General features: G+C 70.5%; 51 protein-coding genes and 1 riboswitch (2 of these 52 only partly in view). Of the genes, 15 read left to right on the top strand and 36 right to left on the bottom strand.

Annotation, left to right across the window (positions count from 1 at the left end; all coding sequences use genetic code 11):
• Window positions 1-110, top strand: the final stretch of a protein-coding gene (locus OG978_RS30835) for a UvrD-helicase domain-containing protein (RefSeq protein ID WP_326768323.1). The gene continues 2152 nt to the left of window position 1, outside the view; only the last 110 of its 2262 coding nucleotides appear in the window; its start codon lies off the left edge, out of view; it ends in the stop codon at window positions 108-110.
• A gap of 209 nt (window positions 111-319) precedes the next feature.
• Entirely contained in the window at window positions 320-1672 is a 1353-nt protein-coding gene (locus tag OG978_RS30830) for a hypothetical protein (protein WP_326768322.1), read from the top strand.
• Between the two features lie 1156 nt (window positions 1673-2828).
• On the opposite strand, the gene OG978_RS30825 is transcribed toward OG978_RS30830, so the two are convergent.
• Entirely contained in the window at window positions 2829-3077 is a 249-nt protein-coding gene (locus OG978_RS30825) for an RHS repeat domain-containing protein (RefSeq protein ID WP_442817768.1), read from the bottom strand.
• Between the two features lie 154 nt (window positions 3078-3231).
• Between OG978_RS30825 and OG978_RS30820 the strand changes: the two genes are divergently transcribed.
• Window positions 3232-4416 (top strand): PucR family transcriptional regulator, encoded by a 1185-nt coding sequence (locus OG978_RS30820; RefSeq protein WP_326768321.1) that lies wholly within the window; start codon window positions 3232-3234, stop codon window positions 4414-4416.
• 39 nt (window positions 4417-4455) lie between these two features.
• On the opposite strand, the gene OG978_RS30815 is transcribed toward OG978_RS30820, so the two are convergent.
• The 6 genes from OG978_RS30815 to OG978_RS30790 form a co-directional block, all read right to left on the bottom strand.
• The gene (locus OG978_RS30815; RefSeq protein WP_326768320.1) at window positions 4456-5856 is read right to left on the bottom strand and encodes a carboxylesterase/lipase family protein; all 1401 of its coding nucleotides are present in this window, start codon (window positions 5854-5856) and stop codon (window positions 4456-4458) included.
• Window positions 5857-5973: 117 nt separating this feature from the next.
• Window positions 5974-6828: an alpha/beta hydrolase family protein gene (locus tag OG978_RS30810; protein ID WP_326768319.1), complete on the bottom strand. Its 855-nt coding sequence runs from the start codon at window positions 6826-6828 to the stop codon at window positions 5974-5976.
• Window positions 6829-7698: 870 nt separating this feature from the next.
• The gene (locus OG978_RS30805) at window positions 7699-9027 is read right to left on the bottom strand and encodes a class I SAM-dependent RNA methyltransferase (RefSeq protein WP_326768318.1); all 1329 of its coding nucleotides are present in this window, start codon (window positions 9025-9027) and stop codon (window positions 7699-7701) included.
• Window positions 9028-9130: 103 nt separating this feature from the next.
• Complete coding sequence (locus OG978_RS30800) at window positions 9131-11179, bottom strand: APC family permease (RefSeq protein ID WP_326768317.1); 2049 nt, start codon at window positions 11177-11179, stop codon at window positions 9131-9133.
• A gap of 113 nt (window positions 11180-11292) precedes the next feature.
• Window positions 11293-12342 carry a 1-aminocyclopropane-1-carboxylate deaminase gene (locus OG978_RS30795; RefSeq protein WP_326768316.1) on the bottom strand — a complete coding sequence of 350 codons (1050 nt, stop codon included), beginning with the start codon at window positions 12340-12342 and terminating at the stop codon, window positions 11293-11295.
• A 63-nt stretch (window positions 12343-12405) separates the two neighbouring features.
• Entirely contained in the window at window positions 12406-13062 is a 657-nt protein-coding gene (locus OG978_RS30790) for a GntR family transcriptional regulator (protein ID WP_326768315.1), read from the bottom strand.
• A 262-nt stretch (window positions 13063-13324) separates the two neighbouring features.
• Between OG978_RS30790 and OG978_RS30785 the strand changes: the two genes are divergently transcribed.
• Both OG978_RS30785 and OG978_RS30780 read left to right on the top strand, forming a co-directional pair.
• Window positions 13325-13993, top strand: coding sequence for a potassium channel family protein (locus OG978_RS30785; protein WP_189544836.1), 669 nt, complete (start codon window positions 13325-13327; stop codon window positions 13991-13993).
• Entirely contained in the window at window positions 13993-14670 is a 678-nt protein-coding gene (locus tag OG978_RS30780) for a potassium channel family protein (protein WP_326768314.1), read from the top strand. The genes OG978_RS30785 and OG978_RS30780 overlap by 1 nt, the downstream gene beginning before the upstream one ends.
• 79 nt (window positions 14671-14749) lie before the next feature.
• Here OG978_RS30780 and OG978_RS30775 read toward each other — a convergent pair whose 3' ends face one another.
• The 5 genes from OG978_RS30775 to OG978_RS30755 all read right to left on the bottom strand — a co-directional run bounded on the left by OG978_RS30775 (window position 14750) and on the right by OG978_RS30755 (window position 20355).
• The gene (locus OG978_RS30775; RefSeq protein ID WP_326768313.1) at window positions 14750-15511 is read right to left on the bottom strand and encodes a DUF3159 domain-containing protein; all 762 of its coding nucleotides are present in this window, start codon (window positions 15509-15511) and stop codon (window positions 14750-14752) included.
• 3 nt (window positions 15512-15514) lie between these two features.
• Entirely contained in the window at window positions 15515-15931 is a 417-nt protein-coding gene (locus tag OG978_RS30770; protein WP_326768312.1) for an OB-fold nucleic acid binding domain-containing protein, read from the bottom strand.
• Window positions 15932-16052: 121 nt separating this feature from the next.
• Window positions 16053-16745 carry a response regulator gene (locus OG978_RS30765; protein ID WP_326768311.1) on the bottom strand — a complete coding sequence of 231 codons (693 nt, stop codon included), beginning with the start codon at window positions 16743-16745 and terminating at the stop codon, window positions 16053-16055.
• 149 nt (window positions 16746-16894) lie between these two features.
• Complete coding sequence (locus OG978_RS30760; protein WP_326768310.1) at window positions 16895-19438, bottom strand: sensor histidine kinase KdpD; 2544 nt, start codon at window positions 19436-19438, stop codon at window positions 16895-16897.
• A 167-nt stretch (window positions 19439-19605) separates the two neighbouring features.
• On the bottom strand, window positions 19606-20355 hold the full coding sequence (locus tag OG978_RS30755; RefSeq protein WP_326768309.1) for an ABC transporter ATP-binding protein: 750 nt from the start codon (window positions 20353-20355) through the stop codon (window positions 19606-19608).
• Between the two features lie 306 nt (window positions 20356-20661).
• Between OG978_RS30755 and OG978_RS30750 the strand changes: the two genes are divergently transcribed.
• Both OG978_RS30750 and OG978_RS30745 read left to right on the top strand, forming a co-directional pair.
• The gene (locus tag OG978_RS30750; RefSeq protein ID WP_326768308.1) at window positions 20662-21564 is read left to right on the top strand and encodes a M20/M25/M40 family metallo-hydrolase; all 903 of its coding nucleotides are present in this window, start codon (window positions 20662-20664) and stop codon (window positions 21562-21564) included.
• 23 nt (window positions 21565-21587) lie between these two features.
• Window positions 21588-23015 (top strand): M1 family metallopeptidase, encoded by a 1428-nt coding sequence (locus OG978_RS30745; RefSeq protein WP_326768307.1) that lies wholly within the window; start codon window positions 21588-21590, stop codon window positions 23013-23015.
• A gap of 65 nt (window positions 23016-23080) precedes the next feature.
• Here the strand turns inward: OG978_RS30745 and OG978_RS30740 are convergent, their stop codons facing one another.
• From OG978_RS30740 to OG978_RS30710, 7 genes are all read right to left on the bottom strand, one after another.
• Entirely contained in the window at window positions 23081-23743 is a 663-nt protein-coding gene (locus tag OG978_RS30740; protein WP_326768306.1) for a potassium-transporting ATPase subunit C, read from the bottom strand.
• Window positions 23744-23766: 23 nt separating this feature from the next.
• Window positions 23767-25893: a potassium-transporting ATPase subunit KdpB gene (gene kdpB / locus OG978_RS30735; RefSeq protein ID WP_326768305.1), complete on the bottom strand. Its 2127-nt coding sequence runs from the start codon at window positions 25891-25893 to the stop codon at window positions 23767-23769.
• Window positions 25890-27554, bottom strand: a complete 1665-nt coding sequence (kdpA, locus tag OG978_RS30730) for a potassium-transporting ATPase subunit KdpA (RefSeq protein WP_326768304.1) — start codon at window positions 27552-27554, stop codon at window positions 25890-25892. Before kdpA ends, kdpB begins: the two co-directional genes overlap by 4 nt.
• 7 nt (window positions 27555-27561) lie before the next feature.
• Window positions 27562-27651: a K(+)-transporting ATPase subunit F gene (gene kdpF / locus OG978_RS30725; protein ID WP_037701211.1), complete on the bottom strand. Its 90-nt coding sequence runs from the start codon at window positions 27649-27651 to the stop codon at window positions 27562-27564.
• Window positions 27652-28032: 381 nt separating this feature from the next.
• Entirely contained in the window at window positions 28033-28806 is a 774-nt protein-coding gene (locus OG978_RS30720; protein ID WP_326768303.1) for a DUF3710 domain-containing protein, read from the bottom strand.
• Window position 28807: 1 nt separating this feature from the next.
• Complete coding sequence (dut, locus tag OG978_RS30715; RefSeq protein WP_326768302.1) at window positions 28808-29341, bottom strand: dUTP diphosphatase; 534 nt, start codon at window positions 29339-29341, stop codon at window positions 28808-28810.
• Window positions 29341-29925 (bottom strand): PaaI family thioesterase, encoded by a 585-nt coding sequence (locus OG978_RS30710; protein WP_326768301.1) that lies wholly within the window; start codon window positions 29923-29925, stop codon window positions 29341-29343. Before OG978_RS30710 ends, dut begins: the two co-directional genes overlap by 1 nt.
• Window positions 29926-29983: 58 nt before the next feature.
• Here OG978_RS30710 and OG978_RS30705 point away from each other — a divergent pair, with 58 nt between their 5' ends.
• Window positions 29984-30439 (top strand): DUF3093 domain-containing protein, encoded by a 456-nt coding sequence (locus OG978_RS30705; protein ID WP_326768300.1) that lies wholly within the window; start codon window positions 29984-29986, stop codon window positions 30437-30439.
• A gap of 207 nt (window positions 30440-30646) precedes the next feature.
• Here OG978_RS30705 and OG978_RS30700 read toward each other — a convergent pair whose 3' ends face one another.
• The 4 genes from OG978_RS30700 to OG978_RS30685 all read right to left on the bottom strand — a co-directional run bounded on the left by OG978_RS30700 (window position 30647) and on the right by OG978_RS30685 (window position 34206).
• Window positions 30647-31603, bottom strand: a complete 957-nt coding sequence (locus OG978_RS30700) for a hypothetical protein (protein WP_326768299.1) — start codon at window positions 31601-31603, stop codon at window positions 30647-30649.
• Between the two features lie 12 nt (window positions 31604-31615).
• A complete protein-coding gene (locus OG978_RS30695; protein ID WP_003965732.1) occupies window positions 31616-31912 on the bottom strand; it encodes a DUF4193 domain-containing protein in 297 nt (98 codons plus the stop codon).
• A gap of 404 nt (window positions 31913-32316) precedes the next feature.
• Complete coding sequence (locus OG978_RS30690; protein ID WP_326768298.1) at window positions 32317-33546, bottom strand: sensor histidine kinase; 1230 nt, start codon at window positions 33544-33546, stop codon at window positions 32317-32319.
• A 6-nt stretch (window positions 33547-33552) separates the two neighbouring features.
• Window positions 33553-34206, bottom strand: a complete 654-nt coding sequence (locus tag OG978_RS30685) for a response regulator transcription factor (RefSeq protein ID WP_072485872.1) — start codon at window positions 34204-34206, stop codon at window positions 33553-33555.
• 360 nt (window positions 34207-34566) lie between these two features.
• On the opposite strand from OG978_RS30685, the gene OG978_RS30680 reads away from it, so the two are divergent.
• On the top strand, window positions 34567-34740 hold the full coding sequence (locus OG978_RS30680; RefSeq protein WP_266427810.1) for a hypothetical protein: 174 nt from the start codon (window positions 34567-34569) through the stop codon (window positions 34738-34740).
• An 82-nt stretch (window positions 34741-34822) separates the two neighbouring features.
• On the opposite strand, the gene OG978_RS30675 is transcribed toward OG978_RS30680, so the two are convergent.
• Both OG978_RS30675 and OG978_RS30670 read right to left on the bottom strand, forming a co-directional pair.
• Window positions 34823-35641 carry an inositol monophosphatase family protein gene (locus tag OG978_RS30675; RefSeq protein WP_326768297.1) on the bottom strand — a complete coding sequence of 273 codons (819 nt, stop codon included), beginning with the start codon at window positions 35639-35641 and terminating at the stop codon, window positions 34823-34825.
• A 39-nt stretch (window positions 35642-35680) separates the two neighbouring features.
• The gene (locus OG978_RS30670; protein WP_326768296.1) at window positions 35681-36808 is read right to left on the bottom strand and encodes a ferrochelatase; all 1128 of its coding nucleotides are present in this window, start codon (window positions 36806-36808) and stop codon (window positions 35681-35683) included.
• 153 nt (window positions 36809-36961) lie between these two features.
• On the opposite strand from OG978_RS30670, the gene OG978_RS30665 reads away from it, so the two are divergent.
• Window positions 36962-38209: an MFS transporter gene (locus OG978_RS30665; RefSeq protein WP_326768295.1), complete on the top strand. Its 1248-nt coding sequence runs from the start codon at window positions 36962-36964 to the stop codon at window positions 38207-38209.
• On the top strand, window positions 38166-39488 hold the full coding sequence (locus OG978_RS30660; RefSeq protein ID WP_326768294.1) for a D-arabinono-1,4-lactone oxidase: 1323 nt from the start codon (window positions 38166-38168) through the stop codon (window positions 39486-39488). The genes OG978_RS30665 and OG978_RS30660 overlap by 44 nt, the downstream gene beginning before the upstream one ends.
• Window positions 39489-39521: 33 nt before the next feature.
• On the opposite strand, the gene OG978_RS30655 is transcribed toward OG978_RS30660, so the two are convergent.
• Window positions 39522-40565, bottom strand: coding sequence for a hypothetical protein (locus OG978_RS30655; RefSeq protein WP_326768293.1), 1044 nt, complete (start codon window positions 40563-40565; stop codon window positions 39522-39524).
• 497 nt (window positions 40566-41062) lie between these two features.
• On the opposite strand from OG978_RS30655, the gene sepH reads away from it, so the two are divergent.
• Complete coding sequence (gene sepH / locus OG978_RS30650) at window positions 41063-42130, top strand: septation protein SepH (protein ID WP_124720990.1); 1068 nt, start codon at window positions 41063-41065, stop codon at window positions 42128-42130.
• Window positions 42131-42263: 133 nt separating this feature from the next.
• Here the strand turns inward: sepH and OG978_RS30645 are convergent, their stop codons facing one another.
• On the bottom strand, window positions 42264-43091 hold the full coding sequence (locus OG978_RS30645; protein ID WP_326768292.1) for a sulfurtransferase: 828 nt from the start codon (window positions 43089-43091) through the stop codon (window positions 42264-42266).
• Between the two features lie 236 nt (window positions 43092-43327).
• Between OG978_RS30645 and OG978_RS30640 the strand changes: the two genes are divergently transcribed.
• A complete protein-coding gene (locus OG978_RS30640; protein ID WP_326768291.1) occupies window positions 43328-44104 on the top strand; it encodes a VOC family protein in 777 nt (258 codons plus the stop codon).
• Window positions 44105-44125: 21 nt separating this feature from the next.
• Here the strand turns inward: OG978_RS30640 and OG978_RS30635 are convergent, their stop codons facing one another.
• The 5 genes from OG978_RS30635 to OG978_RS30615 form a co-directional block, all read right to left on the bottom strand.
• On the bottom strand, window positions 44126-44998 hold the full coding sequence (locus OG978_RS30635) for a PaaX family transcriptional regulator (RefSeq protein ID WP_326768290.1): 873 nt from the start codon (window positions 44996-44998) through the stop codon (window positions 44126-44128).
• 42 nt (window positions 44999-45040) lie between these two features.
• On the bottom strand, window positions 45041-45691 hold the full coding sequence (locus tag OG978_RS30630; protein WP_326768289.1) for a thymidine kinase: 651 nt from the start codon (window positions 45689-45691) through the stop codon (window positions 45041-45043).
• 51 nt (window positions 45692-45742) lie between these two features.
• Window positions 45743-46930, bottom strand: a complete 1188-nt coding sequence (locus tag OG978_RS30625) for an alkaline phosphatase family protein (RefSeq protein ID WP_326768288.1) — start codon at window positions 46928-46930, stop codon at window positions 45743-45745.
• Window positions 46930-47526: a DUF5998 family protein gene (locus OG978_RS30620; RefSeq protein ID WP_326768287.1), complete on the bottom strand. Its 597-nt coding sequence runs from the start codon at window positions 47524-47526 to the stop codon at window positions 46930-46932. Before OG978_RS30620 ends, OG978_RS30625 begins: the two co-directional genes overlap by 1 nt.
• Before the next feature lie 86 nt (window positions 47527-47612).
• A complete protein-coding gene (locus tag OG978_RS30615) occupies window positions 47613-50501 on the bottom strand; it encodes a bifunctional acetate--CoA ligase family protein/GNAT family N-acetyltransferase (RefSeq protein WP_326768286.1) in 2889 nt (962 codons plus the stop codon).
• A gap of 172 nt (window positions 50502-50673) precedes the next feature.
• On the opposite strand from OG978_RS30615, the gene OG978_RS30610 reads away from it, so the two are divergent.
• Window positions 50674-50955, top strand: coding sequence for an HPr family phosphocarrier protein (locus OG978_RS30610; RefSeq protein WP_326768285.1), 282 nt, complete (start codon window positions 50674-50676; stop codon window positions 50953-50955).
• A gap of 183 nt (window positions 50956-51138) precedes the next feature.
• Here OG978_RS30610 and OG978_RS30605 read toward each other — a convergent pair whose 3' ends face one another.
• From OG978_RS30605 to OG978_RS30590, 4 genes are all read right to left on the bottom strand, one after another.
• Entirely contained in the window at window positions 51139-51852 is a 714-nt protein-coding gene (locus OG978_RS30605) for a GntR family transcriptional regulator (protein ID WP_326768284.1), read from the bottom strand.
• Window positions 51853-52077: 225 nt separating this feature from the next.
• Complete coding sequence (locus OG978_RS30600; protein ID WP_326768283.1) at window positions 52078-52899, bottom strand: M23 family metallopeptidase; 822 nt, start codon at window positions 52897-52899, stop codon at window positions 52078-52080.
• Between the two features lie 13 nt (window positions 52900-52912).
• Window positions 52913-53078: riboswitch (cyclic di-AMP (ydaO/yuaA leader) on the bottom strand.
• Between the two features lie 287 nt (window positions 53079-53365).
• Entirely contained in the window at window positions 53366-54748 is a 1383-nt protein-coding gene (locus tag OG978_RS30595; protein ID WP_326770221.1) for a M16 family metallopeptidase, read from the bottom strand.
• Window positions 54749-54774: 26 nt separating this feature from the next.
• Window positions 54775-56148 (bottom strand): M16 family metallopeptidase, encoded by a 1374-nt coding sequence (locus tag OG978_RS30590; RefSeq protein ID WP_326768282.1) that lies wholly within the window; start codon window positions 56146-56148, stop codon window positions 54775-54777.
• Window positions 56149-56418: 270 nt separating this feature from the next.
• Here OG978_RS30590 and OG978_RS30585 point away from each other — a divergent pair, with 270 nt between their 5' ends.
• Window positions 56419-56873, top strand: the 5' portion of a protein-coding gene (locus OG978_RS30585; RefSeq protein WP_326768281.1) for a DNA gyrase/topoisomerase IV subunit A. 1996 nt of this gene lie beyond the right edge of the window; the window shows 455 of its 2451 coding nt (coding positions 1-455); it begins with the start codon at window positions 56419-56421; its stop codon lies off the right edge, out of view.

Below are 56873 nucleotides of genomic sequence, written 5' to 3'. Positions count from 1 at the left end.
GCTCTCTGCTCTTCGTCGCGGCCACCCGGTCCCGGGACAGCCTCGCCATCTTCTGGCACGGCCGTCCGAGCCCGTTCCTCGAACCGCTCATGCGCTTGCCCGCTTCATGAACACCCGGGCAGGAGGATCGCCCTGGGGCAGGAGGGTCTCAGGACGGCTCAGCCGCCTGGTCGTCTTGGTCATACGAGTGCTGGCTCGGTCGCCAAATTCACGATGAATCATCGCCATTCGCACGGCTGATTGCCGGCTGCTTCACCCTAAAGGCGGGACCTGCCCAACAATATGATCCTCAAGTCCCGCAAGATCCAGGAGAGCATAAATGGTCGCTGTCGCACTGGTGCACAGCACTGCGCTGATGGTGGAACGACTCCCCGAAAACCCTCCAGCGTGGCTGCACCGTGGCGAGCGAACCTTCGCATACCCCCACAAAGACTGGAGAAAGCCGCGCGTATGGTGCCTTGCCTTCTTCACGGACCGTCATACCCACTACGAGCGGCGCAGGATCATCGGGGTGGGCAGCGTCTTCCCCGGCAGACGGTCGGGTACGTACGAACGGGCCTTGATCACACGCGACTTCACCACACTCCAGTTGCCCTTGCCGCTCGTTGATCTCGAGGGCGCCATGGGTGCCAGCCGTCGCTATCTCCGCGACGACGGCCGCTTGTCTCCTGCAGCCGGCGACAAGTTGCTCGACGCCGTCCGGCGTCAGCGGCCGGAACTGAACGAGACACTCGACGGCCTGGAGAACAGCCTGGGAGCCAATCCTCCGACTGGGGAGGTGGGAGAACGGCTGAGCCTCGAGAAGGACGCTGTAGGCACCCTGCTTGAGGCTTTCGGCGCCGATCGCGATCCACTCGAAGCATGGCAGCCGCCGCTCGGCGAGAACGATCCCCGTTCACGATACGTACCCTTCCTCGAAGGGCTGCCCGCCCTCCGGCAGATCGAGGACCAGCAGATCGTCCATGACTACATGCGCTTCCCCGGCATGGCGAGTGAGGACGCCGTGCAGGTCGGCTGGCGGATCTACCGCCGGAACTCTGACTCCCCCCATCGGCTGTTCGTGTACAACGCCAACCGCACACATGCCGAGACTGTCATGGGCGTCGACATGATCTACGTCAACGAACACGCGCGCAGCGTGGCGACGGTCCAGTACAAGCGCATGCGCCAGAGCGGACGCAGCTGGGTCTACTGGCACGACGGCACTGGTGAGCGGGAGCTGGACCGGATGAAGGCCGTGGACGACCAGTGCAGGGCTGAGGACGAACTGGCTCGGACGAGCCAACAGAGCTCCAGGCCGCTGGGGGACCCGCGCCTGGTCACCACGCCGAGCATGGTCAAGCTGTGCCGAACAGTTCCCTTCATGATGAACTCGGCCGCGCTCATACCCGGCATGTATCTCGCACGACAGCATTTCCGGGAGCTGCTTCAACGCCCCGAGTCCGATGGGCCGTCCGGCGGGAAACGCATCATCGAAGACTCGGTTCCCCGGTATCTGAACAACACCACCTTCACCACCTTGCTCAGGGACGGGTGGATCGGCACGCGCGATACCAGCTGGGACTACATCATCGACCTGATACGCGAGAGCCTGTCCCCCGGGGGGCCGGGATCCGTCGTCGTCGGAATGCACCGAAGCGAAGTCGCTCCCGGAAATCGTCGAGTCAACTGATAGGCACCGCATCAGGCGGACGGCAAGTCACTCTGCCCTGCCCATGGCGTCTATGGACCTGCCTTCCCAGGCAACACCGATCAGTTGAGTGATCGGTGTTGCCTGGAGAGGCCGGCAGCGGGGCCCAGGCCGCTGAAGCGGATTCAGGCGTGGTGGGCGGTAGCCATCCACCCCTTCTAGGAGCCCCTCCCCCACACGGATCAATTCTCTCCCCCGGAAGGGGAGCCCCCGTGACACCCCATCAGAATCCGCGCCGGTCGTGCGTCAACCGTGCGTCACACGCGTCGAGATATCGCACGTAACGCCCATAATGCACATCAGTCGAAACCGCAGGTCAGCGGCCCTTTTCCGCAGGCTCCAGAATCGCCACGCACTCCACATGATGCGTCATCGGAAATACGTCACGGGGATCGACATTCAGAGAACCTGCAGGTCAGACGCGGCGTGACCGCTCCCGAGGAGCGGCCTGCACATGCCCGGAGCGTCAAACGAGCGTCACGGCCGAGACCGGTCGGCCCTGCTCAACGCGTGTCGACGGCAGCCCCGCACACTGCCAGAAGCAAGGACGTGGGATTGTGCGGAATCACCGGTCGGTGCTCGCCCCCGGGTGCCGGCCACCGTCGAAGCGTGCCCGCACTGCGGGGTCGTCGAGCAGTCGGCACGGGTAACCGTCGGTGCGTACAGATGTGGCCTCGTGACACAGTGGCTCGCCGCAGGTACGGGACATGGGGGCTGCGTCCGGTGGAAAACACCCCCACGAAGATGCCCTCCTCACCCACCACCCGTCGTCGTCCGCGACGCCGTCTGCCACGGCGTCGACCTGCAGCCTCCGGCCACACTCACGGCGGCCGGCTCCGGCTTACGGACCCGTTCGCCGAGCCGACCAACCTCGACGGTCGCCGGCCTGGAGCATTTCAGCGGTACCCAGTTGTGCGTGAGCCGGAACGCGGTGCCCGGGCCCACCGGCACGCGTGGGCATGCCTTCCGACACCGCTGTTGCACGACTCGCCTCGAAAGAGCTGAAGCACGAGGGGAGCGCCCCCAGGGGGTCGACAACCCGGCGTCTCTGCTCCGGGAGCTCATCGAGCTGGGCTGATGACGCGGCGCACCGACACTGCGATCGACCTGCCCGACGCCTACCGCCTGGCCTTCGGCATCAAACGCGCGGCAGCGTCCCCGCCGACCGACGGCTCCGCGGAGACGTACCACGGAGCGTGGCGAGTCCCTTGCGCCACAGAGCGATCCCCCCGCCAGGAGGCGGGCTTTCGGTCATCCGGTTGGCCGCGTCGTAGGTGTACGTCACGGTGCGACCATCGAAGTCGGACTCGGATATGAGACGTCCGGCCGGATCGTACTCGTAGTGCCACTCCAGGCCCTGGGGATTGATGACACCCGTCATACGCAAGTTGGCATGCTACGGGTGTGCCACGTGACGTCGCCTCTTTCGTCGACGAGTTGGCGGCCGGGAGCGGTTCGGGGACACGCCCGACGCACTGCCCGCGCCGCCGGACCCGGGGCTCCGATTGACGGCACGGCCGGGGCGGTGTGACGATGCGCCGATGTCGGACCTGCACGCCCGGATGGCCGCCCGGGTCGGTGACCTCACGGCCGTCGTGGTCGCGCGCTGCGCGGCGGAGGCGCCGTTCTACGGGGCGCTGCCCCGCGCCACCCTCCAGGGCGAGGTGGCGCGGTCCATCGCGGCGGTGCACGCGCTGTTGCTCAGGGCACTGCGCGACGGCGGCGGCGGGGGTCCGATGGGGCCGGGCGATCTGACCCGGCTCATCGAGTGGTCGGCGCGCCGGGCCGAGGAGCGCGTCCCCCTGGAGGCGGTGATCGCCGCGTACCTGATCGGCGCCGAGGTGTGGTGGCAGACGCTGACCGAGGTCGCGGAGCCCGGTGAGCTGGCCGGGGCGGGCGGCAAGCTGCTCGCCTGCCTGCACGCCGCGCTGCCCGCGGTCGTCCTCGCCCACCAGAACGCCCAGGAGGACCTCCACAGCGAGGACAAGCGCGTACGGCGGGCCCTGCTCGGCGCCCTGCTGGCAGGACGGCCGTACGAGGAGCTGGCGGGCGTGGCGCGGGTGGCCGTGGTGGGTGAGTACGAGGTGGTTGCCTTCGCGTTCGAGTCCGACCCGCCGCGCAGATTGGTGCAGTCCTCGCTCGACGCCTTCACCGGGATCCCTGTGCTGATGGACCACGTCGCTCGGATCGCCTTGTTGCCGGGCAGGTCCGACGTGCCGGGCCTGGTGGCCCGGCTGGAGAAGGACGTGGGGCAGCCCGTGCGCGCCGCCGCCTCCCGCTCCTCCGTACCGGCGGCCATCTCCTCGGCGGCGCAGGAGGCCGGCCGCGTGCTGGATCTCGTCCGGCGCCTGGGACGCCCGCCCGGGTGCTACCGCCTCGACGACGTGCTGCTGGAGCACCAGCTCGCGCGCCCCGGGGACGGCCTGGTGCGGCTGGCGGCCAAACTCGACCCGTTGGAGGAGCATCCGTACCTGCTTGAGACGCTGCGCGTGTTCGTGGAGCGGGGGCTCAACCGCCGCCAGACGGCGTTGGAGCTGTGCGTCCACCGCAACACCCTGGACTACCGGTTGCAGCGAGTGAGCGCGCTGACGGGCCTCGACCTCGCGGTTCCCGCGCAGGCGCGGCTGATCCAGGCGGCGCTCGTCGCCAGGGACCTGGCCGGGCCCTCGGATCACCGCGGGGTCACCGGATGGCAGGGATCCGCAGGAGCAGCGGAAAGCCAATGAACCACGGCCGGCGTCGGCGAGCGCTCGGCCTGTCATCTGTCAGAGCCAGGCGCCGAGTTCCTCGTGCCGGGGTGCGAGGACCGGGCCGGCGCCGGGGTGGTCGAAGACCATGACGGGCCGGTCCGCGTTCCAGCCGGACCAGCCCGGCTGTCCGGTAGTGGCGAAGGCGACCCAGGCCCGGTGCATGGCGTCGGCCAGTGGCTGGGGCGCGCCGGGCCCGGTCAGGTCCTCGGCGGCGCGCAGGTTGTCGAAGACGAAGCCGAGTTCCAGCGCATGGCACGCGCCGAGTCCCATCACGGGCGAGCGCCAGCAGAATTCGTAGACGAAGGTGCGGGCGGGCCGGGAGTCGGCGAGGCGGTTGAGCGGCCCCCGCAGCAGCAGGTCGGTGGCCATCTCTCCCAGGATCTCACCCGGTTTGGCGTGCGGCCGGGTGGCTCGGTACAGGCGTGCCACGCGTTGCGGGACACGGATCTTCAGCAGTGCCAGCCGCAGGGTGAGCCGGCTGATCCGGTCCACGGTTCCGCCGGGTACGAACCACAGCCGGTACTCCTCCCGGTTGCAGCCCAGCAGCAGGTCGGCCTCGGGAAGGGGCGGGGCGGCGGGCACCACGTCGCCGTCGACCACGATGTGGAAGCCGGGACCGCCGCCGATGGGGTCGGACCGGTCGACGACGGCGGCCTGCGCGTCCAGCAGCAGGTCTCGGTCCACCGCCGCGAACGCCTCGGCGGTGGCCGGGATCCGCAGTCTCTTCGCCATCGACCGTACGGTCTTCGCGCCCTCGCGGCGCGATATCGTGTGCGGCGGGCCGCTCTGCAGGATCGCCCGGTGGAACAGCCCGGCCGCGCCGGGGCTGGTCATGAGGGCCGCGACGCTGATCGCGCCGGCGGACTCCCCGCACACGGTGACGTTCGCCGGATCTCCGCCGAAGGCGGAGATGTTGTCGCGGACCCAGATCAGGGCTGCGATCTGGTCGAGGAGGCCCCGGTTGACGGGGGCGTCGGGGAAGACCCCGAACCCCTCGACGCCGAGCCGGTAGTTGACGGAGACGAGGACCACCCCGTCGCGCGCGAAGGCGCCCCCGTCGTAGAGCGGCAGGTTCGCCGAGCCGTTGCGCAGGGAACCCCCGTGGATCCAGACCATGACGGGCAGCCGGCCCTCGCCGACCGATGGGGTCCAGACGTTGAGGTTGAGACAGTCGTCCCCGGCGATGCTCGGATCGGGTATCAGCCGGTCGAGGGGCGGGCGGTAGGGGCGTTTGGGGGCGGTCGGCCCGTACTCCAGAGCGTCTCGTACCCCTTCCCAGGACTCGACCGGGGCGGGAGCGCGGAAGCGGTGGGCGCCGAAGGGCGGGGCGGCGTAGGGGATGCCGAGGAAGGTGGCGATCCCGTTGTGGAAACGGCCTCGGACCTTGCCCTGCCCGGTGGTCGCGATGAGGTCCATGGCGGTCCTTCCATGTGCGAACGGGGGCCGGCCGCCCCTGGTCGCGGGAGCGTCAGGGGCGGGCGGCGTGGATCGGGACGGCCGCCGGTCACGGCGGAAGGGATCTCCGGGAGCGGGTCACCGGTTTGCGAGGCCGTTGCGGCGGACGTCGGACCAGGTGCCGCTGTCGGTGCAGATCCCGCAGCCGGCCCCGAAGAACTGTGCACTCGCCGTCTGGTCCCCCATCAGGTGTGCCTTGAACCAGGCGGTGGTGGGCGCGGCGAACGGGCCGGGGTCGCCCACGACCGTGAGGTGATCGGCGCCGCGCAGTTCCCCGTAGATGGCCGGTATGTGGTCGGCGCCGTTGTAGAAGGCCTTGACCAGGAAGGGGAAGACGATGCTGTCCTTCTGCCCGGCCAGGAGGAGCGCGGGTACGTGTACGTCGTCGATGTCGGCGAGCGGCCCGGGCTGGATGGGCAGGATGGTGTCGATGCGCGGGTCCGCGCCGACGACGATGGCGGCGGCGCCGCCCTGCGAGTGACCGGACGCACCGATGTGCTCCAGGTCGACACGGTCGTGGAAGGGGCTGCCGTGGTCGGCGTTGCGACGGGTGAGCAGGTCGATCCCGGCGCGCATGGAGATGCCGAGGTTGGACTGCGGGGTGTTGGCGGCGGCGACGATGAAGCCCTGACTGGCCCAGTGGAGCAACAGGTCGCGGTAGACGACCGGGAAGGCGAAGGTGCCGTTTCCCCACACGATCACGGGGTGGCGGCGGTCGCTGGTCGCGATGTCACGCGGGTAGTACAGGGTGGTCACCGCCCCGACCTCCACCGCGGTGGCGTAGGGGCCGGGAGCGCCGTAGTCGGCCGCGGCCGCCTCGGCACTGGCACCGGCGGGGGAACCGGTGGACGCCGCTGCCGCTCCCGCGCCGGCAGAAGCCGTCAGCAGGAGCAGGAGCGAGGTCAGGGGGACGAGCAGTGTTCTCCAGAGCACAGCGGACTCCCGATGTCGTCACGGTGAACTGGATGTTTCATCCGGCTCACGCCTTGTCTGATCGCACATCCTGAAGCACGGTTCGAGACCCGTCTCTGCGCAATCGCGGCAAGCAACGACGTCGGAGTTTGTGCAACATGCCGAGAGGCCTGAGCGCGGTGAGGGTGCCATGCTCGGTTCCGCCGCTACGACAGAGAGCCCGCCGCCCGGTCCCGAGAGGAGAACGCCGGGAACGGAGAAAGCCCCGCGCACCGTCCGCCCCGCATGACCTGGACGGTCAATCAGGTGACGCTCCATCAGAACGAGCGTCACATGAGCCACGGCGCTGCGCACCGAATAGCGTCCGGCGGAGCGCGAGCCGCTGGGGCCGATCCGCCAGGCCCGCGGGTCGGGCTGCCCGTACAGGCACAGGCGACGAGGCCCCCGTCCAGGCAGGTCCTCTTGAGAGGGACTCGGGAGGCCCGGACGGGGGCCGGCAGCGGGAAGCGGTGCGGGTGGCTGTGAACGACTTTTCTTGACTCAGAGGAATCGTCGAGGACGGAGTCCATGCCGCTCGCGGCACGATCGGTCGCTGAGCCCCGCCCCGCCGATCGCTTCCGCTGACACCATCTGCCCAGGGGAAAGACGGCATGGGCGGCAGACGACCATGCGGACCAGAGGGCTGCTCGTCTGACGCTCCGTCGGGACCAGCGTCAGGACGGTTCCCATACGCCCCGCGGAGTAGGGACAACGCGTCCACCGTCTCGCACGACGTTCACGAAGCCGCAGGTCAATCCCTCTCCCTGGTCCCCCGACACGTTCCACGTCGTGCACACGCGGAAACAGGTCGGCGGCCATCCAGCAGCCTGAAGAACCAGAGGAAATAGCAGGTCAGACGCCCTTTGCGGCAAGCTCCAGAATCGCCACGCACTCCACGTGCGAGGTCATCGGAAACAGATCGAACGCCCGCAACGTCCGCACCCGGTACCCACCCTCCCGGAAGTACGCCAGGTCCCGTGCCAGTGCCGCCGGGTCGCACGCAACGTACGCGATGCGGCGCGCCCCCAGGCCCGCCAGGTGCTTGACCGTCTGCTTGCCGGCGCCCGCGCGGGGCGGGTCGAGGACGATCAGGTCGCACTCGGTGATGCCGGTGCGCGGGAGGACCTGGTCGACCTTGCCGTGTTCGATGCGGACCCGGTCCAGGTCCTTCAGGTTGTGCCGGGCGTCCTCGACGGCTCGCTTGCCGGACTCGATACCGAGGACGGCACCCTTTTCGCCGATGCGCTGGCCGATGGCGCCGGCGAACAGGCCGACGCCGCAGTAGAGGTCGAGGGCCATGTCGTTCTTGCGGGGCAGGAGGCCCTGCATGACGGCGCGGACGAGGGTGTTGGCGGCCTGCGGGTGGACCTGCCAGAAGCCGCCGGAGCCGACGCGGTAGGTGCGGTCGTCGGCGCGTTCGCGTACGAAGGCGCGGCCGTGGACGCGGTGGACGCCGCCGTCACGCTCGTCGACGCGCATCACCGAGACGGGCTTGTCGAGCTCGACCAGGGGCAGCCGGCCGCCGGGCCTCGGGGTGAGGATGACCTGGCGGTCGTGGGAACCCGTGGCGGCGATGGCCTCCACCGAGGCCATGCCGGGCCATTCCCGCTTCTCGATGCCGAGCTCGGTGACGCCGGGGGCCGCGATCAGGCAGCGTTCGATGGGCTCCACGTCGTGCGAGCGGTGCTTGCGCAGGCCGACCTTGCCGTCCTCGTCGATGGCGTACTGGACGCGAGTGCGCCAGGCCGGCACCTCGCCCGCCGGGAGCTTGTCGCCCTCGGCCGGCATGACCGTGCCGTCCCAGCCCGCCTCCTCGGGGGTGAGGCCCGCGAGGCGCTGGAGCTGTTCGGCGATCACTTCGCCCTTGAGCCTGCGCTGGGCGCCGGGCTTGGCGTGCTGCCAGTCGCAGCCGCCGCACTTGCCGGGGCCCGCGTACGGGCAGGGCGCCTCGACGCGGTCCTTGGACGCCTCGATGATCCGTACCGCGTCGGCGCGCAGAAAGCGGGAGTCGCTCTCGCCGTCGGTGACCCTGGCGACGACCTTCTCGCCGGGGAGCGTGTGCCGTACGAAGAGGACCCGGCCCTCCGAGGTACGGGCGATGCAGTGGCCGCCGTGTGCGACGGGGCCGACCTCGACCTCGTACTCCTCCCCGACCAGCGACGACGTGGGTTCGTTCTGCATGAGGGGGTGGCTCCAGGGATCAAGGGGAAACGGCCGGACAACAACCTACGATTCTACGTGGGTGTCGTCCGGCCGTTTACCACCATCGGAAGCGGCCTTGCGGTCAGCTCTTGCCGCTGGGTTCCTTGGGCCTGCGCTCCACGGGGCCGCGGCGCACCGAGCCCGGCGCGTTCCACTCGGCGCGCTTCCTGGCGCGCTTCTTGGCCGCCTCGGAGGACTCCAGCTGATACGGCACGGAGGTCACCATGACGCCCGGGGTGAACAGCAGCCGCCCCTTGAGGCGCAGGGCGCTCTGGTTGTGGAGGAGGTGCTCGTACCAGTGGCCGACCACGTACTCCGGGATGTACACGCTCACGACGTCGCGCGGGCTCTCCCGGCGCAGGCTCTTCACGTAGTCGATGACCGGCCGGGTGACCTCGCGGTACGGCGAGTCGAGGATTTTCAGCGGGATGTCGATGCCGCGTCGCTCCCAGTCGTCCTTGAGCGCCTTGGTCTCGGCCGGGTCGACGCTGATGGAGAGCGCCTCCAGCCGGTCGGAGCGGATGAGCTTGGCGTAGGCGAGGGCGCGCAGGGTGGGCCGGTGGAGCTTGGAGACCAGGACGATCGAGTGGACCCTGGAGGGCCGGATCGTCTCGTCGGACGGGGTCTCGTCGGCGGCGATCTCCTCGGCGACCCGGTCGTAGTGCCTGCGGATCGCGGTCATCGTCCCGTAGAAGATCACCATGCCGAGGAGCGCGACCCAGGCGCCGTGGGTGAACTTGGTCGCGAGCACGACGACGAGCACCAGGCCGGTGAAGAAGGCGCCGAAGGTGTTGATCGCGCGGGAGCGCACCATGTGGCGGCGCTTGGCCGGGTCCTTCTCCGTCCTCAGGTGACGGTTCCAGTGCCGGACCATGCCGGTCTGGCTGAGGGTGAAGGAGACGAACACGCCGACGATGTAGAGCTGGATGAGCCGGGTCGAGTCCGCCCCGTAGATCCAGACGAGCAGGATCGCCGCGCCCGCCAGCAGCACGATGCCGTTGGAGAAGGCGAGCCGGTCACCGCGGGTGTGGAGCTGGCGGGGCAGGTAGCGGTCCTGCGCGAGGATCGAGCCGAGCAGCGGGAAACCGTTGTACGCGGTGTTGGCGGCGAGGAAGAGAACGAGTGCGGTCGCCGCCGCGAGGACGACGAAGAAGAACGTGCCGTCGCCGAAGACGGCGGCCGCGACCTGGGAGATCACCGGGTCCTGGACGAAGGAGGAGCCGACCGGGACACCGTTGTTGATCAGGTCCTTGGCCGGGTTCTCGGCCATCTTCACATCGGTGGCCATGGCCAGGCCGATGATGCCGCAGAACATGGTGACGGCCAGCAGGCCCATCATCGCGAGGGTGGTCGCGGCGTTCTTGCTCTTCGGCTTTCGGAAGGCGGGCACGCCGTTACTGATCGCCTCTACGCCGGTGAGGGCGGCACAGCCGGAGGAGAAGGCCCGCAGCAGCAGGAAGACCAGCGCGAAACCGGCGAGTCCCTCGTGCTCGGCCTTGATCTCGTAGCCCGAGGTCGGGGCGTGCATGGTGTCGCCGAGGACCAGTCCCCGGAACGCACCCCAGGTGATCATGATGAATACGCCGGCCACGAAGAGGTACGTGGGGATGGCGAAGAGCTTGCCGGACTCCTTGACACCGCGCAGGTTCATCAGCGTCAGCAGCACGATGGCGGCGATCGCGCAGATCGTCTTGTGCTCGACGACGAACGGGATCGCGGACCCGAGGTTCTCCACCCCGGAGGAGATCGACACGGCGACGGTCAGCACGTAGTCGACGAGCAGGGCGCTCGCCACGGTGAGCCCGGCCTTGGGGCCGAGGTTGGTGGTGGCGACCTCGTAGTCGCCACCACCGCTCGGGTAGGCGTGCACGTTCTGCCGGTACGAGGCGACGACCGTGAACATCAGCACCACGACGGCGAGCGCGATCCAGGGGCTGAAGTGGTAGGCCGACACGCCCGCGGCGGAGAGCACCAGGAGGACTTCTCCGGGCGCGTAGGCCACCGAGGACAGCGGGTCGGATGCGAAGACGGGAAGTGCGATGCGCTTGGGGAGGAGCGTTTCTCCCAGCTTGTCGCTGCGCAGCGCCCGTCCGATCAGGATCCGTTTGGGCACGTCGGTCAGTTTGGACACGCTGAGGATCGTAAGCGCTCCGTATGAAAGCCGCAGACGCACCACCCCCGTGGCCCCGCAATCTCCTGCGCTCGGCCGAAAAGGCCACGAAATCCTTAACGGAATCCTTGCGCTCAGGCGTCCGCGAAAAGGGCGCTGTAACCATTCAATGCGGGCTGGCCGCCGAGATGTGCGTAAAGGACGGTGGAATCGCGGGCGATCTCGCCGCGTGCCACGAGGTCGATCGTTCCCGCCATCGACTTCCCCTCGTACACGGGGTCGGTGACCATGCCCTCGGTACGGGCGGCGAGCCGCATCGCGTCGAGGGTCGTGTCGTCGGGGATGCCGTAGGTGCCCGCGTGGTAGCGCTCGTCGAGTTCGATGTCGTCCACGGCGATCTCCCGGCGCACACCGATGAGCCGTGCGGTGGCGGCCGCGATCCGGGCGATCTGCTCGCGGGTACGAGCGGGTTCGGCGGAGGCGTCGATGCCCAGGACGCGTCGCGGGCGGGCGCCAGCCTCCTCCAGCGCGGCGAAGCCTGCGACCATGCCAGCCTGGGTGGAGCCGGTCACCGAGCAGACCACCACGGTGTCGAAGAACACGCCGAGCGCGCGTTCCTGCTCGGCGACCTCATACGCCCAGTTCGCGAAGCCGAGCCCACCCAGCGGGTGGTCGGACGCACCCGCGGGGATGGCGTACGGCTTGCCGCCGCCCTCCTCCACCTCGCGCAGCGCCTGCTCCCAGCTCTCCTTGACCCCGATGCCGAACCCGGCGCGCACCAGGCGGACGTCGGCACCGGCCAGGCGGCTGATCAGGATGTTGCCGACCTTGTCGTAGACGGCGTCGGGCCACTCGACCCAGCTCTCCTGGATGAGTACGCACTTGAGACCGGCGCGGGCGGCGACCGCCGCGACCTGGCGGGTGTGGTTGGACTGGACGCCGCCGATGGATACGAGTGTGTCGCAGCCCTGCGCGAGGGCGTCGGCGACGAGGTATTCGAGCTTGCGGGTCTTGTTGCCGCCGTAGGCGATGCCGGAGTTGCAGTCCTCCCGCTTGGCCCAGACCGCGGCGCCGCCGAGGTGCTCGGTGAGCCGGTCGAGCCGGTGCACGGGCGAGGGGCCGAAGAGGAGGGGGTAGCGGTCGTACGAGAAGAGGGAAGGGGAGGCTTGCGTTTCAGTGGTCACGGTGGGGGCTCCCTGACTCGGTGGCGGGGTGGGGTGGGGTACTGGGACAGGCCGGTCGTCGGGCTACTCGGGCGGCTCGTCGGCGAGCTCTTCGAGCGCCCGCCAGATCTCGGCGGTGATCCGGGCCGCGGCTTCGGCGTCGCGCGCCGCGCACGCCTCGATCAGCCGCTCGTGCAGCTCCGCGGAGCCGTGCGCGGAGCCGGCCGTGCCGAACTGCCGCCACTCCAGGCGGCGGATCAAGGGGGTGTAGCGCTCGACGGTGGCGGCCACGGCACGGTTGCCGCAGGCGGTGACGAGGACGTCGTGGAGCCGGTCGTCGGCGCGCAGCGCGTCCGCCACGTCGCCGCGGCCGGTCGCTTCCCGGAACCGGTCGTTGGCCGCGCGCATCGCGGTGATGTCCGCGTCCGTGAGGTGGGGTACGGCGGTCCTGGCGGCCAGTTCCTGCATGGCCCGTACGACGGCCGCCGCGTCCCGGACGTCGCGCGGCACCAGCCGGGTCACCCGGGTGTAGCTCTGTGGCTTGGACTCGACGAGGCCCTCGCCGGCGAGCCGGGACAGCGCGTCGCGGACCGGGGCCCGGGAGAGTCCGAGGCGTTCGGCGAGGTCGGCGTCGCGGACGGGGGCACCGGGCGGGATGTCGCCGCGGACGATGGCATCGCGGATCGCCTCGTAGGCGGTGTCCCGCAGCAGGGTCCGTCGGACGGGGCGCAGGGTCTCCATGAACTGACATGTTAGATGTCTGTGCTCTTCGTACTCAAGGGTCCGTCCGGCAGCAGCCGCAATTGGCGGCCTCCGGCGTCCACCGGGCGGGGCACGGCGAAAGCGCACTCGGATGAGGCTTCGCGCTCCGGGCCGCATAAGCTCATCCTGGGCAACGGGACAGACCGTTGCCCCGTTGTTTGCCCGGCAAGCTGAGAAAGAAGTGTGAGCAGGGTGTTTTCGCAGGTCAGCCGGACGACCAGGACTGCGAGGTAGGCGCAAGGTGCACATCGTCATCATGGGCTGCGGGCGAGTAGGAGCCGCTCTCGCGCAGACCCTGGAGCAGCAGGGGCACACGGTCGCCGTCATCGATCGGGACCCGACGGCGTTCCGTCGCCTCGGGTCCGGATTCGGCGGACGGCGCGTCACGGGTGTCGGCTTCGACCAGGACACCCTCCGCGAGGCGGGTATCGAGGAGGCCGGTGCGTTCGCCGCGGTGAGCAGCGGCGACAACTCGAACATCATCGCCGCCCGGGTGGCCCGCGAGATGTTCGGCATCGAAAACGTCGCGGCTCGGATCTACGACCCCCGGCGCGCCGAGGTCTACCAGCGTCTCGGTATCCCCACGGTCGCCACCGTGCGCTGGACCGCGGACCAGATGCTGCGGCGGCTGCTGCCTTCCGGCGCCGAGCCGCTGTGGCGGGATCCGAGCGGGGGTGTGCAGCTCGCGGAGGTGCACACCACACCGTCCTGGATCGGCCACAAGATCAGCACGCTGCAGGAGGAGACGGGCGTCCGCGTGGCGTTCCTCACCCGGCTGGGCGAAGCCATACTGCCCACCTCGCAGACGGTGCTGCAGGAGGGCGACCTGGTCCACGTGATGATGCGTACGGACGAGATCGCGAAGGTCGAAGCGGCCTTCGCCGAGGGTCCTGAGGAGGGCGGTCACTGATGCGTGTCGCGATTGCCGGGGCCGGTGCGGTGGGCCGTTCCATCGCGGGTGAGCTGCTGGAGAACGGGCACGAGGTGCTGCTCATCGACAAGGCGCCGACGGCCATCTCGGTGGAGCGGGTGCCGATGGCCGAGTGGCTGCTGGCGGACGCCTGCGAGATCACCTCGCTCGACGAGGCGGCGCTGCAACGCTGCAACGTCGTGATCGCCGCGACCGGCGACGACAAGGTGAACCTGGTCGTGTCGCTGCTCGCCAAGACCGAGTACGGCGTGCCGAGGGTCGTCGCCCGGGTCAACAACCCGAAGAACGAGTGGCTGTTCAACGAGGCCTGGGGCGTCGATGTGGCGGTCTCGACGCCGCGCCTGATGTCGGCCCTGGTCGAGGAGGCGGTGAGCGTCGGCGATCTGGTCCGGCTGCTGCGCTTCAGCCACGGTGACGCCAACCTGGTCGAGCTGACGCTGCCCCCGGAGTCGGCGCTGGCCGGCACCCAGGTCGGCGAGGTGGCCTGGCCCGAGGACACCTCGCTGGTCACCATCATCCGCGGGCAGCGGGTGCTGACGCCGAACACCGAGGAGACCCTGGAGGCCGGTGACGAGCTGCTGTTCGTGGCCGCGCAGGCGCGCGAGGAGCAGTTGGAGGACCTGTTGTCGGTGCGTCGGGGCGACTCGGAGGACTGATCCGCAGGGCGGAGACGCGGGAGGGGCCCGGAACCGTGTGACACGGTTCCGGGCCCCTCCTGCAACTCAGACCTGTGACTCAGAACTCCTGGTTGCGCGCCGCGGCGGCCGCGGCCGCCTTGCGGTCCTTCTCGGCCTGCTCCTCGGCCTCCATCTCGGCGAAGACATCGATGGGCGGCGGCGCCTTGGCGAGGAAGACCCAGGTCAGATAGACCGCGAGCAGGAACGGAGGGATCTTCAGGGCGACCAGGACCCAGCCGAACTGGGTGGTGTCGGCCCACCAGTACAGCGGGAAGAGGATCGCGCACTTGGCGAGGAGGATCAGTCCCCAGGCGTAGCTGGCCTTGGCGTACGCCTTCTTGCGGCCGGGGTTCCTGGTGCGCCAGGAGAGGTTCTCCTTGAACACCGGCCCCAGGATCAGACCGATCAGCGGCACCCCGGCGACGGTGGTGATCAGGTAGGCGAGGGCCAGGCCGAGCGTGTAGAGCATGCCCGGCAGATAGAAGTCCTTGGCGTTGCCCGTCATCATCGCGAAGACCACACCGAAGGCCACGCCGAAGACGCCGCTGAAGGCGTGCTTGACGGTGTCCCTCCGGATCAGCCGTACGGCGACAAGGGCCAGGGACACCGCCAAGGCCGCGATGGCCGAGAGGTGCAGATCCTTGTTGATCGTGAAGATGGTGACGAACAGCAGCCCGGGAACGACTGTCTCCACCATGCCCCGGACACCGCCGAACGCCTCGAAGAGCGCGGCCTCGGTGACCGTCTTCGCGTCGGCCTCCTCCTGGTCGGTGTGGGTGGTGGGGTCCGTGTCGGACGTCGGCTTGTCGAGAGACGTCACCGGCTACTCCTTGCCGAGCGGTCGGAGTTCGTATTTGGGGTTGAACAGCACCCGGCGCCCGTGACTCATGGCGATCCGGCCCGAGGCGATGAGCTTGCGGCCCGGTTCTATGCCCACGATGGAGCGCCGGCCCAGCCAGACCACGTCCAGCGGCGCGGTGCCGTCGAAGAGCTCGGCCTCCAGGGCGGGCACTCCGGCGCGCGGCCGCAGGGTGACGGTCCGCAAGGTACCAGTCACCTTGACGATCTGGCGGTCGGTGCATTCGGAGATCCGCGTGCAACCCGAGGCCTGCGCGTCCTCCTGCAGCTCCTCGGACTCGAGGTCCTGCTGGGAGCTGGACAGCCGGTCGAGCATCCGCCGGAAGCGGCTCGACGGCTTTTCCGCCTTGCCGGGCTTGTCGGATCGAGGAACAGCACTCATACCCTGAGGGTACCGGTCCCGGCTGCTCCGGGTGGGCGTCCCCGGTCTCACTCGAACGGGTGACCGGGGCGAGTCACGGAAGAGACCGGGGCGAGCCGTGGAAGACCGGCTCGCGCCCCGTTCAGCCGCGCTCGAAGCGGTATCCCATGCCCGGCTCGGTGACGAAGTGCCGGGGGTGCGAGGGGTCGGCCTCCAGCTTGCGCCGCAGCTGGGCCATGTAGACCCGCAGGTAGTTGGTCTCGGTGCCGTACGAGGGCCCCCAGACCTCCTGGAGCAGCTGCTTCTGGCTGACCAGCCGGCCGCTGTTGCGGACCAGGACCTCCAGCAGATGCCACTCGGTGGGGGTGAGCCGTACGTCGCGGCCCTCGCGGTGGACCTTCTTCGCCGCCAGGTCGACGGTGAACCCCTCGGTCTCGACGATCACGATGTCGTCGGAGCCGTGCTGCCCTACGGGTTCGGCGCGGCGGACCGAGGCGCGCAGCCGGGCCAGCAGCTCGTCCATGCCGAACGGCTTGGTGACGTAGTCGTCGGCGCCGGCGTCCAGGGCCTCCACCTTCTCGTCGGAGGTGTGGCGGGCGGAGAGCACCAGGATCGGCACCCGGGTCCAGCCGCGCAGCCCCTTGATCACCTCGACGCCGTCCATGTCCGGCAGCCCCAGGTCGAGGACGACGACATCGGGGTGGCGGGCGGCGGCGAGCTGGAGGGCGGTCGCGCCGTCGGGCGCCGCGTCCACCTCGTACTTGCGCGCCTTCAGGTTGATCACGAGGGCGCGTACGATCTGCGGCTCGTCGTCGACCACAAGCACCCGGGTCATGGGGGCCCTGCCTTTCTGCTGTACGGCGATCTCCCGGGACGTACCGGAGATCATGAGGTGACCTGCGCGATCATGGTGTGACCCGCCTGGTCATGAGGTGACCTGCGTGGTCTTGGAGTACCCCGCGCGGTGCTGAGGTGCCCGCTCGGTCATGAGGTGACCCGCGCGGGCAGGTCGGGGCTGACCGGAACGTATCCCGACGCAGCCTTGAGGGTCAGCACCATGGTGAGGCCACCGCCGGGAGTGTCCTCGGCGTCCAGCGTGCCGCCCATGGACTCCACGAAGCCGCGGGCCACGGCGAGCCCCAGCCCGACCCCCGCGCCGCGCGGGGCGTCGCCGTAGCGCTGGAAGGGCTCGAAGATGCGCTCCTTGGCGTCGTCGGGGACGCCGGGGCCACGGTCGGCCACCCGTAGCTCGATGCGTTCGCCGAGCGCGCTGGCGGCCACGGTGACGCGTTCCGCGTAGCGGCTGTACTTCACGGCGTTCTCGACGATGTTGGCGACGGCCCGCTCCAGCAGCCCGGGGTCGACCGCGACCATCGGGAGGGTCTCGGGGATGTCCAGGTCGACGCTGTCCTCGGGGACGCCGCCGAGCGCCATCGGGACCACCTCGTCGAGGTCGATCTCGCGGATCAGCGGGGTGACGGTGCCGGTCTGGAGCCTGGACATGTCCAGGAGGTTGCCCACGAGGTGGTCGAGGCGGTCGGCGCCGTTCTCGATGCCCTCCAGAAGTTCGGCCTGGTCCTCGTCGGACCAGGCGACGTCATCGGAGCGCAGGGAGCTGACGGCGGCCTTGATGGCGGCGAGCGGGGTGCGCAGATCGTGGCTGACGGCGGCGAGGAGCGCCGTCCTGATCCGGTTGCCCTCGGCGAGCCGCCGGGCCTCCTCCGCCTCGTCGACCAGGCGCTGGCGGTCCAGTACGACGGCGGCCTGCGCGGCGAACGCGCCGAGCACCCGGCGGTCCTCGGCGGGCAGCACCCGGCCGGAGAGCGCCAGCGCCATGTGGTCGCCGACGGGCATGTCCACGTCGGCGTCCTCCGGCCGGGCCACCGGGCCCGGCCCGACGCTCCCGGCGCACGTCCACGGGTCGACGTCGCTCCTGCGCTCCAGCAGGGCGACGGACTCCATGCCGAAGGTCTCGCGGACCCGGTCGAGGAGCGCGTCCAGCGTCGTCTCGCCGCGCAGCACACTGCCGGCCAGGAAGGAGAGGATCTCCGACTCGGCGCGCAGCCGGGCCGCCTGATGGGTGCGGCGGGCCGCCAGATCGACGACCGAGGCGACCGAGACCGCCACCGCGAAGAAGATCACGATGGCGACGAAGTTCTCCGGGTCCTGCACCGTCAGGGTGTGGGTGGGCGGGGTGAACCAGTAATTCAGCAGCAGCGAGCCGGCGGCGGCCGACGCGAGGGCGGGCAGCAGTCCGCCGATCAGGGCCGCGACGACCGTCATGAAGAGGAAGAGCAGGACGTCGTTGGCGAGCCCCGGGCCGTTGCCCAGGCCGCTCAGGAGCAGCGTGAGGAGGGCGGGGCCGCCCACCCCGACCAGCCAGCCCCAGATGATCCGGGCCCGGCCCAGCCGGGCACCGCGGGCGATAGGTAGACCGCGCCCCTTGGCGACCTCCTCGTGGGTGACGATGTGGACGTCGAGGTCGGGCCCGGACTCCCGGGCGACGGTGGCGCCCACCCCCGGCCCGTAGATGTACTGCCAGGCCTTGCGGCGGCTGGAGCCGAGGACGATCTGCGTGGCGTTCACCCCACGGGCGAATTCGAGGAGCGCCGACGGTATGTCGTCGCCGATGACATGGTGGAACGTGCCGCCGAGGTCCTCCACGAGGGTGCGCTGGACGGTGAGTTCCTTGGGTGACGCGGAGGTCAGCCCGTCGCTGCGGGCGATGTAGACGGCGAGGATCTCGCTGCCCGAGCCCTTGGCCGCCATCCGGGACGCGCGGCGTATGAGCGTACGGCCCTCGGGGCCGCCGGTGAGTCCGACGACGATGCGTTCGCGGGCCTGCCAGGTGGTGCGGATGTTGTGCTCGCCGCGGTACTGCTGGAGGTATTCGTCGACCCGGTCGGCGACCCAGAGGAGGGCCAGCTCGCGCAGGGCGGTCAGGTTGCCGGGGCGGAAGTAGTTGGACAGCGAGGCGTCGATCCGGTCCGGCTTGTAGATGTTGCCGTGGGCCATCCGGCGGCGCAGCGCCTGTGGCGACATGTCGACGAGTTCGAGCTGGTCGGCCCGGCGGACGACCTCGTCGGGGACGGTCTCGCGCTGTCGCACGCCGGTTATCGCCTCGACGACGTCACCGAGCGACTCCAGGTGCTGGATGTTGACGGTGGACACCACGTCGATGCCGGCCTGGAGGAGCTCTTCGACGTCCTGCCAGCGTTTGGCGTTGCGGGAGCCCGGCACATTGGTGTGCGCCAGTTCGTCCACCAGGGCGACGGCGGGGGCGCGCTCAAGGACCGCGTCGACGTCCATCTCGGTGAAGACGGCGGAGCGGTACTCGATCTCGCGGCGCCGGATCTGTTCCAGACCGTGCAGCATGACCTCGGTGCGCGGCCGGTCGTGGTGCTCCACGAAGGCGACGACGCAGTCGGTGCCCCGCTCCACCCGTCGATGGGCCTCGGAGAGCATCGCGTACGTCTTGCCGACGCCGGGTGCCGCACCCAGGTAGATCCGAAGCTTGCCGCGTGCCATGGCCCCATTGTCTTCTCTTGAACCGGCTGCGTCCGATGCGGCAGCCGCTTCGAAGCTACCCCGCGGATTGTCGACAAATAGGACGGGGGGCGGGGTGAGGGACCGAATTGACAGGATTCTGACGCCCCGGGCGGGGCCGGGAGGGTCCTCCCTGCCCCGCCCCTCCCCTACGCGTGCTCGACGATGTGTCCGTCGCTCAGTTCCAGCACCCGGTCCGCCAGCCCCAGCAGCTGTGCGTCGTGCGTCGCCACCAACGCGGTGACGCCCTCGCTGCGCACCACCGCCCGCAGCAGCTCCATCACCGCGAGCCCGGTCTCCGCGTCGAGCTGCCCCGTCGGCTCGTCCGCGATCAGCAGCGCGGGCCGGTTGGCGAGCGCGCGGGCGATCGCGACGCGCTGCTGCTGGCCCCCGGACAGCTCGCCGGGGCGCTGAGCGGCGTGGTCGGCGAGGCCGACCAGGGCGAGCAGCAGCGCCACCCGGTCCTCGCGCTCGCGCGGGTCCGCCTTGCGCAGCCGCATGGGCACGCCGACGTTCTCCGCCGCGGTCAGGATCGGGATCAGGCCGAACGACTGGAAGATGAAGCCGATCCGGTCCCGGCGCAGCTCCAGGAGTCCGTTCTCGCCCAGCTCGGCGAGGTCCGTGCCGTCGACGGTGATCCGGCCGCCGTCGGGGCTGTCCAGCCCACCGAGCAGGTTGAGGAGGGTGGTCTTGCCCGAGCCCGAGCGCCCCTTGAGCGCGACGAGTTCGCCGCGCGGCACCTCGAAGGACACCCCGCGCAGCGCGTGCACGGCTCCGGCGCCGGAGCCGTACGAGCGATGCAGGTCCTCGACCCGGACCATGGGCCCGCCGGCCGGTTCCTCGGCGACTGCCGTACCGCCCTGCCTGCCGGTGCCCGTCCTGCCGGTGCTCTCGGTCATGTCTCTCCCCGTACGTGCTCGGTCCCGTCGGCCGCCAGTATGTGCAATGCACACCGGGCTGGACAATGGCCGGGGGCTGTCAGGCGTCCGGCCGGACGCCGATGCGGTCGTCCTCGGCGGTGGCTCGCCCGGCCGATCGGCCGGTCACACCTCTCTGCCGACCGGTCACACCTTTTCGACGACCGGTCCCACCTCTTTGTCGAAGTGCTACCGCTTCCCGACAACTTCCCGACAACTTTCTGACACCGACTGACCAGCCTGGCCAAGGTCCACCGGGGCGAATGCCCCGTCCTTGAAAGGGTGCGCATGACGTCACGCAGGAGCCTTCCCCGGCTGGCGGCCGGAGTTCTCGGGATATCCCTGACCCTGTCCGCGGTCCCCGCCGCCACCGCGGACACGCGGCCCCCCACCGCCCCCACCCTCTCCGAGCAGCAGGTGATGCTCCACCTGCGTGCCCTGCAGCGCATCGCGGACCGCAACGGCGGCAACCGCGCGCACGGCACGAAGGGGTACGCACAGTCCGTGGCGTACGTGAAGCGCGCCCTGGACCGGGCGGGCTTCCGCACCCGGCTGGTCCCGTTCACCCACGCCGGAGCCACCGGCCACAGCCTGATCGCCGACTGGCCGGGCGGCGACCCGGACCATGTGCTGCTGACCGGCGCCCACCTCGACAGCGTGAAGGAGGGCCCGGGAATCAACGACAACGGCTCGGGTTCGGCCGCGGTCCTGGCCGCCGCCCTCCAGGTGGCCGAGTCCGGCCTGAAGCCCGAACGGCACCTGCGGTTCGCGTGGTGGGGCGCGGAGGAGCCGGGGCTGATCGGCTCGAAGACGTACGTCGGCAAGCTTTCCGAGGCCGACCGCCGCAGGATCGACGTCTACCTCAACTTCGACCAGGCGGGCAGCAAGAACACCCGGCAATGGCTCGTGATCCACGACGACGAGCACGGCGAGACCGAGGCCCAGCAGGCGCTCGAGGCGTGGTTCACCGAGCGGAACATCCCCACGTTCGACATCGGCGTCGGCGGCTCGGACCACGAGTCGTTCGGAAACGCCGGCATCCCGTCGTCCGGCTTCAGCACCGGCATCTCGGACTGCATCCACGAGGCGTGCGACGACCTCTCCAACGTGGATCCGAAGACGGAGAGGACCAGCACCGACGCCATCGTCGGCGTGCTGTGGAAGCTCGCCGCCACCACACCCCGGCACTGACCGGCCGTCCCAGGAATCGAGACATGCGCAGACTGTCGAACCACCGCCGCAGAACCGCCGCTCTCGCGGCCGCCGTCGTGAGCGGCGTCCTGCTGACCGCCTTTCCCGCCTCGGCCGCCGTCGGCGGCCCGGGTCTCGGTGACCCGTACTTCCCCGACGACGGCAATTCCGGCTACGACGTCTCCCACTACGACGTCCGTATCTCCTACGACCCGGCACACACCGACCGTCTCGACGGCGACACCACCGTCACCGCCCGCGCTCTGACCGGCCTGGACCGGTTCAGCCTGGACCTCAAGGGCTTCACCGTGGCATCGGTCGAGGTGAACGGCGCCCCGGCGAAGACGTTCTCCCGGGCCGGCGCCCATGAACTGGTCATCACCCCGGCCCGCCCGGTGGCGAAGGGCACGACGTTCGCGGTCCGGGTGAAGTACGCGGGCCGGCCCGACCCCGAGGGCTGGCACACCCTGCGGAACGGCGGCGCGAACGTGGCGGGCGAACCGCACTCCGCGACCTCCTGGTACCCCGCCAACGACCATCCGTCCGACAAGGCCACCTTCGCCCTCACCGCGACGGTCCCCGACGGCTGGACGGCCGTCGGCAACGGCCTGCCCGGCCCTTCGAGCGTCAAGGACGGCAGAAGAACCTTCCGCTGGTCCGAGGACAGGCCGATGGCCACGTACCTCAGCACGGTCGCCATCGACCGGTTCACCGTCCACCGCGGCCGGACGGCCGCCGGAACGCCGGTCATCACGGCATACAGCCCGGACGCCGTCATCGACCCCGAGGCGGAGACCCAGCAGACGGAGATCCTGGACTTCCTGGCCTCGAAGTTCGGCCCGTATCCCTTCTCCTCGGCGGGCGCCATCGTCGTCGGGGCCGCCGAGGAGTCCTCCGACGGCCCCCTCGCCCTGGAGACCCAGAGCCGCCCCACCTACAGCGGCATGCTCTTCGACGCCTCGATGGTCCACGAGAACACCCACCAGTGGTTCGGTGACAGCGTCTCGTTCGTGGACTGGCGGGACGGCTGCGTCGCCGAGTGCTTCGCCCAGTACGCGGGGCAGTTGTGGGAGGAGCACAAAGGCGCCGATCTGGACCGGGACTACTACCGGTCCGAGGTGGAGGACTACCGGAACGACCCGTCGTTCTGGTCCGTCAGGCTCTACGACCCCGGACCGGGCAAACAGCTGGACTCGGCTCTGTACTTCAAGGGCTCGCTGATGCTGCACGCCCTGCGCCGCACGGTGGGCGACGAGGCGTTCTTCCGGACGCTGCGGACCTGGACCCGCGACCACGCGTACGGCAATGCCCCGTTCCGGCAGTTCGAGGCGCTGGCGACGAAGGTCTCGGGCAAGGACCTCAAGGGCTTCTTCGCGGCGTGGGTGGACGGCACGGTGATCCCGCCGCGGAAGTACCTGTACCCGGGCACCCTGGGCACCCCGGCCCGGTGAACGGGCGTGGCGGGGCGCCGGGTCCGGCCCCGGCGCCCCGCCGCGCGGGCCTTCTCAGGCCCCGTTCACTTCACCAACTGCTTGAGGGCGATGTTGAGCTGGAGGACGTTGACCCTCGGCTCTCCGACGAAACCGAGGATCCGGCCGTCCGTGTGCTCTTCGACGAGCTTCTCCACCTGGTCGACGGCGAGATGGTTCCGCTCGGCCACGCGGCGCACCTGGAGCTGTGCGTACTCCGGGGAGATGGCCGGGTCGAGGCCGGAGCCGGAGGAGGTGACGGCGTCGGCCGGCACGTCCGAGGGGTTGACCGGGTGGCCGGGGACGGAGTTGTCCTTGACCACGGCGGCCTTGGCGGCGGTGACCCAGTCGATGAGTTCCTTGTTGTCGCCGGAGCGGTTGGTCGCGCCGGAGAGGATCAGCTTGTACTGGGTGTTGACGCTGTTGGTGCCCAGGCCGTTGGAGGGGCGCGGCTGGAACCACTTGAGGTCCGGGGCCGCGGTCTCCTGCCCCTTCTTCAGTGGCAGGTCGTAGCGCTGGCCGATGAGTTCGGAGCCGACGACCTTGCCGTTCGCGGTGATCTCGGAGCCGTTGGCCTGGTCGGGGAAGATGCCCTGGGCGACGCCGGTGACGGCGAGCGGGTAGATGACGCCGCAGACGACGGTGAGGACGAGCAGGGCACGCAGCCCGGCCCAGAGCAACCGGGCGGTGTTTGCTACGGAGTTGTTCATGGCAGGTCAGCCGATTCCTAAATTCAGTTCAGCCCGGGGATGAGGGAGATGACCACGTCGATGATCTTGATGCCGATGAACGGGGCGACCAGGCCGCCGAGTCCGTAGATCCCGAGGTTGCGCCGGAGCATCGAGTCGGCGCTGCTGGGCCGGTAGCGCACGCCCTTCAGGGCGAGCGGCACCAGCGCGATGATGATCAGCGCGTTGAAGACGACGGCCGACAGGATCGCGGACTGGGGCGAGGACAGCTGCATGATGTTCAGCTTGTCCAGGCCGGGATAGACCACGGCGAACATCGCGGGGATGATCGCGAAGTACTTCGCGACGTCGTTGGCGATCGAGAAGGTGGTCAGGGCTCCACGGGTGATGAGGAGCTGCTTGCCGATCTCGACGATCTCGATCAGCTTGGTCGGGTTGGAGTCCAGGTCCACCATGTTCCCGGCCTCCTTGGCGGCCGAGGTGCCGGTGTTCATGGCCACCCCGACATCCGCCTGGGCGAGCGCCGGGGCGTCGTTCGTGCCGTCGCCGGTCATCGCGACGAGTTTGCCGCCTGCCTGCTCCCGCTTGATGAGGGCCATCTTGTCCTCGGGCGTGGCCTCGGCGAGGAAGTCGTCGACGCCGGCCTCCTGGGCGATGGCCTTCGCGGTCAGCGGGTTGTCGCCGGTGATCATGACCGTCTTGATGCCCATGCGGCGCAGCTCGTCGAACCGCTCCCGCATGCCCTCCTTGACGACGTCCTTGAGGTGGATGACGCCGAGGACCCGGGCGCCGTGCTCGTCCTCCAGGGCCACCAGCAGCGGTGTGCCGCCCGCCCCGGAGATCGTGTCGGTGAGCGCCTGCGCGTCCTGCGTGACGGTGCCGCCGCGCTCCTCGACCCAGGCGACGACCGAACCGGTGGCGCCCTTGCGGACCTTGCGTCCGTCCACGTCGACGCCGGACATGCGGGTCTGGGCGGTGAACGCGACCCACTCGGCCTGCCGCAGCTCGCCCTGGTGGCGCTCGCGCAGCCCGTACTTCTCCTTGGCGAGCACGACGATCGAGCGGCCCTCCGGCGTCTCGTCGGCCAGCGAGGAGAGCTGGGCCGCGTCGGCCAGTTCGGTCTCGGTCGTGCCCTTCACGGGTACGAACTCGGCGGCCTGCCGGTTGCCGAGCGTGATGGTGCCGGTCTTGTCGAGCAGCAGGGTCGACACGTCTCCGGCGGCCTCGACGGCACGCCCCGACATGGCGAGCACATTGCGCTGGACGAGGCGGTCCATGCCGGCGATGCCGATGGCGGAGAGCAGTGCGCCGATGGTCGTCGGGATCAGGCAGACCAGCAGCGCGGTCAGCACGATCATCGACTGCTTCTGCCCGGCGTAGATCGCGAAGGGCTGGAGGGTGACGACGGCGAGCAGGAAGACGATCGTGAGGGACGCGAGGAGGATGTTCAGCGCGATCTCGTTGGGTGTCTTCTGCCGGGCGGCGCCCTCGACCAGGGCGATCATCCGGTCGATGAACGTCTCGCCGGGCTTGGTGGTGATCTTGACGACGATGCGGTCGGAGAGCACCTTCGTACCCCCGGTGACGGCGCTGCGGTCACCGCCGGACTCCCGGATGACCGGGGCGGACTCGCCCGTGATCGCGGACTCGTCCACGCTCGCAACGCCCTCGACGACGTCGCCGTCGCCGGGGATGATGTCACCGGCCTCGCAGACCACCAGATCACCGACGCGCAGCTCGGTGCCCGGCACCCGCTCCTCGTTCCGGCCGATCAGCCGCCGCGCGACGGTGTCGGTCTTGGCCTTGCGCAGCGTGTCGGCCTGCGCCTTGCCGCGTCCCTCGGCGACCGCCTCGGCCAGGTTGGCGAAGATCGTGGTCAGCCACAGCCAGACCGCGATCGCCCAGCCGAACCACTCGCCCGGGTCCATGCACGCCAGCACGGTCGTGAACACCGAACCGATCAGCACGACGAACATCACCGGGGACTTGACCATCGTCCGGGGGTCGAGCTTGCGTACGGCATCGGGGAAGGACCGGATCAGCTGCGCGGGGTCGAAGAGGCCCCCGCCGACGCGCCCTTCGCTCTGGTGACCCGTGGGCGCGTCCTGGTGCGGTGCCCGGGTGGGGGTGACAGTGGACATCGAGTCCTCTTGCTCCGTACGAGTGGTCATGACGCCAGTCCTTCGGCCAGCGGCCCCAGCGCCAGGGCCGGGAAGTAGGTCAGCCCGGTGATGATCAGGATCGTGCCGACCAGCAGTCCGCTGAAGAGCGGCTTGTGCGTGCCCAGGGTTCCCACGGTCGCCGGTACGGGCCGCTGCTCGGCGAGCGAGCCGGCCAGCGCGAGGACGAACACCATCGGCAGGAACCGGCCGAGCAGCATCGCGAGACCGATCGTGGTGTTGAACCACTGCGTGTCCGCGTTGAGCCCGGCGAACGCCGAACCGTTGTTGTTCGCACCCGAGGTGTAGGCGTAGAGGATCTCGGAGAATCCGTGGGCGCCGGTGTTGGTCATCGAGTGGGGCGGGGTGGGCAGCGCCATCGCCGCGGCGGTGAAGCAGAGCACCAGCGTCGGGGTGATCAGGATGTAGCAGGCCGCGAGCTTGATCTCACGGGTGCCGATCTTCTTCCCCAGATACTCCGGAGTGCGGCCGACCATCAGCCCGGCGATGAACACCGCGATGATCGCCATGACCAGCATGCCGTAGAGGCCGGAACCGACACCTCCGGGCGCGATCTCGCCGAGCTGCATGCCCAGCATGGTGATCCCGCCACCGAAGCCCGTGTACGAGGAGTGGAAGGAGTTCACCGCACCGGTGGAGGTCAGCGTCGTGGCCACCGCGAAGATCGACGAGCCGGCGATCCCGAACCGGGTCTCCTTGCCCTCCATCGCCCCGCCCGCGATGTCGAATGCGGGGCCGTGGTGGGCGAATTCGGTCCACATCATCAGGGTGGTGAAGCCCAGCCAGATGACGCCCATCGTCGCGAGGATCGCGTAACCCTGCTTGAGCGAGCCGACCATCCGGCCGAACGTCCGCGTCAGCGCGAACGGGATGACCAGGATCAGGAAGATCTCAAGGAGGTTGGAGAGCCCGTTGGGGTTCTCGAACGGGTGGGACGAGTTGGCGTTGAAGTAGCCGCCGCCGTTCGTGCCCAGCTCCTTGATGGCCTCCTGGGAGGCCACGGCGCCGCCGTTCCACTGCTGCGAGCCGCCCATGAACTGCCCGACCTCGTGGATGCCGGCGAAGTTCTGGATCGCTCCGCAGGCCACGAGCAGCAGCGCGCCGACCACGGCGATCGGCAGCAGGATCCGTACGGTGCCGCGCACCAGGTCGGACCAGAAGTTCCCGAGCTCACCGGTGCGGGAGCGGGCGAAGCCCCGTACGAGGGCCACCGCGACGGCCATGCCGACGGCGGCCGAGACGAAGTTCTGCACCGCGAGGCCGCCGGTCTGCACGACGTGGCCCATGGCCTGTTCGCCGTAGTACGACTGCCAGTTGGTGTTGGCGACGAACGAAGCCGCCGTGTTGAACGCCTGGTCCGGATCGATCGAGACGAAGCCGAGCGAACCGGGCAGCGCGCCCTGGAGCCGCTGCAGCAGGTAGAGGAAGAGGACGCTCACCGCGGAGAAGGCGAGCACCCCACGCAGATACGCGGGCCAGCGCATCTGCGTGTTCGGATCGGCGCCGACGGCCTTGTACATCCACTTCTCGACGCGAAGGTGCTTCGTCGAGGAGTAGACACCGGCCATGTAGTCGCCGAGCGGACGGTACGCCAGCCCCAGCGCCACAACGAGCGCGAGAACCTGGAGCACACCAGCGAGGACGGGGCTCATATCGCGCTCAGAACCTCTCCGGGTACAGAAGGGCGAGGACGAGATAGCCCAGCAGGGCGACGGCCACGATCAGGCCGACGATGTTCTCGGCAGTCACAGCTTCGCCACCCCCTTGGCAACGAGAGCCACCAGCGCGAACACCGCGATCGTGGTGACGACGAAGGCCACATCGGCCATCGTGTGCTCCTAGATGAGGTACGGATTCTCGGACCTCTTGAGCAAACCTCTCGCCAGGACCGTCCTGGCCTGCGTTGATGGCTTCCTTACGGGGAACGGCGGGCCCTTGACGGCGCACATACGTGCCCTATACGCGCCCCATACGCGCGCCTTTTGCACGCTGTCCGGAACCCGCCTTGCGCATGACCCGGAACCCGTCCCGGAACCCTCTCCGGACGCAGAACGGCCGGTGGGCCGTACCCCCTCGGAAGGGGATACGGCCCACCGGCCGAAGCTGCGCCGGGCGACAGCCCGTGCCCGCTCAGCGCACCTCGGTGATCTCGGGTCCACGCTGGAGCTGGCCCATGCCGCCGGAGAACTTCGAGCTCTCCTGGCTCTCCTGCTGGACACCCTCGGGCACCATCTGGGCATCGTTGGGCAGCTTGAGGACGATCGGGTCGCGCGGGGCCATCGGGCCCTCGCCACGGACGACCACGGTGTCCCGGAAGATCGTCTCCAGCAGCCCGGCGGCCTCCGGCTGCACGGCGCCCTGGCCGGAGATCACTCCGCGCAGGAACCAGCGCGGCCCGTCGACGCCGACGAAGCGCACCAACTGCACGCCGTTCGTCCCGTCCGGGAGCTGTACGGGGACCTGGGCACGCAGCTCCCAGCCCAGCGGGCCCTCGACCTCGTCGATGATCCCGCCCTGCTGGGTGATGCCGGAGGCGATCTCCTCGCGGACCTCGCCCCAGATGCCCTCCTTCTTGGGCGCGGCGAAGGCCTGCAGCTGGATGGCGCTGTCGCGCAGCACCACGGTCGCGGCGACGATGGCGTCACCGGCCACCTCGACGCGCAGCTCCATGCCCTCGACGCCGGGCACGAAGACGCCGCCCAGGTCGACCCGGCCCTCGCCGGGCTGGGAGACCTCGGAGATGTCCCACGGTCCGTCCGGCCGCGGCGCCGGCGGGAGGTTCACCCGACGCGAGCCGCTGTCGGCACCGTCGGTGTCATCGAGCTCGTCGACGACCTGCTCGGCCTCGCGCGCTTCGTCCGCCACGTCCTCGGCGGAACCACTCTTCTTGCGACGTCCGAACACGTCACTGTCCTTCCCGGTCGGGTACGACCGAAGCGTAGCTGTTCCCGCCCTGGGTAATCCCGCCCCTGACGCCATCAACATCACCGGAAGCATGCCCTCCGGTGGATCCGAAGCCTCCCTCGCCGCGGGCCGAGCCGGGCAGCTCCGCCACCTCGTGGAAGCGCACCTTCTCGACCTGCTGCACGACCAGTTGGGCAATCCGGTCGAACCGCTCGAACCGCACGGGCTCGCGCGGGTCGAGATTGATGACGATCACCTTGATCTCTCCACGGTACCCGGCATCCACCGTCCCCGGGGCATTCACGAGGGCGACTCCGCAGCGTGCGGCGAGACCGGAGCGCGGGTGCACGAACGCGGCGTATCCGTCGGGCAGCGCGATCGACACCCCGGTGGGCAGCACCGCCCGCTCGCCCGGGGCGAGTTCGGCGGCCTCGGTGGTCACCAGATCGGCCCCGGCGTCGCCCGGGTGACCGTAGGCCGGAATCGGCACGTCCGGGTCGACCCGGCGGATCAGTACGTCCACGGGCCGGCGCATCAGGGGTTCACCTCGAAGGCACGGGCACGCCTGACCTGGTCCGGGTCGGCCATCGCCGCCTGGATCTCGGCCGGGCGGCCGTTCTCGATGAAGTGGTCGACCTTGACCTCGATGAAGAGGGCCTCGGCACGGACCGCCACGGGCCCGTCCGGGCCGCCGATCCGGCCGGTCGCCCGGGAGTAGATCTTCCGGCCGTGCACCGCGGTGATCTCGGCGTCGAGGTACAGCACGGTGTCCACCGGCACCGGACGCACGAAGTCGGTCTCCAGCCGTCCGGTCACGGCGATCACCCGCAGGAGCCAGTTCAGCGAGCCGAGCGTCTCGTCCAGCGCGGTGGTCAGGATGCCGCCGTGCGCCAGACCCGGGGCGCCCTGGTGGGCGGCCTTCACGGTGAACTCGGCGGTGACACCGACACCGTCACCGGCCCGCGCCTGGAGGTGCAGCCCGTGCTGCTGTCCTCCGCCGCAACCGAAACAGTGTTCGTAGTGCGCACCGAGAAGTTCGCCGGGGGCCGGGGCGTCGGGGTGCCGGACCGGTTTCACCGCGTCGGCCGGGGGGTTCAGAGCCGCAGATGTTCCACTCACAGGCGCAGACCTTACCCGCGCGGCTACCCGCGGGTCGCACCGTGCCAAGCTTGGGTTCATGCAGCCTTCCACCCCGCCTTTCGACGAACGACTCACCGCACCCCGTTCGTGGTGGCTCATCGCCCTCCTCGTCGGCATCGCCTGCGCGCTGATGCTGCTGCCGCTCGGCGGCCTGCCCCTGCTGGCCGGCCTGGTGGGCGGCACGGCCCTGTCGGCGGTCGCGGTGAGCTCCTACGGCTCGGCCAGGATCCGGGTCGTGGCCGGCGCCCTGGTCGCCGGCGACGCGCGGATCCCGGTGACGGCGCTCGGCGAGGCCGAGGTGCTGGACGGGGAGGAGGCGCGCGCGTGGCGCTCGTACAAGGCGGACACCCGGGCGTTCATGCTGCTGCGCAGCTACATCCCGACGGCGGTCCGGGTGGAGGTCACCGACCCGCAGGACCCGACCCCGTACGTCTATCTGTCGACGCGCGAGCCGCAGGCCCTGGTAGCGGCGCTCACGGCCGTACGGGCCTGAGAGGCGCCAGGGTCTTTCGTTTGGATCAGGCCGGATCAGGGAGCGTGGTCTGGTGCGTGCGATCGCAAGGCGGAGGAGGGAGTCAGATGGGGTCTCCCCTGCTCGAGCGGAGCCGAGAGCTTGGGGAAGGAGCCCTGGCGACTGACGACAACGCGGCGAGCGTGCGTGCCGGACCCCGCGAGCCCGGCCTGATCCAAACGAGAGGCCCTAGGCCTCCAACTCGCCCGGCAGGTGCTTGCGGGGGCCCACCTGTCGCTCCAGTGGAGGCAGCTCGGGGAGCCGGTCCCAGGGGATCTGGCGCTTGCGCAGGTCCTTCCTGATCCGTTCGGCGAGCTTTCTGGTGTCGCGCCGGTTCATCATCGCGCCGACGGCGGCGCCGATCATGAACGGGACCAGATTCGGCAGATCGCGCACCATGCGCTTCATGATCTGCTGGCGCAGCTCGCGCTTCATCTGGCCGCCCAGTGCCGCGTTCACCGTCGTGGGGTGGGCGACATCGATTCCGCGCTCCTCCGTCCAGGACGTGAGGTAGGCGGTGGAACGCTGGCCGAGCCCGCCCGGCGGACGCAGCCCGTAGACCTCGTGCAGCTCGGCGACGAGCTTCATCTCGATCGCGGCCACGCCGGTGATCTCCGCCGCCAGCTCGGCGAGCATGGCGGGCGGTACGGGCATCATCGCCGCCGCGCCGATTCCGGCGCCGACGGTGGCGGTGCCCTTGCTCGCGCCTGCGATGAGCTTGTCGGCGAGCTCCTCCGGGCCGAGCCCGGGGAACTGCTTGCGCAGGGTGGCGAGATCGCGCACAGGGACGCGGGGAGCGTTCTCGATGATCAGGTCGGCGATATGACCGATCGCTGCCCTGGCGCTCTCCCCGCCCTTGCGTACGCCCCGTTTCACTGAACTCAGACGGCCTGCCCCGGTCACGGGCTCCGTCCTGTCGACCTGTCCGGCCCCATCGGCCGTGTCGACTCCTTCAACTGCCGCGACGACTGCTTCGAGCGAGGCCGGCAGGCCCCGCTCGTCGTCCCGCTCGCCCGGGGAGGGTGGCAGGGCGGACCGCTCGGCAGGCGCTGTCACGCCTTCTGCCGGGCCTGTGCCGCCCTGATACGCCTCCGACGACCTCTTGCGCCGCAAGCGCCGCTTCCGGAACGGTGTATCGCCTGCCACGGTCGGTGCGACCTAGTCGCAGTCGCGGCAGATCGGCTGGCCGTTCTTCTCGCGTGCCAGCTGGCTCCTGTGGTGCACGAGAAAGCAGCTCATGCACGTGAACTCGTCGGCCTGCTTGGGCAGGACCCTGACGGCCAGCTCTTCGTTGGACAGGTCTGCGCCGGGCAGCTCCAGTCCTTCGGCCGCGTCGAATTCGTCGACGTCGACGGCGGACGCCGTCTTGTCGCTCCGGCGAGCCTTGAGTTCTTCGAGGCTGTCCTGGTCGACGTCGTCATCGGTCTTGCGTGGGGTGTCGTAATCCGTTGCCATGTCGCTCTCCCCCTCTGGGTGTCTGCGGTGTCTCAGCGCACGTAACGCGTGAGAGGCCGGACTTGTGCCCGACCCGAGGCGGAGATTTTGCCTCACATCAAGGTCTGTTACTCAATCGACACCCAAAAGGGCCGCTCGAGAGTGGCCGGCTTGGGTGGCGATGGGGACCGTACACGGTCCCGGTGTCGCGCTTCACGGGCGCCACCCCGTGTACTTCCCGTGATATCGGGCCCCGAAAACCCCGACTTTTGCGGGTTTTCCGGTGGGGCCCCTGATCACGGAGCGTTGACGGTCAGAAATTCGCTCCTGTGATCGATCACACACGGACGATCCGGGAGCAGGTCCCGAAAATTCCGCTCAAAGCGAACAAATTAATTCGTGCGCGGATCGCTCCGTCCGGCCTCTCAGACCGGCAGTGAGACACGCATCACAAGACCACCGCCCTCACGGGGTTCCGCGATGATACGGCCGCCGTGAGCGCGCGCCACGGACCGCGCGATCGACAGGCCGAGGCCGACCCCCCTGTCGCTGCCCGTTCGCTCCGTACGCAGCCGTCTGAAGGGCTCGAAGAGGTTGTCGATCTCGTACGCGGGCACCACAGGGCCGGTGTTCGAGACCACCAGCAGGGCCTGGCCGCCCCGCAGCTCGGTGGTGACCTCCACCCAGCCCTCCTCGGGAACGTTGTAGCGCACGGCGTTCTGTACGAGGTTCAGCGCGATCCGCTCCAGCAGGACCCCGTTGCCCTGGACCACGGCGGGGGCCCTCTCGCCGCGGATCTCCACACCGCGCTCCTCCGCCTCGCCGCGCGTCTGGTCGATCGCGCGCGAGGCCACCTCCTCGAGGTCGACCGGCTTGCGCTCGACGATCTGGTTGTCGCTGCGGGCCAGCAGCAGCAGGCCCTCGACCAGCTGCTCGCTGCGCTCGTTGGTGGCCAGCAGGGTCTTGCCGAGCTGCTTCAGCTCCGGCGGCGCCTGCGGGTCGGACAGATGGACCTCCAGCAGCGTGCGGTTGATCGCCAGCGGCGTGCGCAGCTCGTGCGACGCGTTGCCGACGAACCGCTGCTGGGCGGTGAAGGCCCGCTCCAGTCGGTCGAGCATCTCGTCGAAGGTGTCGGCGAGCTCCTTCAGCTCGTCGTCCGGGCCGTCCAGCTCGATCCGGCGGGACAGGTCGGTCCCGGCCACCCGGCGGGCGGTGCGGGTGATCCGGCCCAGCGGCGAGAGCACGCGCCCGGCCATCGCGTAGCCGAAGGCGAAGGCGATGACGCTCAGACCCACCAGGGCCAGCAGCGACCGGTTGAGAAGCGTGTCGAGCGCCTGCTGCCGCTGGTGGTTGACGCAGGAGTTCATCGCCGCGTTGAAGGACTCCGGGGATGCCTTCTCGGGCAGGTTGCAGACATCACTGGTGACCTGTCCGTTGACGATCCTGAACGGCAGCTCGCTGCCCACGTGCAGGGCCTGCGCGGCCAGCATGTAGATGATCGACAGCAGCAGGATGCCGGCGATCAGGAACATGCCGCCGTAGAGCAGCGTGAGCCGTATCCGGATGGTCGGGCGCAGCCAGTAGGGGGGCTCCTGCTGTTTGGGCTCCCAGGTGGGCTTCGGAGGCGCCGCCGGCGGCGCGGGGACGGTGGGCATCGGCCGTCAGATCCGGTAGCCGGAACCGGGCACGGTGACGATCACCGGCGGCTCGCCGAGTTTCCGGCGCAGCGTCATGACGGTCACCCGGACGACATTGGTGAACGGGTCGGTGTTCTCGTCCCAGGCCTTCTCCAGCAGCTGCTCGGCCGAGACGACCGCGCCCTCGCTGCGCATCAGCACCTCCAGCACGGCGAACTCCTTCGGCGCGAGCTGGACCTCCGTCTCGCCCCGGAAGACCTCGCGCCGGTTCGGGTCGAGCTTGATGCCGGCCCGCTCCAGGACGGGCGGCAGGGCCACCGTCGTACGCCGGCCGAGCGCCCGCACCCGCGCGGTGAGCTCGCTGAAGGCGAACGGCTTGGGCAGATAGTCGTCGGCGCCCAGCTCCAGGCCCTCGACGCGGTCGCTGACGTCCCCGGACGCGGTGAGCATGAGCACCCGGGTGGGCATGCCCAGCTCGACGATCCGCCGGCAGACGTCGTCGCCGTGGACCAGGGGGAGGTCCCGGTCCAGCACCACGACGTCGTAGTCATTGACCTCGATGCGCTCCAGGGCCGCCGCACCGTCATACACAACATCGACGGCCATGGCCTCCCGGCGCAATCCGGTGGCCACCGCATCGGCGAGCAGCTGCTCGTCCTCCACGACGAGTACGCGCACGGCGCTGTCCTTCCTTAGAAACTTCAGAACGTATCGAAGTGCCCACGGTCCGTGATCCGGACATCCGTCGGCACTGGTCTGTGCGGCTCCATCCTGCCCGCAACGCGCATAAACCGGCGGTAAGACGACGCTCTCCGACCTGGGGCTCGGTGGAATTCACCGGATTTTCGGGACAGTTGAGGTTTCCCTCCTCCCCGGCCGGGGGAGGACGAATTCACACCCGCGATCACGCCTTGAGTCTGGCGTGCCACAGGCCACTCCGTCCCCGGAGAGCGCGTGATCACCCGCCCTACCGCCTCCGTGCGGAGGGAAACCCCGGGCACAGCCCCGTGCCACCGGCCCACGATGAGGGGGCGCATTATGGACGCTTTCACCGCAGGTCTGCTGCAGCGGATCAAGACCACCGAGTACGACCTCACGAGAGCTCGGGAAACGGGCGACGACTTCCTCGCGGATGTCGAGCAGAGCGAGCTGGAAGACCTTCACCGCCTCGCCGCCGAGCACGGCGTCGAAATCGGCGCCACCAGCGTCTGAGCACGTCGGCGAGAAGGGCCCCCGATGCCGTGACCGGCGTCGGGGGCCCTTCTCGCGTGCCGGGCGGACCCGGTCGGCCGTTCTAGTCGTGCCAGGCGCCGAGCTCCTCCAGGAGGGCCTGCAGCGGCTCGAAGACGCCCGGTGTCGCAGCGACCGTCAGGTCACCGTCGGCGGGCCGCCCGGGACGCCCGCCGGTGTGCGCGCCCGCCTCACGGGCGATGAGGTCGCCGGCCGCCAGGTCCCAGGGGTGGAGCCCGCGCTCGTAGTAGCCGTCGAGGCGGCCCGCGGCCACATCGCAGAGGTCCACGGCGGCGGAGCCGCTGCGCCGGATGTCACGGAGCCGCGGGATCAGCTTCTGGGCCACGTCCGCCTGGTGCGTACGGACCTCGCTGACGTAGTTGAAACCGGTCGAGACGAGCGCCTGGTCGAGCGGCGGCGCGGTCCGGCAGCGCAGCGCGGCGCCGTCGCCGAACGTGCCGCCCCGGGCGTACGCCCCGCCGCCGAGCACCGCCCGGTAGGTCTCGCCGCGCATCGGGGCCTCCACCACGCCCACGACCCGCACACCGTCCCGTTCGGCGGCGATGGAGACGGCCCAGGTGGGCAGTCCGTACAGGTAGTTCACGGTGCCGTCGAGCGGGTCGATGACCCAGCGGACACCGCTGCTGCCCTCGGCGCTGGCCCCCTCCTCGCCGAGGAAGCCGTCCTGCGGGCGGCGTTCGCTCAGGAAGCCGGTGATCAGCTTCTCGGCGGCGATGTCCATCTCGGTGACGACATCGATCGGGCTGGACTTGGTCGCCGCCACTCCCAGATCGGCCGGACGGCCGTCGCGGAGCAGCGCGCCCGCGCGTGAGGCGGCCTCCAGGGCGAGGTCGAGCAGTTCGGACAGGTTCGGGTCGGTCACGGCTCTCCAGGGGTCTGTGGGCGTACGGCGGGGCTGCTCTTATGCGTACGGGCTGTCGGCACCCGCGGCGGCGGGCTTGAGGGCCCGTGCGGGGCAGCAGCCGACCGGGCAGAGGTCGTGGGCCGGCCCGAGCGCGCCCAGAGCGCACCGCTCCCCGCCCTGGCCCCGCTCGGTGGCCGCGCGCTCCAGCACCAGCTCGCGCACGGCCGCGGCGAACCGCGGGTCGGCGCCCACGGTGGCCGACCGGCGCACCGGCAGTCCCAGCTCGGCGGCCTTCGCGGTGGCCTCCGTGTCGAGGTCGTACAGGACTTCCATGTGGTCCGAGAGGAACCCGATGGGGGCCATCACCACGGCGGGCACGCCGTCCGCGTGCAGCGCCTCCAGGTGGTCGCAGATGTCGGGCTCCAGCCAGGGGATGTGCGGGGCGCCGCTGCGCGACTGGTAGACGAGCTGCCAGGGGTACTCGACGCCGGTCTCCTCGCGCACCGCCTCGACGATCAGCCGGGCGACGTCGAGGTGCTCGGCGACATAGGCGCCGCCGTCGCCGTGCGTCTCCACGGGGCCGGAGGTGTCGGCGGCGGAGGTGGGGATGGAGTGGGTGGTGAAGGCGAGGTGCGCCCCGGCCCGCACCTCCTCGGGGAGGTCGGCGAGGGACGCGAGGACGCCGTCCACCATGGGCGCCACGAACCCGGGGTGGTTGAAGTAGTGCCGGAGCTTGTCCACCCGGGGCACCGGCAGCCCCTCCGCCTCCAGTGCGGCCAGCGACTCGGCGAGGTTCTCGCGGTACTGCCTGCAGCCGGAGTAGGAGGCGTAGGCGCTGGTGGCGAGGACGGCGATGCGGCGGTGCCCGTCCGCGGCCATCTCGCGCAGGGTGTCGGTGAGGTACGGCGCCCAGTTGCGGTTGCCCCAGTACACCGGCAGTTCCAGTCCGTGCTCGGCGAAGTCCTTGCGCAGGGCGTCCAGCAGGGCCCTGTTCTGGGCGTTGATCGGGCTGACGCCGCCGAACAGGAAGTAGTGCTTGCCGACCTCCTTCAGCCGCTCCTCGGGGATGCCTCGGCCACGGGTGACGTTCGCCAGGAACGGGACCACGTCGTCCGGGCCTTCGGGGCCGCCGAAGGAGAGCAGCAGCAGGGCGTCGTAGGGAGCGGGATCGCGCAGATCGGACATGACACCGATCCTGCCACCCGCCTCGGACGGCCTTCCCACCGACATCGGCTCCCGGGCCCACCCCACTGTCGGAGCGATCGCCCCGACCGTAAGCTGTATCGGTTAGCTTCACGTATTACAGGCGCGTGCGATCACTCTGTTCCGGAGATCTCCTTGCCCAGTCCCTACCGCGCGATATTCGCCGCCCCCGGCACCAAGGGGTTCTCGGCGGCCGGATTCCTCGGCCGGATGCCGCTGTCCATGATGGGCATCGGCGTGGTGACCATGATTTCCCAGCTCACCGGGCGTTACGGGCTCGCCGGCGCGCTCTCCGCGACGCTGGCGATGTCGGCGGCGGTGATCGGGCCGCTGATCTCCCGGCTCGTCGACCGGCACGGGCAGCGCCGTGTCCTGCGTCCCGCCACCCTCGTCGCGCTGGCGGCGGTGGCCGGGCTCCTGATCTGCGCGCAGCAGCGGCTGTCCGACTGGACGCTCTTCGTCTTCGCGGCGGGCGCCGGCTGCGTGCCCAGCGTGGGTTCGATGATCCGGGCCCGCTGGGCGGAGATCTACCGCGGCTCGCCGCGGGAGCTGCACACCGCGTACTCGTGGGAGTCGATCGTCGACGAGGTGTGCTTCATCTTCGGGCCGATCATCTCGATCGGTCTGTCCACCGCCTGGTTCCCGGAGGCGGGGCCGCTCCTGGCGGCCGGGTTCCTGCTGGTCGGCGTCCTCTGGCTGACCGCGCAGCGGGCCACCGAGCCGGTTCCGCATCCGCGCCGGGAGCACACCGGCGGCTCCGCGCTGCGCTCCCGGGGTCTCCAGGTGCTCGTGGTGACCTTCGTGGCCACCGGTGCGATCTTCGGGGGCATCGACGTGGTGACGGTGGCCTTCGCCGAGGAGCGGGGCCACAAGGCCGCGGCGAGCCTCGTGCTGGCCGTGTACGCGCTGGGGTCCTGCCTGGCCGGAGCGGTCTTCGGCCTGCTCCACCTCAGGGGCAAGGCGTCCACCCGGTGGCTGGTGGGCGTGTGCGCGATGGCCGTGAGTATGATCCCCCTCCAACTGGCCGGGAACCTGCCGTTCCTGGCCGTGGCGCTCTTTGTCGCGGGTCTCGCCATCGCACCGACGATGGTCACCACCATGGCCCTCGTCGAACAGCACGTACCGCGCACCGAACTGACCGAGGGCATGACCTGGACCAGTACCGGACTCGCCGTCGGAGTGGCGCTCGGCTCCTCGGCCGCCGGCTGGGTGGTCGACGCGTCGGGGGCCGAGGCGGGGTACGCGGTGCCCGTCGTGGCGGGAGCGCTCGCGGCCGCGGTGGCGTTCCTGGGGTATCGCCGGCTCAGCGGGCCGGTTCCTATGGAAGGGCGCGCGGAAGATGACCGACACCGACGCACGGACGACGACGAACGCGTGGCGTAACTGGGCGGGGAATGTCAGCGCCCGTCCGGTACGGGCCGTGTCCCCCGCCTCCGTGCCGGAGCTCGCCGTGGTGCTGCGCCGGGCCTCCGAGGACGGTCTGCGGGTGAAGCCCGTAGGCACCGGGCACTCCTTCACCGCGACGGCGGCCACCGACGGCGTGCTGATCCGCCCGGACCTGCTCACCGGCATCCGGAACATCGACCGCGAGGCAATGACGGTGACCGTCGAGGCCGGCACCCCGCTGAAGCGGCTGAACACCGCGCTGGCCCGCGAGGGTCTCTCGCTCACCAACATGGGCGACATCATGGAGCAGACGGTCGCGGGCGCCACCTCGACCGGCACCCACGGCACCGGCCGTGACTCGGCGTCCATATCCGCGCAGATCCGCGCCCTCGAACTGATCACCGCCGACGGCACGGTGCTGACCTGTTCGGAGAAGGAGAACGCCGACATCTTCGCCGTCGCCCGGATCGGGCTCGGCGCGCTGGGTGTCGTCACGGCGATCACCTTCGCCGTGGAGCCGGTCTTCCTGCTGACGGCCCGTGAGGAGCCGATGACCTTCGACCGGGTCATGGGCGACTTCGACGAGCTGGTCGCCGAGAACGAGCACTTCGAGTTCTACTGGTTCCCGCACACCGGGAACTGCAACACCAAGCGCAACAACCGCAGCGCGGGCCCCGCCGCCCCGCCCGGAAAGGTCAGCGGCTGGATCGAGGACGAGCTCCTCTCCAACGGGATCTTCCAGGTGGCCTGTTCGCTCGGCCGGGCGGTCCCCGCCACCATTCCGTCGATCGCCAAGCTCTCCAGCCGCGCCCTGTCGGCCCGTACGTACACCGACATCCCGTACAAGGTCTTCACCAGCCCGCGCCGGGTCCGCTTCGTGGAGATGGAGTACGCGCTGCCGCGCGAGGCCGCCGTGGAGGCGCTGCGCGAGGTGAAGGCGATGGTCGAACGTTCGCCGCTGCGGATCAGCTTCCCGGTGGAGGTCCGTACCGCCCCCGCGGACGACATCGCGCTCTCCACGGCCTCGGGCCGCGAGAGCGCGTACATCGCCGTCCACCTCTACAAGGGCACGCCCTACCAGGCGTACTTCACGGCGGTCGAGCGCATCATGACCGCCCACGGCGGCCGCCCGCACTGGGGCAAGGTCAACACCCGTGACGCCGAGTACCTCGCCGGGGTGTACCCGCGGTTCGGCGAGTTCACCGCCGTACGCGACCGGCTGGACCCGGACCGGCTCTTCGGCAACGACTACCTGCGCCGGGTGCTGGGCGAGTAGCGCCTTCGCCCCGGGCGCGGGGCGCGGGGCGGTTCACTGTCCGGTGTCCGTGCCGGTGGTGGCACCGTCGCCCTGTGCCGGGGCCTCGCCGCCGCCCGCGGGGGCCGTGCCGGCAGAGGCGCCGTCGCCGGGTGCCGCCGGGGAGGGAGTGGCCGCCGGGGGCGGGCTCGTACGGTCACCGGTGCTGCCGGACTGCGTGGGGCTGGGCGTCGGATCGGCCGAGGAGCGGTCGCCCTGACCGGAGTCGGGGCTCTGGCTCCGGCCGCCCTGCTGATCGGTACCGGGCGCCGTGCCGCTCTCCTGGTCCGGCGTCCGCCCCTGGCCGGGGTCGGTACTCGTCGACGGCGCCGGATCGTCCGACCCGGAACTCCGCTCCCCGCCACGCACGACGGAGCCGACGGTCGTGCCCTGGCCACCGCTCAGGTCGTTGCCGGAGATCAGCTCGTACGTGGTGATTCCGGCCATCGTGAGGGCGAAGACCACCGCCGCCCCGAGCGCCGACCGCTTCCAGCCGCGGATCCGGGTGCCGTGCGTGGTGGCTTCGGAGAAGTCCTCGTCCGGGTCCGGGCGCCCTGTGGTGAGCAGCTGGGTCGCGTCGAGAGGCCGCAGCATTCGCGTACGGTCCGGGTCGTCGGCAGTGGCACCCGGCGCGGCCGTGGCGTCCGCCCTGCGCAGCACGGTCGTGGCATCCATGGCGGGCATCATCGTGGTGGCATCCGCGGCTCCGTCGGGAGCTCGGGAGGGAGTTCCGGCCGACGGCCGTTGCGTCCCCTTCGCCGCACGCGCACCGCTCGTCTCACGGGTATGCACCGTCACCTCACGGCCCGGGTGCTTCACCTGGACCGTGACCTCGCGGATCTGCTCCCCCGTGCGCCGGAAGAAGTGCTGGAAGACCGAACCGCCGCAGGTGGCGACGACGCTCATCACTCCGGCGCCGAGGATCGTTCCGTACACACCCAGCTGGGAGGCCGCCACCGCCGCCGCGACCGCGGCCACGGCGCTGCCCGCCACCTGCGGCAGGCTCAGATCTATACGCCTTTCTTTGGGTTCTATGTCACTTTCCGGCTTCTGCACCATTTCCAGCCCTTGATTGACATCTCTCCCACCATGCAACAGGAAGGGACATTTGAGCGAAGTGAATAGTTCCGCTTCCGGGGATTCTGTGAAGCAGGACACGCACGAGGGGCGCACCACCCCCGGCTCGATGGCTCAACTCCCGCACCTCACGAGAACTTCGACGGCGCGGCGGTCCACCCTCGTGGCCCGAATGGAGTACTGTGGCGAGCCCTGGGGCCGGACTCCCACGTGGGTGTCCGGGATCTTCGGGAGGGGGCCGAAGGAGGCACTCGATCCGGCGGCGCCACGGCATCGCACGGGGACTGGCTACATGAAGTGACCAACAGTCGCTTTCTGTTGCAGAATAGGTCACCGTGTCATACCGGCGATCAAGGGCTCACGCCCGACACGCCGGGCAACACGGCAATGTTGTGGCAGGCTGCACCCGGGCAGGCCACACTCGACTAGCGGAAGCAGCGACGCACGTGACGTCGGCAGGCACCACCCGGGAGGTCCCCATGCCCGAACTGCGTGTCGTGGCCGTCTCCAACGACGGCACACGACTGGTGCTCAAGGCTGCGGACAGCACGGAGTACACGCTTCCCATCGACGAGCGGCTGCGAGCCGCCGTGCGCAACGACCGCGCGCGGCTCGGCCAGATCGAGATCGAGGTGGAGAGCCACCTCCGCCCCCGCGACATCCAGGCGCGGATACGAGCCGGTGCCTCCGCTGAGGAGGTCGCCCAGTTCGCCGGGATCCCCGTCGACCGTGTCCGCCGCTTCGAGGGCCCCGTGCTCGCGGAGCGCGCCTTCATGGCCGAGCGGGCCCGGAAGACTCCCGTGCGCCGTCCCGGCGAGAACACCGGCCCCCAGCTCGGCGAGGCGGTGCAGGAGCGACTGCTGCTGCGCGGCGCCGACAAGGAGACCGTCCAGTGGGACTCCTGGCGCCGGGACGACGGCACCTGGGAGGTCCTCCTGGTCTACCGGGTCGCGGGCGAGCCGCACTCGGCGAGCTGGACGTACGACCCGCCGCGCCGCCTGGTCCAGGCCGTGGACGACGAGGCGCGCTCGCTGATCGGCGAGACCGACGACGTCGCCGCGCCCGAGCCGAGCTTCCCGTTCGTGCCCCGGATCGCCCGGCTGCCGCGCGACCGGCCGCTGGACCGCGCCCTGGACCGCCAGATGGAGCGGCCCACGGCCCCGCCGCCCCCGCCCGAGCCCGAGGAGCACATCGCGTCCGTCTCGGCCGGTGAGCGCGATTCGCTGACCAGCCTGCTGGAAGCGGTGCCGAGCTTCCGCGGCGACATGGTGGTGCCGGAACGGCCGGCGCCACCCGAGCCGCCCGCGATCGAGCCCGCCGCGCAGGAGCCGGAGGCCGACGAGCCGCCGGCCGCGGCAGCCTCCGCGGGCGCCGGTTCCGCCTATGCGGATGTGCTGATGCCCCGAGCGGTCGCCGGTCATCGCGACCGGCTGACCGGGACAACGGACCGCCAGGCCGAGGCGGACGGCGTCCGGCCTGGCCGCCGGGCCGCCGTGCCGACCTGGGACGAGATCGTCTTCGGTACGCGCCGCAAGAAGCAGGACTGAGCGGAGCAACGACAGGATGACGAGGGCTGGTACGCCACTGCGTGCGGGCCCTCGTGCCGTGTGCGTCCGCCACGCCTGGTGCTTACGGGGCCGGGTGCCGCGATTCCGGTCCGTCCGGACGGCGCGCGCCCCGCTACTGCGGCTCGGGTCCCGTGGCGACCGGGCGGGACTCGTCGCCGGACCACTCGGACCAGGAGCCCGCGTACAGCGCCGCGGGGATACCGGCGACAGCCAGGGCCAGCACTTCGTGGGCACCGGAGACCCCGGAGCCGCAGTAGACGCCGATCTCGTCCGCCCGGTCGGCGCCGAGTTCCTTGAAACGCACCGCCAGCGCTTCCACGGCCAGGAACCGGCCGTCGTCCCCCGTGTTCTCGGAGGTCGGGGCCGAGACGGCACCCGGAATGTGGCCGCCCACCCGGTCGATCGGCTCCACATCGCCCCGGTAGCGCTCGGCGGCGCGCGCATCGAGCAGCAGCCCCGAGCGGGCCAGCGCCGCCGCCCCGTCCGCGTCCAGCAGCGGCAGCGCGCCGGGGGCGGGCCGGAAGTCGCCCTCGGCCGGGGCCGGGATCCGGGTCTGGAGGTCACCCGTCCAGGTAGCGAGACCGCCGTCCAGGACCCGGACATCCGGGTGTCCCGTCCAGCGCAGCAGCCACCAGGCACGCGCCGCCGCCCAGCCCTGGCCGCCGTCGTACACGACCACAGGGGTGTCCCGGGAGACACCTGCCCGGCGCATCACCGCCCCGAATTCGTCCGGATCGGGCAGTGGATGACGACCGCCGATGCCCGCCGGACCGGCGAGCTCCGCGTCCAGATCGACAAAGACCGCACCGGGAATGTGCCCGGACTCGTAGTCGGGCCGCCCGTTCGGGCCGCCCAGTTGCCAACGTACGTCCAGGAGCACCGGCGGACGTGGCCCCGCCGACTCGCTCGCGTATTGGGATGCGGTGATGATGGGCTTCATGGGTGCCATCCTCGCGCAGGAGCCGCCCCACCGGTAACACCATCGAAACGGGCGCATCGCGGCAAATCGGGCTCCCTCCGTCGAGATCCCGGGAAGTGCGGCGCGGCCGGAGCACATCGTGCGCCGGGTGGTGCAAACATCTGCACGGGGCGTACACATCCCGTACCGCACGACGGCACGTCGGCCCCGTTCCCCCCGTACGGCCACCACCCCGATGGTCCGAGGAGAGAGTGACGATGACCGAGGCTGCCGCTCCGCGTACGCCCGGAACACCTTGCTGGGTGAGTCTGATCGTGCACGGCCTGAGCACGACCCAGGACTTCTACGCCGATCTGTTCGGCTGGGAATTCGTGCCGGGTCCGGACCAGCTGGGTCCGTACGTCCGGGCGCTGATCGACGGAAAGGTGGTGGCGGGCATCGGACAGCTGCCGCCCGACCGGCATCTGCCGGTCGCCTGGACGACCTATCTGGCCACCGACGACGCGGACCTCACGGCGGAGAGCATCCGGTCCTGCGGCGGCACGGTCGCCGTGGGGCCGCTCGACGCGGGCGAGGCGGGCCGGCTCGCCATCGCCTCCGACCCCAGTGGTGCGGTCTTCGGGATCTGGCAGGCCGCCGCGCATGTCGGTACGGCGCTCGCCGGTGCTCCCGGCACACCGGTCTGGAACGAGCTGGTGACCCGTGAGACCGCGACGGTCTGCAAGTTCTACCAGACGGTCTTCGGCTACGAGGCGGAGGCGGTCGTCTCGGCCGACTTCGACTACCAGACCCTGCATCTGGAGGGCCGCCCGGTGGCCTCGCTGCACGGCGTCGGCCACGCCCTGCCGCGCGACCGCGGCCCGCACTGGATGACGTACTTCGAGGTCTCCGACACCGACGAGGCGGCCCGGCGCGTGGTGGAGCTCGGTGGATACGTTCTCCAGCCGCCCCGGGAGGGGTCGAGCGGCCGGGTGGCGACCGTGGCGGACCCGGAGGGCGCGGTGTTCACGATCGTCCGGTCGGCCGGTCGCTGAGCCGTCCGGCGGCGGGGGGCGTCAGCGCGCCCGGACCCGTTCGACATGCCGGTGGGCGGGGTCGGCCAGCCGGGCGTGCATCTCGTCGAAGAGCTCAGAGGCGTGGGTTCCGCTCCATTCGCCGGGCAGCAGTTCACGCGCGACACCGGGATCGAGGTAGACGAGCCGGCGCCAGTCGGTGAGGACCCTGATGTACGTCGTGAACGCCTCGCGGTCCGTCACCTCGGTGCCGTTCGCGATCCGCTCGGCCACCGGACGGTGCGCGGTGAGGAATTCGACGTACAGCCGCTGCAGCCGGGCGGTGTCCCACCAGGAGCGGACCTTCGCGGCGAGCTCGTCGCCGTCGCCCCCGCCGACCGACAGGTAGTCGGCCCGGAAGAGGTCGGCGTACGAGCGCAGCCCGTGCCTGGCCAGCATGGACTCCGCCTCGTCGTGCACATGTCCCGGTGCGATCCAGACCCCGGCGGACACGGAACCGAAGCCGAGCCGGGTGAGCTGGGTGCGCAGGGTGTGCCGCTTGGCGCGTTCGGACTCGGGCACCGAGAAGACGACCAGCACCCAGCCCTCGTCCACGGTGGCCCGCCGGGCCGCGAAGATCCGGGGATCGCCGTCGCGCAGCATCCGCTCGGTCTCGGGCGAGATCCGGTAACCGGCCGTTCCGGACACCGACTGGGCTTCGAGCAGTCCGGCCCGCTTCAACCGGGAGACGCAGGACCGTACGGTTGGTGCCTCGACGCCGAGGTCGGCGAGCAACTGGATCAGCGAGGCCACCGACAGCCAGCCGTCGGTGTCGCGCGCGTACAGCCCGTAGACGGTCACGATCAGCTGCCGGGGCTGCACCTTGCCCAGCGAGCCCGGTCCGGACTCGTTCTCTGCTCCGCTCACCGTGTTCACAGCGTCATCCTAAGCAGCCGCGCCGGTGACCGAAGGGGCGGTTCAGGCGGAGGTGACAGGCAGTACGTCCGGCGACAGCGCGCCCGCGCGGGCGCTCGCGCTGGTCGTCCTGCGCTGGTGGTGGCGCCGGCACAGCACCTCGTAACCGACCTCACCCGCCTGCTGGTTGACATCGCCCACGACCACCTGGGCGCCTTCGACGACCATCTCGCCGCCGACCGTCCGGGCGTTGTGCGTGGCCCGTGCGCCGCACCAGCAGAGCGCTTCGACCTGGAGCGTCTCCACCCTGTCGGCCAGTTCGATCAGGCGCTGCGATCCGGGGAACAGCTTGGTCCGGAAGTCGGTGGTGATGCCGAACGCGAAGACGTCCATGTCGAGGTCGTCGACGATGCGTGCGAGCTGGTCGATCTGGGCGGGAGCCAGGAACTGCGCCTCGTCCACGATCACGTAGTCCGCCCGGCCGCCGCGGCTTATCCGGTCGACGAGATGGGCGTACAGGTCCATGCCCTCATCGGCCTCGACGGCCTCGGTGACCAGTCCCAGACGCGAGGAGAGCTTGCCCTCCCCCGCCCGGTCGTCACGGGTGAAGATCACGCCTTGCAGGCCGCGTGCCGAACGGTTGTGGCCGATCTGCAGCGCCAGCGTGCTCTTTCCGCAGTCCATCGTTCCGGAGAAGAACACAAGCTCGGGCATGAGGGGTTGAGCACCTTTCGGGCAAGGGAAGCGATGTCGGGCGAAACGCGGTTACGAGCGTACTTCGAGGAGCGGGACGAGCTGCTCGACGGGGGTCATCGAACCGTGCATACCGACCATCGCGGACTCGTTCGGCTCATTGACGGAGGCGGTGATCACCACATCGTCGTGGGCCGCCGCGACGACGTCGCCGATCCTGCCGTGGACGCGTTCGTCGATCTTCGGGCCGAACCAGCCGGCCGCGATCGCCTCGTCCCTGCTCGCCACCCAGAACTGCTCGCCCAGCACTTCCTGCCAGACGGTCAGCACATCGTTCTCCGCGCCCGGGACGGCGTACACATGGCGGGCCCGGCCCTCGCCGCCGAGCATGGCGACGCCCGCGCGCAGCTCCCAGTCCTCGTCGAAGTCGATCCGGGACTGCTCGTCGAACGGGACGTCGATCATGCCGTGATCGGCGGTGATGTACAGCGCCGAGCGGGGCGGGAGCTGTTCGGCCAGGCGTCGTGCCAGTCCGTCCACGTACATCAGCTGGCCGCGCCAGGCGTCGGAGTCGACACCGAAGCGGTGGCCCATGCCGTCGACCTCGCTGTAGTACGTGTAGACCAGCGACCGGTCGCCCGCGGCGAGCCGCTCGGCGGCCACGTCCATCCGCTCCTCGCCGGACAGCCGGCCCAGGAACGAACCCCCGCTGAGCGCGACCTTGGTGAGCGGAGTCTGCTCGAAGGCGGGGGCGGAGACCTGCGCGGTACGCACGCCCGCCGCGTCGGCGAGCTTGAAGACGGTGGGGTACGGCTGCCAGACCTTCGGCGAGGTCCAGGGCCTCCAGCGGAGCTGGTTCATCAGCTCGCCGGTCTCCGGATTGCGCGCGGAGTAGCCCGGCAGGCCGTGCTCCCCCGGGGGAAGGCCCGTGCCGACGGAGGCCAGCGATGTCGCTGTGGTGGCCGGGAAGCCCGCCGTGATCGGACGGCCGGTGCCGCCGCGCGAGGTGGGGAGCAGGGAGTGCAGAAACGGTGCCTCGTCGGGGTGGGCCTTGATCTGCTCCCAACCGAGGCCGTCGATCAGGAACACGCAGTTCCGGTCGGCGGGGGTGAGTTCGGGGATCGCCGCGGTGAAGCCCGGCACGCCCTGTCCGGCGACGAGCGTGGGCAGCAGATCGGCGAGCGATCCGCTGCCGTACTCCGGGACCGGGGCGCTTTCGACAGGGAGCAGGACGGGGTCCTGCCAGGCCGGCTGCGCCATCAGCGGCCGGTCGCCGCGGTCGCGGCCGTGGCCTCGGAGAGCGACTGGGCGAAGACGAGGGTCTGGCGCACGGTGTCCGGGCCGTCACCGGCCTCGCTGACCCGCAGGCTCAGGTCGTCGGCGGTGGAGTTGCCGGTGTAGCCGTGGTCGGCCTCGCAGTTGGGGTCGCCGCAGGCGGCCGGCTCCAGGTCGATCCGGGAGACCGCGCCCCAGCCGATGGTGAGGACGACCTCGCGGGGCAGCGTGCCCGGTACGTACTTCTCGGGGTTGGCCACGACCCGGCTGACCACGACCGACGAGATCCGGTCGAGCTTGACCGACTCCGTGGAGGTGGTGGCGTACGGGGTCGGGGAGCTGGTGTCGGCGTTCTGCTCGTCGGTGTGGCTGACGATGAAACGGTTGTCCGTCAGGACCAGGACCGTGACGTGGCGGCGCACCTCGTTGGAGTCGAACGTGGTCTCCTGGTGCACCAGGTACGAAGCGACCGGCTCACCGCCCACGGCGGCCTCCACCGCCTCGGCCACGAGGGCCGGGTAGTAGCCGCTGCGCTCGATCGCCGCGCGCAGCCCCTGGGTCGTCGTACCGGTCTTAGCCATGGGGACCATCCTACGGGGGGCGGATGACTGCCGGGGACGTTGTGCGGCAGGGCGGTCCGGGTCCCTCGGGCGTGACGGCGCGCGGGTCAGTAGTTGGGCAGGCGGCGGGGGCCGAGATCGGTGCGGGCCGGGGGCGGCGAGAGGCGGACGCTCGCGCCGAGCACGGTCAGCCCCTGGGTGGCGACCACGACCGGTTCCAGGGCGATGGAGACCACTTCGGGGTGGTCATCGACCAGCCGGGAGACCCGCAGCAGCAGCTCTTCGAGCGAGGCGGTGTCCACGGGTGCCGCGCCGCGCCAGCCGAACAGCACCGGGGCCGCCCGGATCGACCGGATCAGCTCGGCGGCGTCGCGGTCGGTGGCCGGGACCAGGCGGTGGGCGGTGTCGCCGAGGAGTTCGGAGGGCGCGCCCGCGAGCCCGAAGGAGAGGACGGCGCCCGCCGCCGGGTCGATCGTGGCCCGTACGACGGTGTCGACGCCGCGCGGCGCCATGGCCTGGACCACGGGCTGGAGTTCGGCGGGCTTGCCGAGCAGGTCGGTCAGTTCGCCGTACGCCCGGCGCAGCGCGGTCTCGTTGGCGAGGTCCAGCCGGACACCGCCGAGGTCGGCCCGGTGGCGCAGGTGCGGCGCGGTGGTCTTGAGCGCCACGGGATAGCCGAGCCGGGCCGCTGCCGCGACGGCGGCGTCCGGGTCGGGCGCCGGGAGCGTCGGCCGTACGGTGATGCCGTAGCGGCCCAGGAGTTCGCGCGCCTCGTCGTGTGCGAGCTGCCGGCCCCGCGGGTCGGGGTCGGGGCCGAGGAGGGTGTCGATGAGGCCGGCGGCGCCCGGCTCGTCGATGGTGTCGTCGAGGAACTCGGGCACCTTGCCGGGCACGGCGGCCTGGCGTCGCCACTGCGCGTACCGCACCGCTTCGGCCAGGGCGCGCACCGCCCGTTCGGCGGCGGGGTAGGCGGGGATCCGGCCGATCCGGGTGCCGGGGGCGCCGTCGACTGCGGGAGGAGCCGGTGAGGTGGGCGCCGGGCTCGGGTCGGCCGGGGCGGTGACTCCGGTGGGCGTGGTGGTCGCGGCCGGGGCGGGCTGCGCCGGGGGGCGCGGCTGCGCGACCGTGCTGGTGGCCGCGGCGAGGGCCTCGGCCAGCCCGCCGATCTCGACATGTACGACGGCGACCGGCTTGGCCGGACCTGCGGCGGCGGCTGTGTGCAGGGCGGCGGCGAGCACCTCTCCGTCGCCCGACTCCGCCTCGCCGTCCTCGCCGACCCACGGGATCGCCGTCACGACCACCGAGTCGCAGCCGTCGTCGGCGAGAGCCTCGGCCAGGGCGTTCCTGAAGTCCTGCGGGGTGGCGGCGGTGGTGAGGTCGAGCGGCGGGCGCGGGCGCAGCCCCTCGGCGAGGCAGGCGTCGTACGTGAGGAGGCCGAGCGATTCGGAGTTGCCGAGGATCGCGACCCGGGGGCCGGCCGGGAGGGGCTGGTCGGCGAGGAGAAGACCCGCGTCGACCATCTCCGTCACCGTGTCGACCCGGATCACGCCGGCCTGCCGCATGAGCGCCGAGACCGTCGCGTCGGGGATCCGGCTGATCGGCACCGCGTGGCCGGGCGGGGTGGAGCCGCTGTGCCGGGCGCCCTTCACCACGACCACCGGCTTCACCGCCGCGGTGCGCCGCGCGAGGCGGGTGAACTTGCGGGGGTTTCCGAGCGATTCGAGGTACAGCAGGGCGACGTCGGTGTCGGGGTCCTCGTACCAGTACTGGAGGAAGTCGTTGCCCGAGATGTCGGCGCGGTTGCCCGCGGAGATGAAGGTGGACAGGCCCGCGCCGCGCCGGTAGAGCCCGGAGAGCAGGGCGATGCCGATCGCTCCGGACTGGGTGAAGAGGCCGATGCGCCCGGGAGCGGGCGGCTCGGGGGCGAGCGAGGCGTTCAGCCGTACCGTTTCCGCGTTGTTGATCAGGCCGAAGGCGTTCGGGCCGATGATCCGCATCCCGTACGAGCGGGCCTGACGGACCAGTTCACGCTGCCGTTCCCGGCCCTCGGCACCCCATTCGGCGTATCCGGCGGAGAGGACGACCAGGCCCTGGACGCCGTGCTCACCGCAGTCGGCGACGGCTTCCGGGACCCGGTCGGCGGGGACGGCGACCACCGCGAGGTCGACCGGCTCGTCGATCTCGCCGATCGAGCGGTGGGCGGGGACGCCATCGATGGTCACCTGGTCGGCGGCGAAGGCGCGGTTCACGGCGTACGTACGGCCGGTGAAGCCGGCCCCGAGGAGGTTGCGCAGGACCGTTCGGCCGACGCCGCCGGGGGTCCGGCCGACACCGATGACGGCGACAGAACCGGGGGCCAGCAGGCGCTGCACGGACCGCGCCTCAGCCCGCTGCTCACGGCCGCGCTGGACGGCGAGGGACTCGGCGGTCGGTTCGAGGTCCAGGGTGAGGTGGACGGAGCCGTCCTCGAAGCTGCGCTGCTGGGTGTATCCGGCATCCCGGAACACCTTGATCATCTTGTTGTTGGCGGGCAGCACCTCGGCGGCGAAGCGGCGGATGCCGCGCTCGCGGGCGACGGCCGCGATGTGTTCGAGGAGCGCCGAGGCCACGCCCCGGCCCTGGTGCGCGTCCTGGACGAGGAAGGCGACCTCGGCCTCGTCGGCGGGTGCGGAGGCGGGCCTGCCGCGCTCGTCGATGCGGTCGTAGCGGACGGTCGCGATGAACTCACCGCCGACCGTGACGGCGAGCCCCACCCGGTCGACGTAGTCGTGATGGGTGAAGCGGTGCACGTCCCTGTCGGACAGGCGTGGGTATGGGGCGAAGAACCGGTAGTACTTCGACTCGTCGGAGACCTGCTCGTAGAAGCTGACCAGCCGTTCGGCGTCGTCCGTGGTGATGGGCCTGATGCGCGCGGTGCCTCCGTCGCGGAGCACCACGTCCGCTTCCCAGTGGTCGGGATAAGCGTGATGCGGACTCTGCTCCGGCGCGGGCTGCATGGGCAAAGACTACGGCTCCGTCAGCGGTCGCGTAGGTCCCGGGGCCGGGGCAGTCTGGGAGGGCCGTTCGGCCCTACCGCAGGCATCACGGGCATTTCCCGGGTCGACCGGAGCACTGCGCACCGCGTGAGAGACTGGTCTAGACAACTTTTGATTCCTGAAGGGCAGAACCATGGCTGAGCGCCGCGTCAACGTCGGCTGGGCCGAGGGCCTGCACGCCCGCCCCGCTTCCATCTTCGTCCGTGCCGCCACGGCTTCCGGCGTCCCCGTGACGATCGCCAAGGCCGACGGCAACCCGGTGAACGCCGCCTCCATGCTCGCGGTACTCGGTCTCGGCGCACAGGGTGGCGAGGAGATCGTGCTCGTATCCGAGGCCGACGACTCCGAAGCCGCCCTGGACCGTCTGGCGAAGCTGGTCGCCGAGGGGCTCGAGGAGCTCCCGGAGACCGTCTGAGAACATGCTCCGCGAGAGAGCCGTGGCGCCCTGAACCGGGGCCGCGGCTCTTTTGTTTTCCGGATCGGATCCTTTTTCCCGGATCGGGCCCTCCGGGTGAACATGCAGAATTCTGGCACGCCAATTCCAGGCGGGGTGAAATTGACCCCGCACAGCCATACCTATTTGTATACGGCGTAATTGTTAATTCCGGACGCCTGCGGTGTTTACGGAATGTTGCGAGGTCCTCACCCGGCCGGTACGGGGAACGGCGGGCTGCCGGCCCGGCCGGTCGGTCCGGCGCAGCCGGTGCGCGGCCGCGGCCCGTTCCGCGTGATGGGCGGCCAGCGCCCTGGCCCGTTCCGCGTCACCGCGCGCCACCGCGTCCGCGATGGCCCCGTGCTCGGCCCAGGAATCCACCGGCCGGGCCGGCTGCTCGACCGCGTACATCCAGGCGGTCTTGTGCCGCAGCTGGGTGAGCAGCGCGATCAGGCCGGGGCTGCCGGAGGCTTGCGCCAGCGTCTCGTGGAACCAGCCGCCCAACGAGCGCAGGTCCTCGCCCTCGCCCCGCCTGGCCCGGTCCTGGCCGAGCCGCACGAGACCGCGCAGCACCTTGAGGTGCGCCTCGGTGCGGCGTTGCGCGGCGCGCGCGGCGCACAGTGGCTCCAGCAGCGTGCGGACCTCCAGGAGGTCGGCCGCCTCCAGCTCGGTGGGCTCGGCGACGCAGGCACCCGCGTGCCGCCGGGTGACCACGAAGCCCTCGGACTCCAGGGTGCGCAGCGCTTCCCGTACCGGGACGCGGGAGACCCCGTAGCGGCGTGCCAGCAACTCCTCCGTGAGACGGCTGCCGCGTTCGAAGACACCGGAGACGATGTCTTCACGGATTGCCGTGCATACCGAATGCGCCGGAATGCGCATGTCCGAACCTCCGCCTTAATCCCCGCGAAACGCGGCCGACCGACGCCTGTTCTGCGACTCTATTGCAATGCGGCCGCATTTCCGATGCCGGGCGGAAATTCATGAATATCTTTTGGCCACGGGGCGGTTCGGCGGACAGTCGTCGCCCGCGGGCGCACGGCGGGCATGCCGAAGGCCCCGGCATGGAGCCGGGGCCTTCGACGTGGTGCTGCGGTGGGGCGTCGGTCAGACGTTGACACCGTGGGCGCGCAGGTACGCGACCGGGTCCATGTCGGAGCCGTAGGACGGCGTCGTCCGGGCCTCGAAGTGGAGGTGCGGTCCGGTGGAGTTGCCGGTCGAGCCGGAGAGGCCGATCTGCTGACCCGCGCCGACGCTCTGGCCGACGGAGACACCGATCGAGGAGAGGTGGCCGTACTGCGTGTACGTGCCGTCCGTCATCCGGAGCACGATGTTGTTGCCGTACGCGCCGCCCCAGCCGGCCTCGACGACCGTACCGGCGCCGACGGCGACGACGGAGCTGCCGGAGGCGGCGTGGAAGTCGATGCCCGAGTGGCTGCCGGAGGACCAGAGCGAGCCGCTGGACTTGTAACCGGTACTGACGTACGAACCGGCGACCGGGAGCTGGAAGGAGCCCAGGCGGGTGCGCTCGGCGGACCGGGCGGCGCGCGCCTTCTCCGCACGGGCCTCGGCGGCGCGCTTCGCGTCCGCCTTGGCCTTCGCGTCCGCCTTGGCCTTCGCCTCGGCCTTCTTCTTGGCCTCAGCCTTCCGCTGAGCCTCCGCCTTCGCCTTCGCCGCGGCATCGGCCTGGTGCTGCTGCACGTCGGCCTGGGCGTCGATCCGGTCGGCGAGGGTCTTGTCGATGGCGATGACCTGGCTGAGGCCGGTGTCGCTCGCGGAGGGGGCCTCGGAGTCGGCGGCGAGGGCGGGAGCGGCCAGGCCGCCGATGACGCCGGTGGTGGCCAGAGCCGCGACGCCGACGACCCTCGCGCTGCTGCGCGTCAGTCGACTCGGGGCACGGTGCTTCCCGGTGGCACGGGTGAACGCCATGAAGTGGCTGATCCTTTCCTTCCTTCTCGCCTACCGGGTTAGCTGACGGGTTCGGAGCAGGAAGGTCTCCTACGGACACCCCGGCCCCATCGGGCTCAGGCATCCGATTCACCCCAGGGACTTCGTGGGTCCCCGGCTCCCCAGGCTCGCGCCTGACGGGGACTCGGCGATGACTGTCCGGTACGTCGCGGATGCGGCATACGAGTGACGGACAGCCGAGCCGACGCTAAGCGGGGTCACTTTCATTCACCAAACGGACAGGCCATTTTGTAGCGCATCCCACAGGGCAGACAGGCAACCTCCCCACCAGAACGGACAAAAGGGAAGGTTCCGGCGAGATCGCACTCGCAGGGGCCTTCCCTTTGTCCCGGTATGCAGAGATATGCCGGAGTGCCGGACCGGCCGTGCCGGGGCGGGCGCCCCGTCGGTCGGCGCCCGCCGGACCGGACGTCAGCCGGAACAGTCGTCAGCCGGTGACCACCGACACGTCTCCGATGCCCAGAGCCCGGACGGGCTCCTCGATCCGTGCCGCGTCGCCGACGAGGATCGTGACCAGCCGGTCGCCCGGGAAAGCGTTGACGACCGCCGCGGTCGCCTCGACCGTGCCGGTCTCCGCGAGCCGGGCGTACAGCTGCGCCTGGTAGTCGTCCGGCAGGTGCTGCTCGACCTGGTCGGCGAGGGTGCCCGCGACGGAGGCCGCCGTCTCGAACTTCAGGGGTGCCACACCCACGAGGTTCTGCACGGCCGTCTCGCGCTCCGCGTCGGTCAGGCCCTCGGCCGCCAGGGTCCGCAGGACCGTCCACAGGTCCTTGAGCGCCGGTTCGGTGGACTCGGTGTCCACCGAACCGCTGATGGCGAGCATCGCGGCGCCGGTCGCACCCGAGGCGGAGTCCGGGGCCGACGACCGCAGCACCTGGGCGAAGGCCCGTACGCCGTACGTGTAGCCCTTCTCCTCGCGCAGCACACGGTCGAGACGGGAGGTGAGGGTGCCACCCAGGCAGTACGTGCCGAGCACCTGGGCCGGCCAGACGCTGTCGTGCCGGTCGGCGCCGATCCGGCCGATCAGCAGCTGCGTCTGCACCGCGCCCGGACGGTCGACGATCACCACCCGCCCGGTGTCGTCGGCGGTGATCGGCGGGGCGGGACGGGGCTCGGCAACCTCTCCCGACCAGTCGCCGAGGGTGTCGGCGAGCAGGGCGTCCAGGTCGATGCCGGTGAGGTCCCCGACGACCACGGCGGTCGCCGCGGACGGCCTGACGTGGGCGTCGAAGAAGCCACGCACGGCCGCCGAGTCGATGCGCTCCACCGTCTCCTCGGTGCCCTGGCGCGGGCGCGACATCCGCGCCGTGGCCGGGAAGAGCTCCTTGGAGAGCTGCTTGGCGGCGCGCCGAGCCGGGTTGGCCTGCTCGTGCGGGATCTCGTCGAGCCGGTTGTGTACCAGCCGTTCGATCTCGCTGTCGGCGAAGGCGGGCGCCCGCAGCGCCTCGGCGACCAGCGCGAGAGCCTTGGCCAGCCGGGAGGCCGGGACCTCCAGGGAGACCCGCACGCCGGGGTGGTCGGCGTGCGCGTCGAGAGTGGCGCCGCAGCGCTCCAGCTCGGCGGCGAACTCCTCCGCGGTGTGCTTGTCGGTGCCCTCGGACAGCGCACGCGACATGATCGTGGCCACACCGTCGAGGCCCTCGGGCTCGGCGTCCAGCGGGGCGTCGAGGAAGATCTCGACCGCCACGACCTGCTGACCGGGGCGGTGGCAACGCAGCACCGTGAGGCCGTTGGGCAGGGTGCCGCGCTCCGGCGCGGGGAAGGCCCAGGGCCGGGCGACTCCGGCGGCCGGCTGCGGGTGGTACTGCATCGAAACTCCAGTCGCGGCAGCGTCGGTCACTTGTCCGCCCCTTCGTGCGCGTCGGTGTCGTCGGCGTCGGTCTCGTCGGTGTCCGCGGGCTCGGCCGGTTCGACCGGCTCGTAGACCAGCACTGCCCGGTTGTCGGGGCGCAGCTGGGCCTTGGCGGCCGCCTGGACCTCCTCCGCGGTGACATCGAGCACCCGCTGCACGGCGGTCAGGGCGAGCTGCGGGTCGCCGAACAGCACGGCGAACCGGCACAGTTCGTCGGCGCGGCCGGCGACCGTGCCGAGCCGGTCCAGCCACTCGCGCTCCAACTGGGCCTGTGCCCGCTCCATTTCCTCGGGCGTGGGGCCCTCGGCGGCGAACCGGGCGAGCTCCTCGTCGACCGCGGCCTCGATCTGCGGCACCTCGACGCCGCCGGACGTCTTGACGTCCAGCCAGCCGAGCGAGGGCGCGCCGGCCAGCCGCAGCAGCCCGAACCCGGCTGCCACGGCCGTACGGTCACGGCGGACCAGGCGGTTGTGCAGCCGCGACGACTCGCCGCCGCCGAGCACGGTCAGCGCGAGGTCTGCCGCGTCGCACTCGCGGGTGCCGTCGTGCGGCAGCCGGTAGGCGGCCATCAGCGCCCGCGCCGGGACCTCCTCGTGCACCTCTTCGCGCAGCTGCTCGCCGATGATCTCGGGGAGCGCGCCGTCGCGCGGCGGCTGCTTGCCGTCGTGGGACGGGATGGAGCCGAAGTACTTCTCGATCCAGGCGAGGGTCTGCTCGGGGTCGATGTCGCCGACGACCGACAGCACCGCGTTGTTGGGCGCGTAGTACGTACGGAAGAAGGTGCGCGCGTCCTCAAGGGTCGCGGCGTCCAGGTCGGCCATCGAGCCGATCGGGGTGTGGTGGTACGGGTGGCCCTCGGGGTAGGCCAGCGCCGTCAGCTTCTCGAACGCCGTGCCGTAGGGGACGTTGTCGTAGCGCTGGCGGCGCTCATTCTTGACGACGTCGCGCTGGTTCTCCATGGACTCTTCGTCGAGTGCCGCGAGCAGCGAGCCCATGCGGTCGGCCTCGAGCCACAGGGCCAGCTCCAGCTGGTGCGTGGGCATGGTCTCGAAATAGTTGGTGCGCTCGAAGCTGGTGGTCCCGTTGAGCGAACCGCCGGCCCCCTGCACCAGCTCGAAGTGGCCGTTCCCCTTGACCTGGCCGGAGCCCTGGAACATCAGGTGCTCGAAGAGGTGAGCCAGACCGGTGCGTCCCTTGACCTCGTGGCGCGAACCGACGTCGTACCAGAGGCAGACCGCGGCGACCGGGGTCAGATGGTCCTCGGAGAGCACCACGCGCAGGCCGTTGGCCAGGCGGTGCTCGGTCGCTGTCAAGCCGCCGGAGCCGGCCTGAGCGGTGGCCGTGTGACCCATGGGCATGTACGTCCCTTCGATCGCGATACTGGATTTCCTGCGAGACCTGCCACTTTAAGCAAGCGCACGGACACCTGGCGAAGTTCCCATACCGTGGAAGTTCGCGTGAAAGAGGGGCGCATCCCCCGCGCGACGGGGCGGAAAAGCGCCTCGGCCGGGGCCGGGAACGCCCCTTGGGACGGGTCGAGGTCGGCGATGTCAGTGCGGCGGTCCACAATGGTCCGCGTCAGAACCTGAGGTTGCCCGAACAGAATCCGTGAAGGAGTCGCAGCAGCGATGGCCCGCCGCAGCACGAAGACCCCGCCGCCGGACGACTTCGAGGAGAAGATCCTCGACATCGACGTCGTCGACGAAATGCAGGGCTCCTTCCTCGAGTACGCGTACTCGGTGATCTACTCACGGGCCCTGCCCGACGCCCGCGACGGCATGAAGCCGGTGCACCGCCGCATCGTGTACCAGATGAACGAGATGGGCCTGCGCCCCGATCGCGGCTTCGTGAAGTGTGCCCGCGTCGTCGGCGAGGTCATGGGTAAGTTGCACCCGCACGGGGACACGTCGATCTACGACGCGCTGGTCCGTCTGGCGCAGCCGTTCTCCATGCGGCTCCCCCTGGTCGATGGCCACGGCAACTTCGGCTCGCTCGGAAACGACGACCCGCCGGCCGCCATGCGGTACACCGAGTGCCGGATGGCCGACGCTACGTCACTGATGACGGAGTCGATCGACGAGGA

The organism is Streptomyces sp. NBC_01591, assembly GCF_035918155.1.
Taxonomy (GTDB): Bacteria; Actinomycetota; Actinomycetes; order Streptomycetales; family Streptomycetaceae; genus Streptomyces.
This window is presented reverse-complemented; position numbering and strand designations above follow the sequence as displayed.

Bases quoted from the DNA above. Each gene is read 5' to 3' on its own strand.
- OG978_RS30830 (WP_326768322.1), top strand. From the start codon at position 320: ATGGTCGCTGTCGCACTGGTGCACAGCACTGCGCTGATGGTGGAACGA.
- OG978_RS30820 (WP_326768321.1), top strand. From the start codon at position 3,232: ATGTCGGACCTGCACGCCCGGATGGCCGCCCGGGTCGGTGACCTCACG.
- OG978_RS30815 (WP_326768320.1), bottom strand. From the start codon at position 5,856: ATGGACCTCATCGCGACCACCGGGCAGGGCAAGGTCCGAGGCCGTTTC.
- OG978_RS30805 (WP_326768318.1), bottom strand. From the start codon at position 9,027: ATGCAGAACGAACCCACGTCGTCGCTGGTCGGGGAGGAGTACGAGGTC.
- OG978_RS30790 (WP_326768315.1), bottom strand. From the start codon at position 13,062: ATGGAGACCCTGCGCCCCGTCCGACGGACCCTGCTGCGGGACACCGCC.
- OG978_RS30780 (WP_326768314.1), top strand. From the start codon at position 13,993: ATGCGTGTCGCGATTGCCGGGGCCGGTGCGGTGGGCCGTTCCATCGCG.
- OG978_RS30770 (WP_326768312.1), bottom strand. From the start codon at position 15,931: ATGAGTGCTGTTCCTCGATCCGACAAGCCCGGCAAGGCGGAAAAGCCG.
- OG978_RS30765 (WP_326768311.1), bottom strand. From the start codon at position 16,745: ATGACCCGGGTGCTTGTGGTCGACGACGAGCCGCAGATCGTACGCGCC.
- OG978_RS30760 (WP_326768310.1), bottom strand. From the start codon at position 19,438: ATGGCACGCGGCAAGCTTCGGATCTACCTGGGTGCGGCACCCGGCGTC.
- OG978_RS30755 (WP_326768309.1), bottom strand. From the start codon at position 20,355: ATGACCGAGAGCACCGGCAGGACGGGCACCGGCAGGCAGGGCGGTACG.
- OG978_RS30750 (WP_326768308.1), top strand. From the start codon at position 20,662: ATGACGTCACGCAGGAGCCTTCCCCGGCTGGCGGCCGGAGTTCTCGGG.
- OG978_RS30745 (WP_326768307.1), top strand. From the start codon at position 21,588: ATGCGCAGACTGTCGAACCACCGCCGCAGAACCGCCGCTCTCGCGGCC.
- OG978_RS30740 (WP_326768306.1), bottom strand. From the start codon at position 23,743: ATGAACAACTCCGTAGCAAACACCGCCCGGTTGCTCTGGGCCGGGCTG.
- kdpB (WP_326768305.1), bottom strand. From the start codon at position 25,893: ATGACCACTCGTACGGAGCAAGAGGACTCGATGTCCACTGTCACCCCC.
- kdpA (WP_326768304.1), bottom strand. From the start codon at position 27,554: ATGAGCCCCGTCCTCGCTGGTGTGCTCCAGGTTCTCGCGCTCGTTGTG.
- dut (WP_326768302.1), bottom strand. From the start codon at position 29,341: ATGCGCCGGCCCGTGGACGTACTGATCCGCCGGGTCGACCCGGACGTG.
- OG978_RS30705 (WP_326768300.1), top strand. From the start codon at position 29,984: ATGCAGCCTTCCACCCCGCCTTTCGACGAACGACTCACCGCACCCCGT.
- OG978_RS30695 (WP_003965732.1), bottom strand. From the start codon at position 31,912: ATGGCAACGGATTACGACACCCCACGCAAGACCGATGACGACGTCGAC.
- OG978_RS30690 (WP_326768298.1), bottom strand. From the start codon at position 33,546: ATGCCCACCGTCCCCGCGCCGCCGGCGGCGCCTCCGAAGCCCACCTGG.
- OG978_RS30680 (WP_266427810.1), top strand. From the start codon at position 34,567: ATGGACGCTTTCACCGCAGGTCTGCTGCAGCGGATCAAGACCACCGAG.
- OG978_RS30670 (WP_326768296.1), bottom strand. From the start codon at position 36,808: ATGTCCGATCTGCGCGATCCCGCTCCCTACGACGCCCTGCTGCTGCTC.
- OG978_RS30660 (WP_326768294.1), top strand. From the start codon at position 38,166: ATGACCGACACCGACGCACGGACGACGACGAACGCGTGGCGTAACTGG.
- OG978_RS30655 (WP_326768293.1), bottom strand. From the start codon at position 40,565: ATGGTGCAGAAGCCGGAAAGTGACATAGAACCCAAAGAAAGGCGTATA.
- sepH (WP_124720990.1), top strand. From the start codon at position 41,063: ATGCCCGAACTGCGTGTCGTGGCCGTCTCCAACGACGGCACACGACTG.
- OG978_RS30645 (WP_326768292.1), bottom strand. From the start codon at position 43,091: ATGAAGCCCATCATCACCGCATCCCAATACGCGAGCGAGTCGGCGGGG.
- OG978_RS30640 (WP_326768291.1), top strand. From the start codon at position 43,328: ATGACCGAGGCTGCCGCTCCGCGTACGCCCGGAACACCTTGCTGGGTG.
- OG978_RS30630 (WP_326768289.1), bottom strand. From the start codon at position 45,691: ATGCCCGAGCTTGTGTTCTTCTCCGGAACGATGGACTGCGGAAAGAGC.
- OG978_RS30625 (WP_326768288.1), bottom strand. From the start codon at position 46,930: ATGGCGCAGCCGGCCTGGCAGGACCCCGTCCTGCTCCCTGTCGAAAGC.
- OG978_RS30620 (WP_326768287.1), bottom strand. From the start codon at position 47,526: ATGGCTAAGACCGGTACGACGACCCAGGGGCTGCGCGCGGCGATCGAG.
- OG978_RS30615 (WP_326768286.1), bottom strand. From the start codon at position 50,501: ATGCAGCCCGCGCCGGAGCAGAGTCCGCATCACGCTTATCCCGACCAC.
- OG978_RS30610 (WP_326768285.1), top strand. From the start codon at position 50,674: ATGGCTGAGCGCCGCGTCAACGTCGGCTGGGCCGAGGGCCTGCACGCC.
- OG978_RS30605 (WP_326768284.1), bottom strand. From the start codon at position 51,852: ATGCGCATTCCGGCGCATTCGGTATGCACGGCAATCCGTGAAGACATC.
- OG978_RS30600 (WP_326768283.1), bottom strand. From the start codon at position 52,899: ATGGCGTTCACCCGTGCCACCGGGAAGCACCGTGCCCCGAGTCGACTG.
- OG978_RS30595 (WP_326770221.1), bottom strand. From the start codon at position 54,748: ATGCAGTACCACCCGCAGCCGGCCGCCGGAGTCGCCCGGCCCTGGGCC.
- OG978_RS30590 (WP_326768282.1), bottom strand. From the start codon at position 56,148: ATGCCCATGGGTCACACGGCCACCGCTCAGGCCGGCTCCGGCGGCTTG.